Source organism: Streptococcus sp. LYSM12 (genome assembly GCF_004569635.1).
Lineage (GTDB): Bacteria > Bacillota > Bacilli > Lactobacillales > Streptococcaceae > Streptococcus.
Map to the genome: position 1 here is coordinate 115343 of NZ_SPOZ01000001.1, position 57671 is coordinate 173013.

Consider the following 57671-nt stretch of genomic DNA (forward strand, 5'->3'; position numbering starts at 1 on the left):
TACCACGGATACCCTAACTATCCCAGTGAAACAGAAAGATAAAGAAAAATATCAGCCAACCGTTCGTGCGGATAAAGCCTTGATTGATAGTTCAGATGCACCAGAAAGTACATTGAGCGAAGCGGATAAAGAAGCCGTTAAGGACAAGGTGGATACCAGCAACCTACCACAAGGCACGGTGTTGACCCCAGCTGATAAGGTATCAGGTACTTCAGATAATCCAGTTGTTCAAGTAACAGTGACCTATCCAGACGGCACAACGGATACAGTAAATGTGCCAGTAAAACAAAAGGATAATGAAAAATATCAACCAACAGTTCGTGAGGGTAAAGCCTTAATTGATAGTCCGGATGCGCCAGAGAGTACATTGAGTGATGCCGATAAGGATGCTATTAAAGCTAAAGTGGATACAACAGGGTTACCACAAGGCACAGTGTTGACCCCAGCTAATAAGGTATCAGGTACTCCAGATAATCCCGTTGTTCAAGTAACGGTGACCTATCCAGACGGTACCACGGATACCCTAACTATCCCAGTGAAGCAGAAAGATAAAGAAAAATATCAACCAACCGTCCGTTCGGATAAAGCCTTGATTGATAGTCCGGATACGCCAAATAGTCTATTGAGTGATGCCGATAAGGATGCCATTAAAGCTAAAGTGGATACAACAGGGTTACCACAAGGTACAACTTTAGAACCAGCAGGCACAGTCGGTGGTACCGTAGATAATCCCGTTGTCCAAGTAACGGTAACCTATCCAGACGGCACAACGGATACTCTAACTATCCCAGTGAAACAGAAAGATAAAGAAAAATATCAACCAACTGTCCGTGCGGGTAAAGCCTTGATTGATAGTCCGGATACGCCAGAGAGTACATTGAGTGATGCCGATAAGGATACCATTAAAGCTAAAGTGGATACAACAGGTTTACCACAAGGCACAACCTTAGAACCAGCAGGCACAGTCGGTGGCACCGTAGATAATCCAGTTGTTGAAGTAACGGTAACCTATCCAGACGGTACAACGGATACCCTAACTATCCCAGTGAAACAGAAAGACAGTGCCACCAATGCGCCAACGGTGAAACCAGATAAGGACGGCACTCCAGCTGTTGCTGCAGGTAAAGTTTTAATCGATAGTCCAGATGTGCCAGAGAGTACATTGAGTGATGCGGATAAAGAAGCTGTTAAGGACAAAGTGGATACCAGCAATCTACCACAAGGTACAGTATTGACTCCAGCCGATAAGGTATCAGGTACTCCAGATAATCCCGTTGTCGAAGTAACAGTGACCTATCCAGACGGCACAACGGATACTCTAACTATACCAGTGAAGCAGAAAGACAGCGCAACCAATGAGCCACGTATTAAGGCAGATGACCCAAACACTCCAGCTGTTTCTGCAGGTAAAGTCTTAATCGATAGTCCGGATGCACCAGAAAGCACATTGAGCGAAGCGGATAAAGAAGCCGTTAAGGACAAGGTGGATACCAGCAACCTACCACAAGGTACGGTGTTGACCCCAGCCGATAAGGTATCAGGTACTCCAGATAATCCCGTGGTTCAAGTAACAGTAACCTATCCAGACGGTACCACGGATACTCTAACTATCCCAGTGAAACAGAAAGACAGTGCAACCAATGCACCAACGGTGAAACCAGATAAGGACGGCACTCCAGCTGTTTCCGCAGGTAAAGTCTTAATCGATAGTCCAGATGTGCCAGAAAGTACATTGAGCGAAGCGGATAAAGAAGCCGTTAAGGACAAGGTGGATACCAGCAACCTACCACAAGGCACGGTGTTGACTCCAGCTGATAAGGTATCAGGTACTTCAGATAATCCAGTTGTTGAAGTAACAGTGACCTATCCAGACGGCACAACGGATACAGTAAATGTGCCAGTAAAACAAAAGGATAATGAAAAATATCAACCAACAGTTCGTGAGGGTAAAGCCTTAATTGATAGTCCGGATACGCCAAATAGTCTATTGAGTGATGCCGATAAGGATGCCATTAAAGCTAAAGTGGATACAACAGGGTTACCACAAGGTACAACTTTAGAACCAGCAGGCACAGTCGGTGGTACCGTAGATAATCCCGTTGTCCAAGTAACGGTAACCTATCCAGACGGCACAACGGATACTCTAACTATCCCAGTGAAACAGAAAGATAAAGAAAAATATCAACCAACTGTCCGTGCGGGTAAAGCCTTGATTGATAGTCCGGATACGCCAAATAGTCCATTGAGTGATGCCGATAAGGATGCCATTAAAGCTAAAGTGGATACAACAGGTTTACCACAAGGCACAACCTTAGAACCAGCAGGCACAGTCGGTGGCACCGTAGATAATCCAGTTGTTGAAGTAACGGTAACCTATCCAGACGGCACAACGGATACCCTAACTATCCCAGTGAAACAGAAAGACAGCGTAACCAATGCACCAACGCTGAAACCAGATAAGGACGGTACTCCAGCTGTTTCTGCAGGTAAAGTCTTAATTGATAGTCCGGATGCGCCAGAGAGTACATTGAGTGATGCGGATAAAGAAGCCGTTAAGGACAAGGTGGATACCAGCAACCTACCACAAGGTACAGTGTTGACTCCAGCTGATAAGGTATCAGGTACTTCAGATAATCCAGTGGTTCAAGTAACAGTAACCTATCCAGACGGTACAACGGATACCCTAACTATCCCAGTGAAACAGAAAGACAGTGCAACCAATGCGCCAACGGTGAAACCAGATAAGGACGGCACTCCAGCTGTTTCTACAGGTAAAGTCTTAATCGATAGTCCGGATGCACCAGAAAGTACATTGAGCGAAGCGGATAAAGAAGCCGTTAAGGACAAGGTGGATACCAGCAACCTACCACAAGGCACGGTGTTGACCCCAGCTGATAAGGTATCAGGTACCCCAGATAATCCAGTGGTTCAAGTAACAGTGACCTATCCAGATGGCACAACTGATACCCTAACTGTCCCAGTGAAACAGAAAGACAGTGCAAGCAAGGAACCAACGGTGAAACCAGATAAGGACGGCACTCCAGCTGTTGCTGCAGGTAAAGTCTTAATCGATAGTCCAGATGCGCCAGAAAGCACATTGAGCGAAGCAGATAAAGAAGCTGTTAAGGACAAGGTAGATACCAGCAATCTACCACAAGGCACAGTGTTGACCCCAGCTGATAAGGTATCAGGTACCCCAGATAATCCCGTTGTTCAAGTAACGGTGACCTATCCAGACGGTACAACCGATACCCTAACTATCCCAGTGAAACAGAAAGATAAAGAAAAATATCAGCCAACAGTTCGTGCGGATAAAGCCTTGATTGATAGTCCGGATACGCCAAATAGTCTATTGAGTGATGCCGATAAGGATGCCATTAAAGCTAAAGTGGATACAACAGGGTTACCACAAGGTACAACTTTAGAAACAGCAGGCACAGTCGGTGGTACCGTAGATAATCCCGTTGTCGAAGTAACGGTAACCTATCCAGACGGTACAACGGATACCCTAACTATCCCAGTGAAGCAGAAAGACAGCGCAACCAATGAGCCACGTATTAAGGCAGATGATCCAAACACTCCAGCTGCTTCCGCAGGTAAAGTCTTAATCGATAGTTCAGATGCACCAGAAAGCACATTGAGCGAAGCAGATAAAGAAGCTGTTAAGGACAAGGTGGATACCAGCAACCTACCACAAGGCACGGTGTTGACTCCAGCTGATAAGGTATCAGGTACTCCAGAAACCCCTGTTGTCCAAGTAACAGTGACCTATCCAGACGGCACAACGGATACCCTAACTATCCCAGTGAAACAGAAAGATAAAGAAAAATATCAACCAACCGTCCGTGCGGATAAAGCCTTGATTGATAGTCCGGATACGCCAAATAGTCCATTGAGTGATGCCGATAAGGATGCCATTAAAGCTAAAGTGGATCCAACAGGTTTACCACAAGGCACGGTGTTGACCCCAGCTGATAAGGTATCAGGTACTCCAGATAATCCCGTTGTTCAAGTAACGGTGACCTATCCAGACGGTACAACGGATACCCTAACTATTCCAGTGAAACAGAAAGATAAAGAAAAATATCAGCCAACAGTTCGTGCGGATAAAACCTTGATTGATAGTTCGGATGCACCAGAAAGCACATTGAGCGAAGCGGATAAAGAAGCTGTTAAGGACAAGGTGGATACCAGCAATCTGCCACAAGGTACAGTGTTGACTCCAGCTGATAAGGTATCAGGTACTCCAGATAATCCCGTTGTTCAAGTAACGGTGACCTATCCAGACGGCACAACCGATACCCTAACTATTCCAGTGAAACAGAAAGATAAAGAAAAATATCAGCCAACAGTTCGTTCGGATAAAGCCTTGATTGATAGTTCAGATGCGCCAGAAAGCACATTGAGCGAAGCAGATAAAGAAGCTGTTAAGGACAAGGTAGATACCAGTAATCTGCCACAAGGCACGGTGTTGACCCCAGCTGATAAGGTATCAGGTACTCCAGACAACCCTGTTGTCCAAGTAACGGTGACCTATCCAGACGGCACAACGGATACTCTAACTATCCCAGTGAAACAGAAAGATAAAGAAAAATATCAACCAACTGTCCGTGCGGGTAAAGCCTTGATTGATAGTTCAGATGCGCCAGAAAGCACATTGAGCGAAGCGGATAAAGAAGCTGTTAAGGACAAGGTGGATACCAGCAATCTACCACAAGGCACGATGTTGACCCCAGCCGATAAGGTATCAGGTACTCCAGACAACCCCGTTGTTCAAGTAACAGTGACCTATCCAGACGGCACAACGGATACTCTAACTATCCCAGTGAAACAGAAAGACAGTGCAACCAATGCGCCAACGGTGAAACCAGATAAGGACGGCACTCCAGCTGTTGCTGCAGGTAAAGCCTTAATCGATAGTTCGGATGCACCAGAAAGCACATTGAGCGAAGCGGATAAAGAAGCTGTTAAGGACAAGGTGGATACCAGCAACCTACCACAAGGCACAGTGTTGACTCCAGCCGATAAGGTATCAGGTACTCCAGACAACCCCGTTGTTCAAGTAACGGTGACCTATCCAGACGGTACAACCGATACCCTAACTATTCCAGTGAAACAGAAAGACAGTGCAACCAATGCACCAACGGTGAAACCAGATAAGGACGGCACTCCAGCTGTTGCTGCAGGTAAAGTCTTAATTGATAGTCCAGATGCACCAGAAAGCACATTGAGCGAAGCGGATAAAGAAGCTGTTAAGGACAAGGTGGATACCAGCAACCTACCACAAGGCACAGTGTTGACTCCAGCCGATAAGGTATCAGGTACCCCAGATAATCCAGTGGTTCAAGTAACAGTGACCTATCCAGACGGCACAACGGGTACCCTAACTATTCCAGTGAAGCAGAAAGACAGTATGGTCTATAGTCCACAGTTACTTTCCTTGACTGAAGTTGACAATGTGAACCAGATTACAGATGATGAGAAAGTCCGAATTAAAGAAGCCTTTGAGAAAGCAAATCCTCATTTACCTGCTGGTACGAAAATCCTTGTCTTAGATAAGGGCAGTCTAGCAGTACTATTCCCCGATGGTTCTGAATTTGAGATTGACGGTCGTCATATCGTTATAGAAAAGACTACTCCAGCCCCTCTACCAGAAGAGAAAAAGATTGATAAAGAAAGTGGAGTGCAACCAATGACTCTAACAGGGCAAGACCCAATCGCCTCTCGAAGCAGAAAACAAGGCCAACTACCAAACACTGGTGAAAGCAGTGTTGCAAGAGTTCAAGTAGCTGGTCTACTAACTATCTTTGCTACCTCTTTGTTCTGGTTGATGGGTAAGGGTCGGAAAGAAGAAGAATAGGCATGAGGCCAACTTTCAATCTATTGGCTAGAGAATCTTTTCAAACTTTAGAGTAGAGAGGTATTCTAAATGGAAAAACTATCGTGTATTAATTATTATGAGAAGAGAACCTTTAGCTGTAAACAGTGTAACCAAAGAGTCACTACAGTAGCAGGCATGTTAGATAGACGGACCAAGTTTTGTAGCTCCTTGTGTTCGAGGCGCTATTGGCGCCATGCTAATAAGTATCGCCAAACAAAGTAAGGTTTATGCGGATGTAGATGAAAGGAGGTTTTTTAAAAGGAAGCATAAGAGGTTGGGACAAAAGTCCCAGCTTCTTTTTGATCTTTTTCGAGTACAAAAAACTATATGTTGGAAAACTGGAACTAAGCTTTTCCAATCACCCGTGGAAACTATTTTGAATAAGATTGCTTCTAGGCGATTCAGCTGCTGAGTGATTGAGGGCAGGTTCATCTTGTTATAGCCGTTTCGTTTATTTTTAGTACCAGGCAAGGAGTCGCAGGTAGTACTGGAGTACAGCAAGACGAGTGAACGAAGTAATAAAAATATAAACGAAATGACTATATTGGATAGTCCATGATGAGATGCCCATAAGAATCGTGACAGGAAGCCTTGTATTGTTTTGTGTGAAGTTGAAAAATAAAAAATGCCTCAATCAATCAAGGCAATCAAACCTTGACGGAGGCATTTTGTATATTTTACACAAGTTCTTCCAATTTATCTACCAATGATCCGACATAGGCAATCGTGTCTTTCAAGGGTTTATCTGTTGAAACATCAACCCCTGCATGTTTGGCAAGGTCTTGTGCGGACAGGCTCGCTCCTAATGAAAGGGTTTCAAGCCATTTTTCCACGACAGCTTCGGGATTTTCTTCCAACTGTTTGGCCATGGCTGTTCCGATTGTGAGACCAGCAGAGTAGGTGTATGGATATAAGCCAATATAGTAGTGTGGCTGGCGCATCCAAATCAACCCAGCATCATCACCGATTTCAAAATCTTCACCCCAGAATTCCTTAATGATGTCTAGCTTGATTTGGCAAAGAATATCACCGTTGAGGTATTCATCCTTGTCCAAACGAGTATAGACTTCGCGTTGGAAAGCAGCCTCCAATAAGTGAGTGACCATGTTGTGGAAGTAGGTACGGCTAATCAACTCACTGATGAGATAGGCTTGGAAAGCAGGATCTTGGTTTTGTTTCAAGAGGGTGTTACATGTCAAGACTTCATTAGCAGTAGAGGGGGCTTCGATAAAGTAAAGGGATGGGTCATAATTGAGAATACTTTGTTTTTTTGCTAATTGGAAATGACCGGCATGTCCAAGTTCATGTGCGAGAACCAAGACCTCATTCATCAAGCCGGTCCAAGATAAGAGGATGTAAGATGGTCCATCATACAGGGTAGCACAATAACCACCCGTTGCTTTGCCCTCGTTTTGGGCAAAGTCAATCCAGCGCTCATCAAAGGCTTGCTCAATCATCTGAATGTAATCATCTCCCAAAATTCCAAGGCAATCAATCAAAAATTGTTTGGATTCTTCAGGTGTAATGCGTTGATTAAAGTCTGAGGGCAGGCTGATTTTTAAGTCTGCATGGGTAATGCTTTCAAGACCATGTGCTTTTGCGACCAATTTTACGTAGCGGCGCATGTGGGGAGCAAGTTCTTTCATGATCACATCGATTTGACGATCAAACAAATCACGGGACACATTTTGATCAAAGAGGAGGTAGTCAATGGTGGAATCAAACCCACGCAATTTAGCTGAAATTTGCTCGTTCTTTATGTGAGATAAGTAATCTGCAGCCGTGGTATTCTTGTATTTCCGGAGGGTAGAGTAGAAACTAGCTGCAGAATTGCGGCGAATGTCTGTATCGTGACTGATTTCGTAGTCATTTTCAAATAGAACATAGCTATTTCCGTAAGATTGACCATTTGCAGTGAAATGTTCAAAGGTCATATCTTCGAATTTTGTTGTTTCGTAATTGCGGTAAGGCTGTTCAAATGTGGGAGCAAAGTTAGCTAACACTTCTTCTTGCAAAGGATGTAATTGATGTGGTTTTTGGCGAATGATGTCTTTGATATAGCTTGTCCATTGTGGCTCTCTAGCACTGACTTGGTTTAGGGTTGCTTCATCAAGCAGAGCCAGTTGGGTTTGTAAGAAAGCAATTCTTGGATAGCTAGCAGCCATAGTAACTTGATATTCATTGGCAAGAGTTGCAAGTTCTGTATTCATCTTATCTACATCAAGGTTTAGAAAAGCATAATGGCTCAATTTGCTGTTAATGGTACGAATAACCTCGTATTCCTTGAGAGCCTCGATAATTACTTCCGCAGAAGTGAGCTTATCTTTGTAATTATTTTCAAACTGTTCAACCTGTAGTTTGTAGGCAGCAAGACCTTCTTGATAGGCTTGGTGAGAGGGATAAATGAGAGAGGTATCCCAGGTTACATGCACATCAACTTCCTGACGTTTTGGCATAGTATTTGTCATCTGAATTCTCCTTTTTTGTACTGGAAATATTATATCATATTTCAGGAAAAAAACTTGACAAATAGCTAGAATCCTTGGATAATAGTAGTATAGTATTTATCAAAGATATCATCTCATTGCTGTCTTTGTTTACTGGTTTCCCTCGATTAAGTGTCAACTGATGCTACCTCCTAGATAAAAGCGCTTCACTGATAAATGCCATTGTTTTTTAGGTGAGAGAAAGCGCGAATAAAAGGAGCTTAAAACAACTATTTTCCTAGCAAGAGAGCGCTAAGCAATGCCAAAGTCTTTTGGTTTAGAACGGCATTTTTGTGTTGAAAAGACTTGTATGCCTCTATGCTATAGTTAAGAAAATAGTAAACAAAGGGAACTATTGATGTCTATGAAGTATAGGAGAGGGATTAACCGAAAGAAAGGGGCTTTTTATGCAAGTCATTAAACGGAGTGGAGAAGTCGTTGACTTTGATCCAGAAAAAATTTACCAAGCGATTATAAGGGCTGCTCGTACTGTATATGTTATCGATGATACTTGGCGCCAAAATTTAGCTCAAGTCACGAAAAAAGTAGTTCTAGACTTGGAAGAAGCGCATACGGAGCGCCCAACAATTAGCATGGTTCAATCACAAGTAGAGCACCGCCTGATTGATGCAGGTTACATTACCATTGCTGAGCATTATATTTCTTACCGCCTCCAACGTGACCTTGAGCGCAATGGTTACGGAGATCGCATTAATGTTCACCTACGCTTCGAACAAATAAGATAGTCAGATAAAAGCTGTCCTGCGGACGGCTTTTTTTGTTTTTTAAAGAGGAAAGTTTGAAAAGTTCTCGCTGTTGACATGCTGCTTGCTTTACGGTACAGCTCTTTTAGCGATAGAAATAATCTTAACCCAAGCAAAGCGAGGGACATTTGAGTTTCTGCTCAAAAACTAGAAAATGAAGTAGCTAGAGGAATGACGATGCCTATCTACTGATGTATCTTGTGTAATGGAATGCGAGCTGAAAAAGGAGACGAAGTCGTTGCAGAGTGTATTTGCCTACGGATAGAGATTTCTTTTAAAGATAATACCTCGTACTTATAGTTTGAAAAGTCTTCGTCAGATTTCCCATTTTCATCCATTTTCATTCAGTAGACTTGAGCCTCTCATATCTTGTTATTAGACTTGAATACTTTAATTTAAATATTCAGCTTGCAATATTCTCTTTGGTGTCTTGACTTATTTTGTGAACTATATTACAATGTAGTCAAATTTGCTTGATAACGCTATCAAAACAGGGGACGATTGGATAAAAAGAATATAAACGAGGCCACAGCTATTCAGCTTTAGCTGACAAATAGAGCTCCCTTGGGAGGACATAGTAGCGGATACCGTTGAAAGCTGGGGAGCGGGACAAGGTAGTGAGTCATGATTTCACGGAAATCGATTGTATAGTCGTACTCCGCCTTTTAAAACAGAAAGGAGATGACGATGACAGAAGAGCAGTTATTTTCTATTGGGAATGCAGCCAATCTATGCGGTGTTTCATCAAAAGCTTTACGCTATTACGAAAGCTTGGAGTTAATCCAACCTAAACTAGTTTCAAAGGAAAATGGTTATCGTTATTATGATAAAGAAACCTTATTGCTCATTCCGATTATTAAGTATTATCAGCAAGTCGGACTTGACCTAAAGCATGTTAAGAAACTGATTTCCTTAACGGGGTGTAACAATCATTATCATTTTTTAACAGCGAGCCGAGAGGAGATCAAGGCGAAGCGAGATGAGCTATTGATTTCGCTGGCTTCTGTAGACGACTGGCTTCAACTCATCATAGAGGGGGAAATGTGTCTACAGAATCAGAACCAGCTTCAGGCAGGTTTGCCTAGTCAAGTAGTTAGTCTAAAATATTACTGTGAGGAAAAGAGTTATTGTCAACTAGAACAGTTGTATCGATATAATTACAAAGAATCCATCATCAATCTTGAATGGACAAAATACTTAAAAAATAAGCAGCTTGAAGTATCCGGGCCAGTGATTTTGAAGTATGATTCTTATCAAGAAAAAATGACTGGACAAGCCAGAAGCTTAACCATTTTACAGCATTGTTTTCCAGAATCCCCAGAATTTTCTAGCTTCGGAGGCTTTATGGCACTTAGTTGCTATCACATTGGACCATTAGAGAAAATTGAAGAAACTTATCAAAAAATAGTGGATTATGCTGAGCTTTGCCAATATACATTGAAATCAGAATGTTACGAAAGGCATGTAATTGATTACTGGGTGACTAAAAACGATGAAGAATTTGTTACGGAAATCATTATTCCAACGGCTACAGATGATAAGTGAGCCGATAAGTCCATATTATCGTTATTTCGTTTATCTTTTATTACTTCGTTCACTCGCTTTGCCGTACTCCAGTACAGTCTGCAGCTCCTTGCCTAGTACTAAAAATTAAAAGTGAACATCGAAAACAGTCTATGGTCCATAGAAAACTATATGAGGGTGAATGGAGCGATACTATGCTTTTGTTGTTGAGAGTAGTAGGCATCAATCGTCACTTTCCTAACTGCTGATAGATAGGGCAGATCGTTTACATTCTAAAATAAGGTTGGGTACTGTCCCAACCTTATTTTAATAAGAAACTGGCAGAAGAGTAAGACTGAACAACCAAAAGAGCGATATCTAAAATCTTCCTTCAAGGGGAAGGTTTTTTCTAAAAAAGAGCGCTTTTTAGCTAATCTGTTTTTCGAAAATACTCCTTATCTCTCTTTATTAAAAAATTCAGAATCCATTAGAAAAAAAGTGTACTTCATTGATAGATTAATGTTCGTAATAAAAATGACTATATTTTTTCAGCATTTGGAGGGGTAGAACATGAAAACGTTACGAAAAACGATTGACTTTCCCCTTGTGGAAAGGTTTACAATAATCTTAGGTAGCTGATTTGTGTAGATTATAGGCTGATATCCTTATTGGTTAACAAGTGTTATGATGAGCATATACATGATTTAAATCCTAGTACAGATTCATGGGTTCGTCGTCATACTGGTAAAAAATAGATAAAATGGAGGTGTTATCATGAGTTCCGAAGCACTGGGGATGATTGAAACAAAAGGCTTGATTGGATCCATCGAGGCAGCTGATGCGATGGTTAAAGCGGCAAATGTTACTTTAATCGGGAAAGAATATGTAGGAGGCGGTTTAGTTACTGTCTTGGTTCATGGAGATGTAGGGGCGGTAAAAGCTGCTACCGATGCGGGTGCTGCAGCAGCACAAAGGGTTGGCGAACTCATTTCTGTTCATGTTATTCCACGTCCACATAGTGAAGTGGAGATCATTTTATCACACAAAAATGAGTAATCTGCTTTATAGTTATGGATAAGAGGTAATGATTTTATGGAACAACATACCCCAAATATAGGTCGCTTAGATATGCACCAGAAGATACTTGCAACGACAAAGAAATTCCGCACTTCAGGTATAAGGAGCGGAGCAATTTCTGGTTTATTTTATGGATTGTATTCATTTTTAATCATCATTGTTCAAGGATTTGAGCCCTTAGCATCTGCAGTAGGTATTTTAGCAGTACCATTTGTGATGGGAGCAATCAATGATTTTCTTGGTGGTTGTGCCTTGTTGCTCAATCTTATCAGAACAGGTAAGTTTCATGAATTAGCGAGAAGTCTTGCGACAAAACCTGGGAAAATAATGATTTTAGGATATATTTTAGGAGGACCAGTTGCCAATGGATCCTATCTAGTTGGACTTTATCTTGCGGGTGCCTTTGCTATTCCAATTTCAGCTACAACAGCAGCTTTTGGTGCCCTATTTGCAGCTATCTTTTTAAAACAGAAACTGAATGCTCGGGTTGTTGGAGGAATGTTATTCTGCATTATCGGAGCCGTTATCATCAATATGGTGAAGCCAGAGGGAGCGCCCAACTTTACATTGGGGATTATCTTGGCCCTCGTCGCAGCTATTTGTTGGGGCTTAGAGGGCTGTATCTCTAGTTTCGGTGGATCTCTTCTTGATTCAGAAGTTAACGTTACTCTTCGTCAACTCGTTTCAGGTCTTATTCAAATGGTGATGATTGTACCGTTGATTGGTGCTACTGATTTGTTTGTTAATACGCTCAACTCACCGTTGTTAATTGGGCTACTATTGATTTCAGGTACATTGGTGGGAATTTCCTATACCGAATGGTACAAGGCAAATGCAATGGTTGGCACTGCAATTGGAATGTCTCTCAATATTACCTATGCTTTCTGGGGAGTGCTCTTAAGTACATTGTTTTTAAATCAACCCATAACTCCAACAATTGTGATTGGTTCAGTCATGATTATTGTTGGAGCGATTTTAGTAACAACAAATCCAGTAGATTTCTTTAGAAAAGGCGAGGGATAGAAGATGCAGTTATTACCAACGAGAACAGCGGTATTACATTATATGGCTAGTATTAGTGAGGCTGATGTGAAACAAGTCATGTCAGCTTTGAAATCACAATATGGTAGTGAAAAACAATTCAAAGAGGAGCTATTTTTAGAACATCTGATGTCTTTAGAGTGTAATGGCTATCTGGAGCAATCGGGATATCATTTGGATGAAAATGGGGAGTTGAGTATTTACTATAAAATCAGTGAGGACGGAAAAGTAGCAGTTGAAAAATATATAGCCGTTTAGTTTATTTTTAGTACTAGGCAAGGAGTCGCAGGTAGTTGAAATAGTTGATAACTATTTCAAGTGACAGATAAGAAAAGTGTAACTTTTCTCAATGGTACAGCAAGACGAGTGAACGAAGTAATAAAAATAGAAACGAAATGACTATATTGCAAAAGAATTTAGACGATAAAAGGAGTAAGTCATCATGAGATACCGTGGAGGACAAGCCTTGGGACTCGTTGAAACAGTGGGATTGGTTCCAGCATTGGAGGCTTGTGACAAGATGTTAAAGGCAAGTGATGTCAGGCTAGTTTCTTATGAAAATGTGGGTTCAACCTTGGTTACAATTATGGTGACCGGAGATATGGCAGCTGTTGAAGCTGCAGTTGAGGCCGGAGCGAGCGCAGCGGCAAAGATTGGAAAATTGACAGCCCAGAATGTTATGCCAAGACCAATCTCTAGCGTTGGGGACATTGTTTCGGTGCATGATGTTGATGCCCGCTAAAGGAGAAAGTCATGAAAAGGTATCAAGCAATAGGAGCTATTGAAACATTTGGCTTGGTTTTTGCATTAGAAGCAGCAGATGCAATGATAAAAGCCTCGGAAGTTGCTGTCATTGGTTATGAAAATACAGCTTCTGGTTATATCTCTATCATTGTGCAAGGGGAAACAGAAGCATGTAAGACTGCGGTGGTTGCTGGTGTTCATGCAGTTGAAAAAATGGGGGCAGAGGTATACAGCCATGTCGTTATCTCAGGTCCACATGAAGATTTGCGAAAAATCATAGACCGTTACTCTTTATCTATTCTGTTGGCAGAGGAATTGTAAGCATAAGAGAGTGTGTTAGGCATGAGATATAGTGACAAAGATTTGGATTCGATTCAAGAAACAAGAAGTCTGATGCCATAGTATTTGGGTTTGCTTTTAGTACTAGGCAAGGAGCTGCAGGCTGTACTAGAGTACGGCAAAGTGAGTGAACGAATTTAAAATAAAGTAATCATGGATTTTCTAGATTGAGGAAAGAGAGGAAGTATTGAAATGGATATGCAGGAATTTAAAACCAAGTTACAAGAAGCAACAAAACAGCTAAGTGATGCAGAGCGGGCATCGCTTGCTAGTATTTTCCAAAGTGTGTCAGATGATATTACAAAACCAGATGTAGCACCTGCCCTTGCGAGTGAGGGTACAGACATTCCAGACGGCATAACGCAGCGGTTGCAAGCCTTGAAAGATCAGTACTTAAGCGCTCGGCCAACTATTTCTTTGATTCGGGCCATTAACTTGACCCGCGTGGCAAAAGAAAATGAGGGGATGCCCAAAGCCATTCTACGTGCTACAGCCTTTAAAGAATTTTGTAAAATTGCGCCGCTTATCATTCAAGATAATGAATTGTTGGTTGGTGCACCAAACGGTGGACCGCGTTGGGGTGCTTTTTCACCAGATATTTCTTGGCGCTGGCTCCGTGATGAATTGGATACTGTATCTACTCGTCCGCAAGATCCGTATGATTTGTCAGAAGAAGACAAAAAAATATTAGTAGAAGAAATCTTCCCGTACTGGACTGGTAAATCTGTTGATGAAATCTGTGAATCACAATATCGAGAGGCAGGTGCCTGGGAATTATCAGGTGAATCATATGTTTCTGACTGTTCCTATCATGCACAATCCGGTGGTGGTGACTCCAATCCAGGCTATGACGTTGTCGGTATGAGAAAAGGGATGCTAGATATTATTAAAGAAGCAACAGCTCACTTGGAAGAATTGGATTATGGCAATCCCGATGACCTTGAAAAGATTTACTTCTACAAGGGACAAATCTTAACAGCAGAAGGTGTCATTATCTATGCCCAACGGATGTCCAAATATGCGGGACAATTAGCAAGCAAGGAAAAGAACCCGAAACGGAAAGCTGAATTAGAAATGATTTCTCACGTCAATGCTAATGTACCAGCTCATAAACCAGAAACGTTCTGGGAGGCAATGCAGTATCTAGTAACCATTCAACTCTTACTCCTTTGTGAGGAAAATCAGACAGGTCTTTCCATTGGTCGTGTTGACCAATACATGTATCCATTCTATAAGAAAGATATCGAAGAGGGGCGTATGAATGATTTCCAAGCATTTGAAATTGCTGGCTCCATGTTTATCAAGATGTCCGAAATGATGTGGCTAACTTCAGAGGGTTCTTCTAAATTTTTTGCGGGTTACCAACCATTCGTTAACATGTGCGTGGGTGGTGTGACTCGTGAAGGGCGTGATGCAACAAACGATTTGACCTATCTTTTAATGGATGCGATTCGTCATGTGAGGGTTTACCAACCGACATTGGCTGCGCGTATCCATAATAAATCACCTCGTAAATACTTACAAAAAATCGTTGAGGTTATACGTGCGGGTCTAGGTTTCCCAGCTTGTCACTTTGATGATAGTCATATCAAAATGATGTTGGCAAAAGGGGTATCTATGGAAGATGCTCGTGACTACTGCCTCATGGGGTGTGTAGAACCGCAAAAATCTGGACGTCTTTATCAATGGACTTCCACAGCCTACACTCAATGGCCACTTTTGATCGAAACCACCTTGAACCGTGGTGTACCACTTTGGTATGGTAAGCCAGTGACACCAGACATGGGACCCCTTGAGCAATACAAGACCTTTGAGGAATTTGAAGCAGCAGTCAAAGAAACCATCAAGTACGTTACGAAGTGGACTTCTGTTATGACGGTTATTTCACAGCGTGTACACCGTGAACTCGTCCCTGTCCCTTTGATGTCTATGATGTATGAGGGTACAATGGAACATGGTTGTGATGTTAAAGCTGGCGGTGCTACCTATAACTTTGGTCCGGGGGTCGTGTGGTCAGGACTTGCGAACTATGCAGACTCGATGGCAGCGATTAAGAAACTAGTCTTTGAGGATAAAAAATACACTTTAGAAGAATTAAACAAGGCCTTAATAGCAGACTTTGAAGGGTACGACCACATCAGAAAAGACTGTCTTGAAGCTCCAAAATATGGGAACGATAATGACTATGTAGACTACTTTACTTCAGACATTGTCGAATTTACAGAGGAAGAACATCGAAAATATCGTACCCTTTTCTCAGTACTGAGTCACGGAACCTTGTCTATTTCAAACAATACTCCTTTGGGACAAATCACAGGTGCCTCTGCTTCAGGCCGCCGAGCTTGGACACCGCTGTCAGATGGTATATCACCAGATCATGGTATGGATACGAAAGGACCTACTGCCATTATTAAGTCAGTATCTAAAATGGCTAATGAAAATATGAACATCGGCATGGTGCATAACTTTAAGATTATGGCTGGATTGCTTGAAACTCCTCAGGGAGAAGAAAGCTTGATTACTCTCCTACGTACAGCAAGTATTCTCGGAAATGGTGAAATGCAGTTTAACTATCTTGATAATCAGATCCTGCTTGATGCTCAACAACATCCAGAGAAATACCGCGATCTAATTGTTCGTGTTGCGGGATACAGTGCTTTCTTTGTCGAGTTGTGTAAAGACGTACAAGATGAAATCATTTCAAGGACAGTATTGCAGACCATTTAATCAAACGTTTCCTATGCCCTACTGTTACAAGAGTAATCAGAAGTTGTAGTAGTTTTATCTCGCTTAAACGTTACTCAATCCTTAAGAGGAGAAACAAATAGTGGTCGTAACAACAAAAAGACATGAAACTAGAATCAATGTATTTAATATCCAGAAGTACAACCTTTATGACGGCCCTGGAATAAGGACGATCGTTTTCTTTAAAGGTTGTCCCATGCGTTGTAAATGGTGCGCAAATCCGGAGGGGTTGGAATTTGGTTCTGCGATTATGTATAAGGAAACCCTGTGTAAACCCTATAATGCTTGCGCTAGAACGTGTCCTTTAGGGAAAGCTTGCTTTGCTTATAAAAATCAAAAGAATCCTGTTCCGTATGATTATTCAGACGAAAAACATCCTATTGATATCCGCCAATATCAGAAAAGATTTCCGAGCAAATCTGATATTGATGGCTGTCCAGAAGGGGCTATCACTATTGCTGGAGAGTCTAAGACGATTTCTGAACTTATGGAGATTATCCACGAAGATGATATTTTTTATGAGATGTCAGGTGGAGGCGTTACCCTGTCCGGTGGTGAGTGTCTTGCACAGGCTGAAGGTGCCATAGCCTTGTTACAAGCTTGTAAGCAAGACGGATTGAACACTGTTGTAGAAACAGCAGGACATGTGCCTAATAAAGTTGTTATGAGAGTTGCCGAATACACTGATCTGTTTTTATTTGACTTGAAACATATGGATTCAAAGAAACATAATGAATGGACAGGGGTTGGAAATGAACGTATTTTGAAGAATTTGGTATCACTCCTTGAGGTAGGAAGCGATATAAGCATTCGGATGCCAATGCTAAAAGGAATCAATGATAGTGAAGAAGAAATCCAATCCATTGTAGAATTTTTACTACCTTATAAAGAGTATCCTAATTTCAAAGGAATCGACTTATTACCGTATCATAAGCTTGGCGTCAATAAATATTATCAGCTTGGTATGGAATACAAGATAGAGGGTGACCCCTCTTTGAGTCAATCTGATTTAGACAGAATTGAAAGCTATATTTTATCCTACAATTTTCCAGTGACCGTGGTAAAACACTGACTTGTTAAGGAGGGAACATGTTGACAGATAGGATGGAAAAGATAACTCGCATCATTCAAGAATCGGTTCCAGGAAAACAGATTACCTTGGTGCATGTGATTGCGGCTCCGATTCGTGCCGTCTATGACAGCCTTGGGATATCCCACAAGGGAGCGATTGGGATTTTAGCGTTGACCCCTTATGAAACAGCTATCATTGCAACAGATATTGCAGGCAAGGCGGCAGATGTTGAGATTTGCTTTGTTGACCGCTTTACAGGTTCTGTCATCTTCAGCGGAGATCTTCAAAGTGTGGAGACAGCTTTGAAGAGCATTGTAGATTATTTCAAAACCAATTTGGACTTCACGGTCGTTCCTCTAACCCGTTCATGAAAAACGATTATGAATCATTGGTTCAGACCATAATAGCAAGAAAGAACTTACTAAATATGCTGGAAAATCTTCCAGACTTTCAGTTCATTTGTCTATCCTGCTAGCTTATCTTTGTTTTAGAGTCTTATCTGAGAAATCCTAGTTATCATCTTGAACCAGCAAATGCTTACGGAGCGCTGATGCTATTGCATGTTAGCAGGGAGTTAAGGAGGTATTCACCAAATGGTTCAAAGAGTTTTCAAATTCTGGCACTTATCATCATTATTGGGCAATAAGATAGCAAGGAGGGGCTCTTGATTGCCAAAAGGAACTGGGGTTGAATTGGATTTTCAAAGCTCCAGAAAGCCTAGAATAATTGAAAAAATAAAAGAGGGGAATCAATGAATATACAAGAATTTAGTGTAGGACCGAAATTTGTGTTAGGACAGGGATCTATAAAAGAACTTTCAAAGTTGTCTATCGCTAGAGCCTATATTATTTGCGATCCTTTTGTTGAAAAGAGTAATATGATCCATAGGATATTGGATTGCTTAAAAGAAATGAGGGCTCTTAGCAAGGTCTTTTCAAGAATTGTACCTGACCCTACCATTGAGGTTATATCTGAAAGCATTGCTGAAATTAGAGAGTTCAAACCAGATACTGTCCTAGCGGTAGGTGGTGGTTCTGCCATGGATGCAGCCAAAGCTGTTGTCAGAGTATACACGGAGTCAGAAAGGGTAGCAAAGCCGATTCTGGTTGCGATTCCAACAACAAGTGGAAGCGGAAGTGAAAATACGACTTTTGCGGTTATTTCAGATCCGAAAAGGAATGAAAAGTATGCCTTAGTCGATCATTCTCTTGTCCCAGATATTGCTATCCTTGATTCCGTCTTTACAATGAGTGTTCCACCAGCCATTACCGCCGATACCGGAATGGACGTTCTTACCCATTGTTTAGAAGCCTATGTATCAAAACATGCGACCGATTTTTCGGATGCCTGTGCAGAAAAAGCAGCGACCTTAACATTTCGCTATATTGTTGAAGCCTATAAAAAAGGAGATAATCCATTTGCTCGTGAAAAAATGCACAATGCCTCTTCCATTGCAGGAATTGCTTTTAACAATGCAGGTTTAGGGATTTGCCATAGCTTATCCCACGCGATTGGCGCTTTCTTCCATGTACCGCATGGTCGGATAAATGCAGTGTTGTTACCGCATATCATTTCATTCAACGCCTCATTAGAAGCAGAGCGTGAAACAGCAGTTGCCAGACGATATGCACAAATGGCGAATGTCTTGAACATCTATGGTATAACAGCAAAACAATGCGTACGTGCCTTGAATTATGCCATCATAAGCTTGATGCAGCAAATGGAGATGCCAATGACCATTAAGGACTTGGGAATTGACCCTGTCGAGTTTGAAAAGATGATTCCTGAAATGGCAAGGCGTGCCATTATAGATGCTTGTACACCAACAAATCCCCGAGCTGTCACCGTAGCAGAAATCGAGGAAATTTATAGAGGTATAGCAAGAGCCGAGAGCGTTTGACACGAGTCTCACTCGTCTACAAGCTACAAAACTTGTTAACATTCACAGCAAATAAACTATCATTACTTGAAAGCAGTCGAACGTTACATGAAGGAGGGAGTTTATGAAATTTTTAACCGAAAATGATTTGCGTGTTGAGTATCATAATTTTCCTTTCGATACCTTTACAATTCCAAAAAATTCGAGATTAACACCTGGAGCAAGAACATTTCTGATAGACCGTAAGATTAGGATAATCGATGAAGATGAACAGACAGGAAAGAGTAGGGGTATTTCTTTGCAGAAAAAAGAGATTCCAAAAGCAAAAGAAAGGAGCAATTTACTTGCAACGGTTCATCAGACTGAATGGTTTGCCATTCGATGTGAACTGTTAAAAACAGCCTGTGATTTAGCCAGTACAGATACAGCTTTAGCGGAGGAATTAAAGATAATTGAACGCAGTCTGGCATGTGCGGGAATAAATGAAGACCATGGTTTACCACCCATTACAATGGTGAATACAGATACAGTACAGATGGACAAGGAGGCTATTATTGGAAATTTATCAATCGTCGGTATGTTGTTACAGACCAATAAAGGACGCGTACTGACACGGCTCTATCCTCTTTACTTTCGATTGGAGGCATGGGTTGGACAGCTAGAGGGCATCGCACAATCTTATCTGTTAAAAATTATTCATCGCTTAGAACAGCTGATTGCTTATTATCTAAACGAGAGCGGGGAGGTTAAACGAGATGTCTAATCTGTTGCTAAAAATATGTGACCAGTATGTGGCTGATTTTGAAAAGGCAGAGAAAAAAACCATTGTATCTAAAAGTAGTATTTATTTTACAGGTATTGATTTAGGAACGGCTTCCATTGTTTTAGTGGTATTAGACAGTAAGAAAAATATTGTTGCTGGTGCCCACCAACCTGCTAATGTGATTCGTGACGGAATGGTAGTAGACTATATCGGTGCGATTCATATCCTATGTGAATTAAAAGAAAGATTGGAAACACAACTAGATACCCAATTACTCTATGCAGCGGCAGCCATTCCGCCCGGAACAAATAGATTGGACGCTGGAGCGATTAAAAATGTTGTCCAAAGCGCTGGCTTTGAATTGACGGCCTTGGTAGACGAACCCACTGCAGCAAACACAATCATTGGTTTGGAAAATGGCGTAATTGTTGATATTGGCGGTGGTACAACAGGAATCTCTATTTTAAAAGACGGTGAGGTTGTAAAAGTGGCAGATGAAGCAACTGGTGGAACTCACTTCTCGCTAGTCGTTTCAGGTGCCTATCAAATTGATATAGATGAAGCGGATGTCTATAAACGCAATTCAAAAAATCATAAAGCATTACTTCCAATCCTCAAACCTGTTGTCGAAAAAATTGCTAAGATTATAAAGAAGCACATTGACGGTTTTGATGTGGAAGTCATCTGCCTAGTAGGTGGAACAAGTTGTTTGACAGGCATTGAGAGCATCATCGAAAAAGAGATAGGGATAAAAACCATTAAACCCAAAAATCCGATGTTTGTTACACCGATTGGTATTGCAATGAACTGTAGTCAAGAAATTATCTATTGAGGAGGGAGTATGCTAGTTGCAGAATTGATAGATACGATTTGGGCTACGAGAAAGTCCGATACCTTAAGTGGAGTCAAATTCTTACTTGCTGAGGTAAAAGGTGGGAGCAGGGCAGGCGAACTTTTAGTGGTGGTGGATATGATTGGTGCTGGTATTGGTGATCGTGTCATTGTCACTACAGGAACAGCAGCTCGCCGAATGATGGGGAATGATCAAATGCCTGTTGATGCAGCTGTTATCGGTATCATTGATGAAAATTATGGTGAAATAAAAAAGCAAAATGGAAAAAAAGATCATTTTTCCTAACAAAGGAGGCAAAATGGCAAAATTAGTTGTGGTAAAAGATATTTCTGACTGCTATGAAGCTGGTCAAACGACTTGTTATATTGATGCAGATACAATCATCACGCCAGCAGCCCGAGATGAGGCTCAAAAATGTGGTATTTCTTTTGATGTTGGCCAGAAAAGGTGGGAGAAAAAAGCTGCAAAAGGAGAGTATGGTATTTCTGAGGACGAATTGCTCTCTCTTTTAAAGCGGATGCTGGCGACTTGCGATAAGAAAATTGAAAAAGCGAATTTACCCTATCGTAGCGTTGTCCATTCTAACGGTATGAAAGTTATCAAAGGTGGGACTGTCAGAATGGATTCATTTGAAACAGGAAATCCAGAGGCAACTGTTCGTTACCAAGAATTAGTTGGTACAGCTGAAGCCAAAATGAGTGCAGGTTTTCTCGAAATTGACCGCTCAACCTTTGCTTGGAAATTACCATATGAGGAAATTGATTATGTTATTTCTGGTACTGTATGTATTGAAATTGACGGTCAAAAATATGTGGGGCGTGCTGGAGATGTCCTCTTTATCCCTGCAGGTTCTGATGTTATTTGGAGTTCACCTGACAATGCGAAACTGTTCTATACAACCCATCCTTGATGTCGTTTTGGAGGAAATCATATGGAAGCGTTAGGTATGGTTGAAACGTATGGCTTGATTGGAGGAGTTGAAGCTGCCGATGTTATGCTAAAGCTAGCAGCTATTCCCTTGGGAAAGACTGAAAAAGTCCGAGGAGGCTTAGTGAATGTGTCTATCACTGGAGATATTGGTGCAGTTAAGACAGCAGTAGAGGCTGGAGCTAGTACAGTTAAGGGTTTGGGAGATACCTACTGTTATTGCTCGCATGTCATTCCGAGACCCGACAATCAGGTAATCCCCTTATATAAAGAAGATGAAGACATAAAACAAAAAGGAGCAAAAACCACAGCAGAGCTAGAGGAAGTAGTGCAGGAATGTCAACCAGTTTTCCTTGAAACTCCTGTGGAGATTGAACCAGGGGAAATACATCTGACTTCAAATGAGTATCGAAAACGTTTGGAGAAAACAGAAGAGCTAGTCCAAGGAATGGTTAGAAGAAAAATGGTTGCTGTTTTAATGGAAGAATTTGAAAAACGAGGGAAAAATTAAGGAATGACATAGAAAGGATAAATCAAATGAAGACAGTTGACATTGATCTTTGCTCCATTCAAGAAGCAAGAAATCTTGTAAAAGAGGGAAAGTGCGCTTCTGATAAGATAGCAGCCTATTCGGATGAGCAAATTGATGCGATTTTGCGGAATATTGTGGAAACCGTTGAAGCAAATGCGTACTACTTAGCAGACATGGCTGTTGAAGAAACTGGATTTGGTAAACTGGCTGACAAGGCTTATAAGAATTATGCTGCTTCCACACTACTGTATGACGAAATAAAAGACTGCAAGACATCGGGCATCGTTGACTTTGATGAAAGTAAAAAAATATTTCGTGTCGCAGAACCAATGGGGGTGCTACTAGGAATTACTCCCTCGACCAACCCGACTTCTACGATTATCTTCAAAACAATGATTGCGATTAAATCACGCAATGCAATCGTATTTGCACCGCATCCCTCAGCTAAGCGCTGTAGTATTGCCACAGCTGATTTGCTTCGAAAAGCAGCTGTTAAAGCCGGTGCACCCGAACACATTATCGGTTGTGTGACCAATCCAACCCTTCAAGCGACAAATGAATTGATGCATGCCAAAGACATCTCTCTCATCATCGCAACAGGTGGTCCAGGTATGGTTAGGGCTGCCTATAGTAGCGGTAAACCTGCTATCGGAGTTGGCGCTGGAAATTCACCGGCTTATATTGAAAAAACAGCCAATGTGAAAAAAGCAGTTGCTCGTATAGTTGCTTCTAAGACCTTTGATAATGGAACCATCTGTGCATCAGAGCAGGCTATCATTTGTGAAGAGTCAAATAAGGAAGAAGTGCTGCAGGAATTGAAAGTTCAGGGATGCTACCTTATGACTAAGGAAGAAACGGATAAGGTCTGTAGAGTCCTCTTTAGAGGAGACTCAAAAGGTTGTAACCCCTCTATGAATCCAACATTTGTTGGTCAATCGGCTATAGCGATTGCAAACGCTGTTGGCTTATCTGTTCCAGAAAATACAAAGATTTTGATTGGACCGCAGGCCGGTGTTGGTCAAGGTAATCCACTATCATTTGAAAAACTGACAACTGTTTTAGGATTCTATGTAGTAAAGAATTGGGAAGAAGCCTGTACATTGAGTATCCGTTTGTTGCAAAACGGTATTGGTCATACGATGAGTATACACACAGAAGATCCAGAAATCATTTTCCGATTCTCTCGTAAACCAGCTTCACGGATTTTGATTAACACTGGCGGTAGCCAGGGTGGTACTGGCATTTCGACTGGTTTACCTATTGCATTTACATTAGGGTGTGGAACAGACGGAGGTAGTTCGGTTTCAGACAATTTAACTCCTGAACATTTGGTGAATATCAAGACTGTCGCTTATGGGTTGAAAGATGTGACACACATAATAGCCGAGGATGATTATTTTCAATCATTACCGAAAGCAGCGTACTTTCACCCGTTAACCGAGACGGTTAATTGTAGCCTATCGCCAATTATACAGGATAAGGCTGATAAAAGAGCAGGGGAAAAGAAGCTCTTTCTAAAGCAAACACCCCAAGAAATCCAGACAAATTTTGAACAACAGCAAGGGCAACAAACAGCTGTATTGGATGATTCTGTCGCACAGGCTAGCACCCAAACTCAAGCAGATAATGAAGCTATTGTACGTGAGATTCTATCTGCTTTAAGGCATAAATGAGAGGAGGCGATTATGAGCGAAGATTTAGAAAGTCTACTCTATCAAATGGTTCATCACTTGAGTGGTATTGAGATGGGTACTTCTTCAATAGAACCTGTTTCAGAAACTTCATACAAATTGGACGACAATCGTGACTTTGCTATTCCTCTAGGGGTTTCTAATCACCATGTACACTTGTCACAAGCAGATGCAGATATTCTTTTTGGGGCTTGTTATCATTTTAAAAAATTAAAAGATTTATCTCAACCTGGCCAGTATGCCTTGGAAGAATGTGTCATGATTGTAGGCCCTAAAGGAGTGATTGAAAAAGTTCGTATTCTAGGACCCGTCAGAAAGGAGACGCAAGTTGAATTGACTAGGACCGACTGTTTTAAAATAGGGGTGAAAGCTCCCCTACGGCTTTCAGGTGAAATAGACAATACACCAGGTTGTACGATTATAGGTCCGGCAGGATCTGTTCAGTTGGAAAAAGGCTGTATCGTTGCTAAACGGCATATACACATGTCCCCAGCAGATGCCAAACGATTCGGAGTTGAGAATCATCAAAGGGTATCTTTGGAACTACCAGGTGAACGTGGAGGTATTATCCAACATGTTATTATCCGTGTAAAGGATAGCTTTTCTTTAGAGTGTCATTTAGATACAGAAGAGGCAAATGCCCTTGGAGTAACTGGTAAGAGTAAAGTGAGATTGGTAAAATAAAGGAGGTATCAGATGAATTCAGAAGCATTAGGAATGGTTGAAACAAAAGGTTTGGTCGGTTCTATTGAAGCAGCAGATGCGATGGTCAAAGCGGCAAACGTTACCTTGATTGGTAAAGAACACGTTGGAGGTGGGCTCGTAACCGTTATGGTTCGTGGAGATGTAGGAGCAGTCAAGGCAGCTACAGATGCTGGTGCAGCTGCCGCCCAACGTGTAGGCGAGCTGGTATCTGTTCACGTTATCCCGCGTCCACATGTGGAAATTGAATCTGTAGTGCCACATAAGTAGTAAATTTAGTCTTCATAAAAATAGAAAGTAGGTAGCAAATATGCACTCAGAAGCATTAGGAATGGTTGAAACAAAAGGTTTGGTTGGCTCTATTGAAGCAGCAGATGCGATGGTCAAAGCGGCAAACGTCACCTTGATTGGTAAAGAACACGTTGGAGGTGGGCTCGTAACCGTTATGGTTCGTGGAGATGTAGGGGCAGTCAAGGCAGCTACAGATGCTGGTGCAGCTGCCGCCCAACGTGTAGGCGAGTTAGTATCTGTTCACGTCATCCCACGTCCACATGTAGAAGTGGAAACAATCTTACCAAAGAGTAATGAATACTCGTTGAAAGATTGAATAGAATGAATGGGCGCTTACTAAAGGGATTGACATAAGGCAGACAAGCCCCTCCTAACTTTATAGGATGGGCTTTTTATAAAAGGATATAACTAGCCCCGTTTTCGTATAGACTGTGTGTAATCCTTGCAGACTTATACTTGACTAATTTCAAAAATAGCGAATTTTTATACTAATTTTCAAGGGAAAGCGAACGTAGTGAGCTAAAAGGCTACTTCCGCCGTAGTGGTATCCCCGGTAATAAATACCTTGTTGCTGAGGACGGGATTTTCACAACCTTTAGCTCAAAAATTAGGAATGAAACTCCGTATCTGTCCGCACAACTTAAGGAAGTAGTAAGAAATGCTAATTTTGATTTTAAATGAGTATTAGTTTGCTTACAAATTATCCAGTGGAGAGTTTCTTAAGCCCCGTACGTTCTTGTATCTTCATGTAACTGAGTTCGGACTAAAAATGGTCGTCAAAAGAGATACAGATGTTCCAGTTTTAATAGGGTTACAGCTAGCTGTGCTTATCTTTAGGGACACATCTTCCTATTCCTAGCTCCAAAGGTATACGCTACTTTAGGGGCGGGAAATAGACATTTACTGGGCAAAGGCTCCCCAAGCTTCTTTATCCAGAAGCTGTTGCAGGATAAGTCTGCTTACAGATACGGATGCCCTAAATGGGGTAGGCTTTGTGTCTTTCCCTCGTATCATTTGTGACGAACCTAGCTATCCTTTGCCTAGGTCACACGACGAAGCGTTCCGCTTTTGTTCGCTGTATCCGTAAGGATACATTCACTCTTATAGCCTTTTAGTACTAGGCAAGGAGTCACAAGTAGTACTGGAGTACAGCAAGACGAGTGAACGAAGTAATAAAAAATAGAAACGAAATGACTATAAAACGCCCTCGGATCTTGTGGAACTGTAGGAAGGTAGGAATAGTTGCGCATGTCACATCAAGAAATTATGGATGGTAATACAGCTGCGGCATATGTTGCTTATGCTTTTAGTGAAATTGCAAGTATTTATCCCATAACTCCCAGTTCTAGAATGGGAGAGTGTGTCGATTGTTGGCAGGCTGAAAATCGTCAAAATATCTTTGGCACCCCTTTAACGATTGTCGAGATGCAATCCGAAGCAGGGGTAGCCGGTTTTGTCCATGGTTCATTAAAAACAGGTGCTTTAACAACAACCTTTACCTCCTCTCAAGGACTATTGCTGATGTTACCCAACATGTATAAAATTGCTGGTGAGTTGTTACCAACTGTTTTTCATGTCGCTACTCGCTCGGTATCAACCAATGCCTTGAGCATTTTTGGCGATCATAGTGATGTCATGGCTGTTCGTCAGTCTGGTTTTGCTATATTGGTAGAAAGCACCGTTCAAGAAGTGATGGACTTGGCAATAGTAGCACATGTAGCCAGTCTAGAAACAAGTGTGCCATTTATCAGTTGTTTTGATGGTTTTTTGACTAGCCATGAAATGCAAAAAATCCAGGTTGTAGAATATGAAGAGATGAAAGGGCTAATCAACCAAGAGGCTTTAGAGGTATTTCGCTCTCGCGCAATGAATCCCAATCATCCAACAGCATCAGGTACAAACCAAGGTCCAGATCTACATTTTCAACAGCGAGAAGCGGTTAATCGGCATTATGATATTCTTCCATATGTTGTCAAAAAGTATATGAAAGAAATCAATCGACTTCGTGGAACAGACTATGATTTAGTGACATATTATGGTCATGCTGCAGCAACGGAATTAGTTGTTGCAATGGGGTCAGTTGTTTCAACGATTAGGCAAACTGTTGATTATCTCAATCTAAATGGTCGCAAAGTAGGGCTTATCCAGATTCACCTCTATCGCCCGTTCCCAATTGAAAATTTTTTAGAAAAAATTCCGAAAACTGTAGAGGCGATAGCTGTACTGGATCGAACAAAAGAACCTGGAGCAGTTGGGGAACCTTTGTTTATGGATGTACAGTCCGCTTTGTATGAAAGCAAGCACCGCCCCAAGATTATCGGAGGACGTTATGGCATTGGCTCAAAAGACACAAGTCCTGACCAGATTGTGGCGATTTATGATGAATTACAGCAGCCTAGAGCAAAAAAGCATTTTACAGTTGGAATTGATGATGAGGTAACGAACCTCTCCTTACCGACTCTTCCAATTCTTGATTTGACATCAACAGCCACCTTTCAAGCAAAGTTTTGGGGATTGAGTGGTGACGGGTCAATCAGTGTTACTAAATCAATGATTAGTATTATTGGCAATCAGACACCAAAACAGATTCAGGCCTATTTTTACTACGATTCAAGAAAGCAAAACGGTGTTACGGTATCGCATTTGCGGGTCAGTGATGAGCGCATACAGTCTTCTTATTTTGTGCAACATACGGATTTTATTGGAGTAACAAGTCAGATTTATCTAAGGCAAATTGATGTATTAAAAGGATTAAAAAGGGGAGGGATTTTTCTTCTCAATACCACTTGGAGCAAGGAAGAGCTATCGAAACGTTTACCAGCTCACATCAAGAAATTTTTAGCAGATTATGACATTCAGTTCTACATTATCAATGCCTACAAAATCGCTCATGAAGTAGGATTGATTCAGAAATTTAGCATCTGTATGCAAGTTGCCTTTTTCCAACTAACCCATTTCCTCCCTCTAGAGGAAGCTCTCAAATGGATACAGGAAGAAGCTATGAAAACCTGCGCAAAAAAATCAGAAAAAATCCTTGAGCAAAATCTCCGTGCGATTGCCTTATCGATCAGCGCTCTTGAAAGAGTAGAGGTTCCAAAAGAATGGCAGGCTTGTGAAGTTGTAGAAAAGAAAAGATTGATTCCATCATCCAGTTATGCGGGGACTATCCAACGACCTCTTAACAGACTAGAAGGTCAGTCGGTCTCAGTTGGACAGCTTGTCAAGCACGGAATGGTTGCTGGAGATATTCCACTAGGAACTGCTCCACAAGAAAAGCGAAGTCTAGCTTTGGAAGTTCCTCAGTGGGATGCTAGCTACTGCGTGCAATGTAGTCGTTGCTCGTTCGTATGCCCCCACGCAGCGATTCGTCCTTTTTTAGTCGAAGAAGATGAGTTAAATAGGGCACCAGAAGGATACAGAGTCAGGGATTTTAAAGGAAAAGATGGACTCATGTATCGGATTCAAGTTTCTGTTGAAAATTGTACGGGCTGTGAGCTTTGTGTGAATGCCTGTCCAGCAAAGGGGAGGGCTTTAAAAATGATGGCTGCATCAATAGAAAATGAAGAAATCTTGAAACAAGAAGCGATTAACTGGGCTTTTTCAATGACCTTACGGGCAAAAGAAAACCCGGCTAAACCAGGAACGATAGCCTATACCCAATTTGAACAACCTTTGCTAGAATTTTCGGGAGCCTGCTCAGGATGTGGGGAAACCCCGTATGTTAAGCTGTTGACCCAGTTGTTTGGCGATCGAATGATGATTGCAAATGCGACTGGTTGCTCGTCTATTTGGGGAGCTATGGCTCCAACTACGCCCTATAGTACGAACAAATGTGGTCAAGGACCAGCTTGGAGCAATTCCTTACTAGAAGATAATGCGGAATTTGGTTACGGTATGATGGTTGCTAGTATGTTGCGAAGAAAATTCTTGATTCCTCTAGCACAAGAAGCAATGTCCGTCGCCAGCCCAGAACTCTCTGCCCTACTTCAAGACTGGATTGTTCATATTAACGAAGGACGGGGAACGAGAGCTCGTAGCGCCAAGCTTATCAACCTCTTGGAAGTGGAATTGTCGGATAAAAATCCGCTGCTGCAAGCACTCTATGAACAAAAAGATCTATTTGTCAAGCCCTCTCAATGGATAGTGGGAGGTGACGGCTGGGCATATGATATTGGTTATGGAGGTTTGGATCATATTCTGGCAAGTGGAGCAGATGTGAACATCCTTGTCTTAGATAATGAGATATACTCTAACACAGGCGGGCATGTCTCAAAAGCTACTCCGACATCCGCTATTGCCCGATTTTCATCTTCTGGTAACCGTAGTACTAAAAAAGATTTGGGTAGAATGGCTATGACCTACGGTAATGTCTATGTAGCACAAGTGGCAAGTGGAGCCAATCCAATTCAAGTCATCAAGGCTTTTGAAGAGGCAGAAAATTATCCCGGTCCCTCCCTCGTTATTGCCTATGTTCCTTGTATCGCCCATGGTCTAGAATATGGCATGAAAAGAACATTAGAGGAAGCAAAAGAAGCGGTTGAATCAGGTTATTGGTCTCTCTATCGTTACAATCCTCAACTGGAAAAACAGGGGAAAAATCCAATGGTGCTTGATTTTAAACGTCCAAAATTTGATCAGATGCTGGATTTTATGCTCAAACAAGAACGGTTTTCTTCCTTAATATATGTCAATCCACTTGAGGCTGATAAACTCTTTCAGCAAACAATTCGTCATGCTAGACACCGCTTTAAAAACTATGCAATTCTATCTGAAGACTATGAAAATTTTCTCAAAAATGAACAGAAAATACGAGACGAACAAAGGATTTCTTCCAGAGATTCTCGTTTAGATTCTCTTCATCACATTCTTGAAACCTTGAATTTTTAAGAAGATACGGTGGATATACTCAGCTACTGTTTTTCGACAATCCCTCAGATACCTTACGCCTAGTCTTTCAGTTTTTGGGCAACAGGAAGATTGTAATGATAGTAGAATTATTCACACAATATATATGTTGTAGAAAAAAGCCACGTTTTACTCTGTGTAGAAAGGGAGGGCTACTGATGTGATTGCCGGGTCGGACTATCCATTCATCATCGTACTATCCCTACTTCCTTGATAAAGATTATAATACCATAGTAAGGAGAGTAAGCTTACTATGGTATTTTTTTAGCTTATAGGGTAGAATAGAAGTACCATAAATACTAGAAAAATAATACTTCAATCTCTTTCAAAATGTTAAAAAGTTGAATGACAACTGATAAGGTCAGCTATTCGACAAAGCCTAATAGCTGACCTTATCAGTTACAAAATCTAGTATGATTTGTGTTTTTATTATCAGCCACCTCAGTGACAACTGTGGCACTTTGAACTTCCAAATACCCTAAATTGAGGCATCTATTTGGATTTTATAGTCATTCGTTTATCTTTTATTACTTCGTTCACTCGCTTTGCCGTACTCTAGTACAGCCTGCAGCTCCTTGACTAGTACTAAAAGTAGACTAAAAGACTATATACGAAAGAAAAAGCAGGTTTGTATAACTACAAACCACAGCATGAAAGGATGTATTCACCATGGCTACTATTCAATGGTTCCCAGGGCACATGTCAAAAGCAAGACGGCAGGTGCAGGAAAATCTGAAATTTGTTGATTTTGTGACGATCTTGGTTGACGCACGCTTGCCCTTATCCAGTCAAAACCCTATGCTCACAAAGATTGTGGGCGATAAACCCAAATTACTCATTCTAAATAAGGCTGATTTAGCGGATCCTGTAGCGACTAAGAATTGGCGGACTTATTTTGAAGCCCAGGGCATTTTGACTTTGATAGTTAATTCAAAGGAACAAGCCACTGTCAAAAAAGTAACAGAAGCAGCTAAAAAACTGATGCAGGAGAAAATGGATCGTCAGAAAGAACGAGGCATTCAGATTGAAACCTTGCGTACCATGATTATTGGGATTCCTAATGCTGGAAAATCAACCCTAATGAATCGCTTGGCGGGTAAGAAAATTGCAGTCGTTGGAAATAGACCGGGTGTTACCAAAGGGCAACAATGGCTCAAATCTAACAAAGACTTAGAAATTCTTGATACACCAGGAATTTTATGGCCTAAATTTGAAGATGAAGAAGTGGGACTCAAGCTGGCTCTAACAGGTGCAATCAAGGATAATCTCCTACCTATGGATGAGGTGACGATTTTCGGCTTGAACTATTTTAAAACTCATTACCCAGAAGCCTTAAAAGAGCGTTTTAAGCAGATGAATCTGGAAGATGAAGCACCTGAAATCATTATGGATATGACTAAAAAACTTGGTTTTCGTGAGGATTATGACCGTTTCTATACCCTATTTGTCAAAGAAGTGCGGGACGGCAAGCTAGGTCTTTATACCTTGGATACAGTTGAGGACTCAAATGGCAACAATTAGAGCAATCAAGGAGCTGCTAACGACTATTACAGATAGGACGGACCCTCGTTTAGAGGAGTTGGCTGGGGATAGACGAGTAGGAGTACACACATTAGTCCAGAAAAAAATCAAAGATTTGCAAGCCGAAGAAGCAGAAGACACACGGCTAGAGCAAATGCTGGTCTATGAAAGAGCTTTGTATACAGAAAGAATTGAGTTGATTGCAGGAATTGATGAAGTTGGACGCGGTCCCTTGGCAGGACCAGTGGTGGCAGCTGCGGTCATTTTGCCAAAAGGTTGTAAAATCCGCTATTTGAATGATTCCAAGAAAATTCCAAAGTCCAAACATCAAGCTATTTATCAAGAAATCAAGGAGCGAGCAATTACTGTAGGAATCGGCATCAAGGATAGCCAGGTGATTGACGAAGTCAATATCTATGAGGCGACCAAACTTGCTATGCTAGAAGCCTTGGCTCACCTATCAAAAACGCCGCAACATTTGCTGGTTGATGCTATGACCCTAGATACACCTATTGCCCAGACCTCTATTATTAAAGGCGATGCCACCAGTCTTTCTATTGCTGCTGCAAGCATTGTAGCAAAGGTCACTCGGGATCAAATGATGACAGACTTTGATAAGCTTTATCCTGGCTATGATTTTGCTCAGAATGCAGGCTATGGGACAGCTAAGCACTTGGAGGGCTTACAGAAAAAGGGAATCACACCGATTCATAGAAAGACCTTTGAGCCAATCAAGTCAATGTTGTTGGAAAGGAATTAAAAAGAATGACCGAACGCGAAAAAATGTTGGCAGGCGACTTCTACGATGCTAGCGACCCAGAATTAATGCAATTACGCAAGCTAGCTCGTCAATACCGCATGGAGTTCAATCAAGAATTAGATAGAGCAAAACGCACTCAACTGCTCAAATCATGGTTCGGTAGCACGGGTGAATGGATTCATATAGAGCCAAATTTTGCCTGTGACTATGGCTGCAATATCCATGTGGGTGAAAATTTCTATGCCAATTTTAATTGTACCTTTTTAGATGTATGCCCGATTACAATCGGTGACAATGCGATGTTAGGCCCTAATGTGCAGCTGCTAACCCCACTTCACCCTCTTGAAGCGAGCCAACGAGTGGCAGGACTGGAATATGGTAAGCCAATCACGATTGGACATCATTTCTGGGCTGGTGGAGGAGTAACCATTCTTCCCGGAGTTTCCTTAGGAGATAATGTGGTCGTTGGAGCTGGGTCTGTCGTGACGAAGTCATTCGGTGACAATGTCCTTTTGGCAGGAAATCCTGCACGAGTTATCAAAAAAATATAAAACAAGGAAAAACGAAAAGAAGAAATGAAGAATGCTACATACTATCTGGCGCTTGATATTGGAGGGACCTTTATCAAATACAGTCTTATGTCAGAAGATTTTCATCTATTGGAACAGGACAAGACACCTACTCCCGCTACAATGGAGGAATTTTTAGCTTGCTTGGAAAATCTTGTAGAAACCTATCACGATCAGATTGTAGGTATAGCTATTTCTTGTCCAGGCACCATCAACCGCAAGACTGGCTTTGTTTACAAAGGAGGTTTGATTCCATACTTGATATCTTTTCCGCTTGCCCAATATCTTGAAAATCGCTTCACCTTGCCTGTCAGTGTGTTAAATGATGCCGATGCAGCAGCACTGGCAGAGGCTAGGTTAGGAAATTTAACAAATGTCCAATGCGGTGCTACTTTAGTACTAGGGACTGGTGTCGGTTTAGCTCTTGTACGTAATGGAAATTTAGCTACTTTTACAGATTTAAGAGCGAGCAATCTCCTCTTAAATCCAATCGGACAGTCTTTATTCGATAAAGGTACCAACAGTTTACAGGAAGTGGGAGCCATTCTTGACCTTCATTTACGAGGGATAAAGAGCCTTGTTGCCAACACAGGATCGGCTGTTCAGTTTGTCGAGCAAGCTAGTCAGCAGCTGCAGTTACCAGAAGCAGACGGAGTGATTGTTTTTAAGAACTTGCAAGAGGAAAACAATCCAGATTTATCAGACTTATTTGACGACTATTGCCAGGAAATTGCCTACTTAATGGTAAACATGACGAGTTTCGTCAAATTAGACAAGATTGTCATTGGCGGTGGTATTAGCCAGCAAGACTTGTTGATCGACCGCATTCGAAACAGTTATCAAGAGATCCTAACAACAGAAAGAATTGCAAATCATTTACCAGCACCAGTAGAGATTCAGGCCTGTCACTTCCACAATCAAGCTAATCTAATTGGTGCTCTATGCTTTTACATTGAGAAATACAAAACCTCTTGACCTGCTACCTGCACTGTTCCCAATCGTTAGCGTTTGTGTCTAACTTCTGGGCAGTACAGATAGTAGGATTTTTAAAATCAGATGGATACCTCAGTAGATATAGTCATTTAGTTTCTATTTTTTACTACTTCGTTAACTCGTCTTGCTGTACTCCAGTACTACCTGCGACTCGTTGCCTAGTAAGTACTAAAAATAAACAAAACGGCTATAATACAGCAAAAGACTTGGTATGGCTTGCTGTGAAATCAAGGTTCTTCGAAATGAACTAGTATAACAGATAGTATCATAGAACTATTTTCTAGTAAAAATTAGTTTTTTTTACGAATAGATTCAGTAGAGGTAAAAAAATGAATAACTTTGCACTGTTTAAATTAAAAAAAGCTGGTTTAACCAATCGTCAAATCTATAAAGTATTGCTCCATGAAGAAAAAGTGGGGAAGTCCCTATCCATTAAAGCCATCGCCCTAGTGTCTAACTGCTCCAATCCCACCTTATTCATCGAACACTATCAGCAGCTGGATAACAGGGCTTGTCGAAAGGAGTTTAATTGCTATTCTTCTTTTTCAATCTTGGACGCATGCTATCCTATTGAACTGAAGCAAATATATAATCCTCCTGTCTTGCTTTTTTATCAAGGAAATCTTGAATTGTTAAACAAGCCTAAGCTTGGCTTTGTGGGAGCGAGATCTGCTAGTACATCAGGTACTCGTTCTGTCCAAAAAATCATCAAAGAGCTTCAAAATCGTTTTGTGATTGTCAGCGGCTTAGCAAGAGGAATTGACACAGCAGCTCATATAGCCATCTTGAAAAATGGTGGTAAAACGATTGCCGTTACTGGAAGTGGACTGGATACAGCCTATCCCAAAGAAAATAGGAAATTACAAGCGTATATTGCCAAACATCATTTACTCTTATCAGAATATGGACCAAAAGAAAAGCCCCTCAAGTACCATTTTCCTGAGCGGAACCGAATTATAGCCGGTTTAGCGCAAGGGATTATCGTAGCAGAAGCTAAAATGCGTTCAGGTAGCTTGATTACCTGTGAATATGCCTTGAACGAGGGGCGTGATATTTTTGCTATTCCAGGGAGTATTACAGATGGAAAATCTGCAGGCTGTCATTTTTTAATTCAAGAGGGTGCAAAGTGTATCACGTCAGGTCTAGATGTCCTTTTAGAATATCAATTATAAAACATGTATTCCTGTAGGAAAATAAGTGAAGAAAAATCTTGACACTTACCTAAAAATAGTATATTCTTTTTGAAGCTATACTAGTTTAAAATATTGTAAAGGTAAGAATATGGGAACAACAAAGAAAAGAGTAACTCCCCCCAAAAATTTAGTCATCGTAGAGTCGCCAGCAAAAGCCAAAACGATTGAAAAATATTTAGGACGCAATTACAAGGTTGTTGCCTCAGTAGGACATATCCGTGATTTGAAAAAATCAAGCATGTCTATTGATTTTGACAATAATTATGAGCCTGAATATATCAATATCCGTGGAAAAGGTCCGCTCATCAATGACTTGAAAAAAGAAGCCAAAAAAGCTAAACAAGTTTTTCTCGCAAGTGACCCGGATCGCGAAGGAGAAGCAATTTCCTGGCATTTAGCTCATATTTTAGGTTTGGACGAAAAGGATAAAAACCGTGTTGTCTTTAATGAGATTACAAAGGAAGCGGTAAAAAATGCCTTTAAAGAACCACGAACCATTGACCATGATTTAGTAGATGCTCAACAAGCTCGCCGTGTTTTAGACCGTATTGTAGGATATTCAATTTCTCCTATCTTATGGAAAAAAATCAAAAAAGGCTTGTCTGCTGGTCGTGTACAATCTGTAGCCCTCAAATTGATCATTGACCGTGAAAATGACATTAACAAGTTCAAACCAGAAGAATATTGGACCATTGACGCTACCTTTAAAAAAGGCACTAAGAAATTCCAAGCAAGTTTCTACGGTTTAGATGAAAAGAAATTAAAGCTTGAAAACAACGAGCAGGTCAAAGAAGTCTTAGCCCGAATTAAGAGTGATGAATTCTTGGTTGATAAGGTAGAACGCAAAGAACGAAAGCGCAATGCCCCATTGCCATACACCACCTCAACCTTGCAGATGGATGCGGCTAACAAAATTAATTTTCGAACCCGTAAGACCATGATGATTGCTCAGCAATTATACGAGGGAGTGAGCCGTGGAACAGGCGGTACACAGGGCTTGATTACCTATATGCGTACCGATTCGACTCGGATTAGTCCAGTAGCTCAAGCACAGGCTGCAGACTTTATTACTGAACGTTTCGGAGCCAACTATTCAAAGCACGGCAGTAAAATCAAAAATGCGTCTGGAGCACAAGATGCCCATGAGGCCATTCGTCCCTCTAATGTTCAATTAACTCCCGAGTCTATTGCGAAATATCTAGACAAGGATCAGTTACGACTTTATACGTTGATTTGGAATCGCTTTGTAGCCAGCCAGATGACAGCAGCGATTTTTGACACAATGAGTGTACGTTTAGCACAAAATGGTGTGCTGTTTACAGCCAATGGTAGCCAGATAAAATTTGACGGTTATATGGCTGTCTATAATGATGCAGATAAAAGCAAGATGTTGCCAGATATGGAAGTCGGAGATAAGGTACAACGTATCTTGACGAAGCCCGAACAACATTTCACTCAACCTCCTGCTCGTTATTCAGAAGCGACCTTGATTAAGACCTTGGAAGAAAACGGCGTTGGTCGTCCGTCAACCTATGCTCCGACTATTGAAACCATTCAAAAGCGCTACTATGTGAAATTGGTTGCCAAACGCTTTGAGCCAACAGAACTAGGTGAAATTGTCAATAAATTGATAGTTGACTTCTTCCCAGATATTGTCAATGTGACCTTTACAGCTGAAATGGAGCAAAAATTGGATGATGTCGAGGTTGGAAAGGCTCAGTGGCAGAAGATTATTGATAGTTTCTATCAGCCGTTTAAGGTGGAATTAGCTAAAGCTGAAACTGAAATTGAAAAAATTCAAATCAAAGATGAACCGGCTGGATTTGATTGCGATGTCTGTGGCCATGAAATGGTGATTAAGTTAGGGCGTTTCGGTAAATTTTATGCTTGTAGTAATTTCCCTGATTGTCGCAACACCAAACAGATTACAAAAGAAATTGGGGTCACTTGTCCAAAATGTCATAAAGGACAGGTCATTGAACGCAAGAGCAAGCGCAATCGTATATTTTATGGTTGTGATCGCTATCCAGAGTGTGAGTTCACCTCTTGGGACAAACCGATTGGTCGTGACTGTCCAAAATGTCAGCACTATCTAGTTGAAAAAAAAGTGCGGGGCGGAGGCAAGCAAGTCGTCTGTCCAAACGGTGATTATGAAGAAGAAAAGATTAAATAGGGAAAATCACTAGACAATATCTCGTTCCCAGTGTCTAAGATTGGTTTTATAGTCTTTTCGTTTGCTTTTCGTACTAGGCAAGGAGCTGCAGGCTGTACTGGTAGAGTACGGCAAAGCGAGTGAGTGCAGTAATAGAAGATAAATGAAATGGCTATATCACTAGCTAGAGTCTATCTTCACAGCCTTGGACTTTCATCTTATTGAAAATTAAACACTGTAGTCCCAGATCGAAACCGATCACTTGTGACTACAGTGTTTTAATATCTTCTGAGTCCATAGAGTACAGGCTCTCTATCAACCTCATATAGCTTAACTCGCAAGCACTCAAGTAAATCTTCAAACTACTCTTGCACCTTACAAATAAAAAACACTGCATCCCCCTCATCAGGATAATAGTATTTCCGTTATAATAGACCTTTAAAGAAAAGTCTTCTATAACGGACTTTTTTGATGCTTTCCCTTATAACAGACTTTTTTTGTTTCATCTGTTATAATAGGCTTATGAGAGGTAGGCTATGAATTATTTTGCTTTAATTGGAGATATTATTGATTCCAAAAAAATCAATAATCGCTATCAAGTTCAAAAAACATTAGAATCCTGTTTAAAACAATTAAATGCTAACTATAGCAGTGTCGTTGTTTCCAAAATGTCCATCACACTAGGGGACGAATTTCAAGGATTGCTGAGCTTAGATGCCCCTTTATTTCAAATCATTGATTGTATCAATGTGGCTATGCAGCCATATCAAATACGTTTTGGTCTTGGTTTAGGCACTATTCTGACAGATATCAATCCAGAACAAAGCATCGGTGCTGATGGACCAGCATATTGGTATGCCCGAAAAGCACTTCAGTATATTCACCAAAAGAATGATTATGGTACTACACAAATTGCGGTTCATTTTGAAGGTGGTCACAATGTAGAGGTCATCAACACCTTAATTGCGAGTGGCGAAGCTATTAAAGCTAGCTGGCGCGCCAGTCAAGAAATTATTTTACAGAAACTGTTAGAAAACGATATTTATCATGAAGCTTTTGACCAACAAGCATTGGCAAAAGAATTAGATTTAACGACAAGCAGTGCCTTGTCTAAACGCTTGAAATCTAGCAATATCAAGGTTTATCTGCGAACTCGAAACTGCGCATTAAAGTTGCTTAAGTATGCAGGAGAGGAGTAAACATGTCTAGTATTGGTCTTTCACAATATCTATTACATCAACCTATTTTAACGCTGTTGCTAATCTGTCATTTTTTATCAGATTTTCATCTGCAAAGTCAAAAAATTGCAGATAGAAAAGACAGGGATTGGAGATGTCTAGGTATTCATCTAATTGGAGTAGCGCTCCCACTTATTTTCGTGACTGTCTTTATTCCGAGTATATAGAGAGTAGCCTTGCTACTGTTGTTCAGCCATGCTATTATTGATATCGGAAAGCCTTATGTTGCGAAATGGTTCAAGCAAAGTAGCCTAATCATCTTTCTTATAGATCAAGCGTTGCATCTATCCGTCATTCTCTTACTAGCGCCATTAACAAGGGAGATGATGTTACCAGATATGCTTGTAGGAGAAGTGCTAACTATTATTCTATTTATCTTGCTGATTACCAAACCGACAAATGTTGCATTTAAACTTTTATTTCAAAAGTATCAACCCAAAGTCAGTCAAAAAATGGATACGATTTCGGGTGCAGGAGCCATGATTGGTCTTCTAGAGCGTGTCGTAATGGGGATCTGTATCCTCTTCTATCAGTTTGCATCAATCGGTCTTGTCTTTACTGCAAAATCTATCGCTCGCTACAATAAAATATCGGAAAATCCAGCTTTTGCAGAATATTATCTCATCGGCTCACTCTTTAGTATTCTAAGTGTTTTAATTGCTGCTTGGATCTGCTTGCTGTAATAAACCATGAGCAGATAAATGTATCGGCTCCATTAGTACCACATTCCATCTCCCAAGCAAATCGTTTATATAGTCTTTTCCTTTACTTTTAGTACTAGGCAAGGAGCTGCAGGCCGTACTGGAGTACGGCAAAGCGAGGTAACGAAGTAATAAAAGATAAACAAAAGACTATAATCCTTTCTAAAACTTAACACCTGACTAACTTTCAAATTGAGAATGATGATACAATGAGTGATACTCGTGTCAAATACTCTCGTAACTTGTACAGGGTGAGCAAATGACACAAAGAAATGGAAGATTGGTGAATATAAGCGGCACTTCTGTAGACAAACAACATACAATATTCTTGCTTTTTTAGAAAATAAGAAATCTTGAAATTTGACAAATGCACGTTCCACTTTCGTGCATTTGTAGGAGAGGCAGGGGATTTATTGCAGTTGGAATGCCCTGTTTCTTGGAGTATCATGGCGAGGTTGAGGATGTTTCTGATATGTCTATCATAAAAAATGAAAACTCATCCTCAAATACCTTAATGATATAGCTTGCTTTAGAAACATTTTGAGGAGATACTTTCCTCAAAATATGATATACTAACTGTTCAATAGAATATTATAGAAAGATTTGTGGGAGGTTTGCTCCCAAAGAGGTATTAGTGAATTGTCTCAATCTTATATTAACGTGATTGGAGCTGGTTTGGCCGGTTCTGAAGCTGCCTACCAGATTGCCAAACGAGGTATTCCTGTCAAATTGTATGAAATGCGTGGTGTGAAAGCAACACCGCAACATAAGACAGACCATTTTGCAGAATTGGTCTGCTCGAATTCTCTTAGAGGGGATAGTTTGACCAATGCGGTGGGACTCCTCAAGGAGGAGATGCGCCGTTTGGACTCTGTTATCATGAAAGCAGCAGAGAGTACGCGTGTACCTGCTGGAGGCGCTCTGGCTGTCGACCGTGAAGGTTTTTCAAAAATGGTAACAGAAGAACTGTATCATCATCCTTTGATTGAGGTCATTCGCAAGGAGATAACCGAGTTCCCAACAAAGGGGATTACCGTCATTGCGACAGGTCCTCTGACGAGCGATGCTCTTGCAGAAAAAATCCATGCTCTTAACGGTGGAGCTGGCTTTTATTTCTATGATGCAGCAGCACCGATTGTCGATGTCACTACCATTGATATGAGTAAGGTCTACCTAAAATCCCGTTATGATAAGGGGGAAGCGGCCTATCTCAATGCACCAATGACTAAAGAACAATTTCTGACCTTTCATGATGCCTTGGTTAATGCCGAAGAAGCACCTCTTAATTCCTTTGAAAAAGAAAAATATTTTGAAGGTTGTATGCCCATTGAGGTTATGGCAAAACGCGGTGTAAAGACGATGCTTTATGGTCCAATGAAACCAGTTGGTCTGGAATATCCAGAAGAGTATACAGGGCCTCGTGACGGAAATTATAAGACACCTTATGCAGTTGTCCAGTTGCGCAAGGACAATGCAGCAGGGAGCCTCTACAATATTGTGGGCTTCCAAACCCACCTCAAATGGGGAGAGCAAAAACGTGTCTTTCAAATGATTCCAGGACTTGAAAATGCTGAATTTGTTCGCTACGGAGTTATGCACCGTAATTCCTACATTGATTCGCCAAATCTGTTAACCCAAACTTTCCGTTCTAAGAAAAATCCGCAGCTCTTTTTTACTGGTCAGATGACAGGGGTCGAGGGCTACGTCGAATCTGCGGCCTCTGGTCTTGTAGCAGGTATCAACGCTGCTCGTTTGTTTAAGGGAGAAGAAGAAATCGTCTTCCCTGAGACAACAGCAATCGGAAGTTTACCCTACTATATCACGCATGCTGATAGCAAACATTTCCAACCAATGAATGTCAACTTCGGTATTATCAAAGAGCTGGACGGTCCACGCATCCGTGATAAAAAAGAACGCTATGAGAAAATAGCCCAGCGTGCACTGACAGATTTGAGTCAGTGTATGGAAGAATTAGATTAAAAGGTAGGTTTATCCTATCTTTTTTGAAATATTTCCGTAATTAAATGTTCGATATATAAAGATGGGTAGCTTCGTGGTATGTTATAGTCATTTAGTTTATATTTTTATTACTTCGTTAACTCGTCTTGCTGTACCATTGAGAAAAGTTACACTTTTCTTATCTGTCACTTGAAATAGTTATCAACTATTTCAACTACCTGCGACTCCTTGCCTAGTACTAAAAATAAACTAAACGGCTATATAGTAAAAAAAAGGAATTACGAGCGGCCTAAAGCTTAGTGAACAAGGACTTTAGGTGAATTACAGGTGAGTAGTGAAGAGTTTCTAAAATACTAGAAGACTTTGTGCGATACACACGTCGAGTTTTTTCCGTCCTCATATCTTCTATTTACCAACGGAATGAAAATTTTTCTTGACAAAGTCTTGGCTTTAGTATACACTTTAAAAGTAGCTACAATGTTATTACACATGTAAGCATGATGTAGTTCAATCTTATAATATTATAAAATGGATGTTATCGCGTTATTGCGAGCAGGAACCTATTTATACGATGCTTTTTTGGCATACGCATAAATTAGGTTCCTTTTTTCTAGGGAAAATAATATATGATCATAAAACGAATTTTAAACCATAATGCAGTCATTGCAACAAACAAAAAAGAAGTTGATATCTTATTGTTCGGTAAAGGAATTGCTTTTGCAAAGAAGATTGGCGATGAAGTTCCTGCCAAGGCTATTGAAAAAAGTTTTTTGTTAAAAAACAGAGATAATATGACGCGCTTTACAGAGTTGTTTATCAATGTCCCCTTGGAGCTAGTCTATATTTGCGAAAAGATTATTAACCTTGGCAAGATAACACTAGGGAATCATTTTGATGAAATTATTTACATCAATCTAACAGACCATATTCAATCCACCATTGAACGACATAAAGAGGGGATCGTGATTACTAATCCTCTTAGATGGGAAATTGAGAAATACTATCCTGAGGAGTATAAGATTGGAAAGCAGGCCTTGGATATTATTAAGAAAGCTACCAAGATTGTGCTGGAAGAAGATGAAGCAGCCTTTATTGCCTTACATTTTGTCAATGCTAATCTCGAAAATAATTTTCAAGAGTCTTATAAGATAACAGAAATCATCATAGCTATTGAACAAATCGTCAAAAATTTTTATGTGACAGAATTTAATCAAGAATCAGTTGAGTATTACCGTTTTATCACCCATATCAAGCTCTTTGCTCACCGTTTGCTAGCACATGACTATTATCAGGAAGATGACGATGATGATTTGTTGGCTTTGATGAGTAAAAAATACCCCAAAGAATACGAATGTGGGGAGCAGGTTGCCCTCTATATTCAGGAGAAGTATAGCTATCAGCTAAGTTCAAGCGAATTGCTGTATTTAACAGCTCACATCCGGCGATTAACAAAAAAATTATACTAATTAAGGAGAAAAGATGAAGTACAAGGAAACTGCCCAAGCGCTCTTAAAAGCGCTTGGAGGAAACGCAAATATTGTCAGTATTACTCACTGTGTAACCAGATTACGTTTAGTTTTAAAAGATGAACAAGTAGTATCAGATAATCTTGTAAAGAACATCCCCAATGTTATGGGAGTCATGCGAAGGAACGATCAATATCAGGTGATTTTAGGAAACGATGTTGGACGTTACTATCAAGCCTTTATAGAACTTGGACACTTTGGAGGAGACGAGCAGGTTTCAATAGAGAAAAAAAGAACTATTTTCGCCACTATTATTGACTACATTGCAGGGTCTATGACGCCTTTGATACCAGCCATGTTGGGTGGAGGAATGCTCAAGGTTCTTGTCATTATTCTGCCAATATTGGGGGTATTGCCTGCTGATTCGCAAACCATTGCATTTTTAAGCATCTTCGGGGATGCTCCTTATTATTTCATGCCAATCTTTCTTGGTTTTTCAGCTGCTAAAAAGCTAAATGTAACACCGATCCTGGCCATGTCTGTAGCTGGTATTTTACTTCATCCCAATTTTACCCAAATGGTAAGCGGAGGAGATGCTATGGCCCTCTTTGGAGCACCTGTTACACCAGCTAACTACGGTTCTTCTGTTATTCCAATCCTTATCATGGTTTGGTTGATAAGATATATTGAAAGAATAGTTAATAAGCTAGTTCCAGCGATGACAAAAAGTTTCTTGCAACCAACCATTGTCTTGCTTCTTTCAGGCTTCATTGCCTTAGTCTTTATCGGTCCTTTGGGGGTAATCGTCGGAGAAGGCTTATCTAGTCTTGTTCAGCAAATGTATGAAACAGCAGGTTGGTTAACCTTGGCAATTTTAGGAGCCACCATGCCATTTATTGTTATGACAGGTATGCATTGGGCCTTTGCTCCTATTTTTCTAGTAGCTTCTGTCACAACACCTGATTTTTTAATTCTACCAGCGATGCTCGGTGCTAACCTAGCCCAGGGGGGAGCCGCTATAGCAGTAGCGCTAAAAAGTAAGAACCAAAATATCAAACAAATTGCATTTGCAGCAGGCTTTTCAGCTCTCTTAGCCGGAATTACTGAGCCAGCCCTTTATGGAGTTACCTTAAAATACAAAAAACCACTCTATGCGGCCATGGTCGGTGGAGGTGTTGCAGGATTATTTGCGGGGATTGTAGGCCTACGTGCTTACCTCTTCGCGGTACCGTCTTTGATTGGCTTGCCTCAATTTATCCATGCGGATCAACCAGCTAATTTTACTCATGCCTTAATTGCAGTAGGTATCAGTATTTTCATTAGTTTCTTTCTTGCCTATATTTTAGGAATTGATGAAGAAACTCAAGTGACGGATTTACAAAATATCCCAACGGGTGCTTCAACAACTAAAAAAATTGTTTCTCCTTTAAAGGGGCAGATTCTTCCACTTGAACACGTAAACGATGAAACCTTTGCAGGAAAAATGCTCGGTGAGGGCATTGCCATTATCCCCTCAAACGGAAAAGTTCTATCTCCGGTTAGCGGGAGGGTATCATCCGTATTTCCAACCAAACATGCCATTGGTCTTATCAGTCAAGAAGGAGTAGAAGTGTTGATTCATTTTGGGCTAGAGACCGTGACTCTAAAAAGTGACGGCTTTACTAGCTTTGTCAAAGAAAATGACCTTGTTCAAGAAGGTGATCTACTTCTTGAAGTCGATTTAGAAGCGCTTCTTGAACAAGGGTATGATATCACAACACCGATTATTATAACCAATACGCAGAACTTTTTAGATGTCTTGCCGATGACGGATCAGGTAGCAGTGGATCCGGGTGATGAGATAGTAGCTATTTTATAAGGAGGATGAAATGGGAGTATTTCCAAAAGATTTTTTATGGGGCGGGGCATTAGCTGCCAATCAGATTGAGGGAGCCTATAATGTGGACGGGAAAGGCTTGTCTGTCCAAGACGTGTTGCCAAACGGTAGTCTAGGAGCATGGACGGAGGTTCCCACATCGGATAATTTAAAATTAGAAGGAATTGATTTCTATCATCGCTACAAGGAAGATATTGCTTTACTTGCAGAAATGGGTTTCAAGGTCTTTCGAACTTCTATTGCCTGGAGTCGCATTTTTCCAAATGGAGATGAGGAAGTACCAAATGAAGCCGGTCTACAATTTTACGATGACTTGTTTGATGAACTGCACAAACATGGGATTGAGCCTCTTGTTACCCTCTCTCATTATGAAACCCCTCTTTATTTAGCAAAAAATTACAATGGCTGGATCAACAGAAAAATGATTGCATTTTTTGAAAAATATGCTCGCACTGTCTTTGAGCGTTATAAGGATAAGGTTCGCTACTGGCTTACTTTCAACGAAGTAAATTCTGTCTTGGAACTTCCATTTACTAGTGGTGGGATTACTATTTCAAAAAGAAAATTGACAAAACAGGATCTATATCAGGCGATTCATCATGAATTGGTTGCCTCAAGTTTGGTGACTAAAATCGCCCATGAAATCAATCCAGACTTCAAAGTTGGCTGCATGGTTCTAGCCATGCCTACTTATCCTATGACACCTGATCCAAAAGATGTTCTCGCTGCGCACCAATTTGAAAATTTGAACTACCTCTTTTCAGATATCCATGTCCGCGGGGAGTATCCACAGTATGCCAAGCGATTCTTTAAAAAGCATGGAATTGAGATTCAGTTTGCTAAAGGCGATGCGGAACTCTTGAAAGCCTATCCTGTTGATTTCTTGTCCTTTAGCTACTACATGAGCATTACAGAAGCCTTTGATAAGAGCAAATATACTTCAGGAAGAGGAAATATCTTAGGTGGTCTTAGCAATCCATTTTTGGAATCCTCTGATTGGGGCTGGCAGATTGATCCGATTGGTTTGCGCTTGGTTCTCAACCGTTATTATGACCGCTACCAGATTCCTTTATTCATTGTAGAAAACGGCCTTGGTGCAAAAGATGACCTGGTCATAGGACCAGATAAGACCTTGACCGTTCTTGATGATTATCGCATTGATTATATGCAACAACATCTAGAGCAGGTCAAAGAAGCCCTTTTAGACGGGGTAGAGATTATGGGCTACACATCTTGGGGTTGTATCGATTGTGTATCGATGTCTACGGCAGAAATGTCCAAACGTTATGGCTTCATTTATGTCAATCGACACAATGATGGAAGCGGTGATTTCAAACGTTATCGTAAAAAATCATTCTTCTGGTATCGAGATGTCATTGCAAGTAATGGAGAATGTCTTTAATATTTCCTTAACATTTCTGAAAGAAGCTGAGCCTATACTCGGCTTTTATCCTTTTACAAGGATAATCTATCTTGTTATAGTCATTTCGTTTATCTTGTATTATTTCGTTCACTTGCTTTGGGAATGGGAAAGAATTCGCTAGGTCAAAAAAAGAGTTGGGTTTTCCTTATTAGCTTCGGGCTGAAACGGTCTATTCCCAGACCGTTTCACTCCCAACCTGCACAGCTCCAACAGTCACTACTCTGACTGTTGGAGGTTGGAAATGAAGTGAATTCGTTCGCATCAGTCGTAGAGGTCAGATTTAGAGTGGGAAACACGAACAAATACGAGTAAAAAGCTTCGGTAGAACTTTTTAGCCTAATCCCTGAAAAAGAGCAGCATTTTTCAACGGCATGATAGCCATTGAAGCAATCCGCCACACACACTGTGTCAACGTCATTCGGTTCATAAAGTTTTTACCCAGCCTCCCTCAGATTGTTAGACTATACACAAATACAGCCTGTAACCAGTTTCCTTTTTACTATTTATTGGATATAGAACCATTTTATTAGGAGAAATATCTAGGGAAGTAGACGCTACGAGTTTCGTTCGTTTTTTCCGAATTTTTTTCAAAAAACAACTAAATTTTATGGGTATTTCCTATTACATTATGATATACTAATCCTAATTAAAATTGAAATGAGAATGCGATGAATAAGTCTTACTTTTATCTGGATATGAGAACCCATGAATTGGAAGTGCCCTATACCAAGAACAAACGACGAGTGCGGGTTTTGCTACCTAAAAATTATGAAACAGACCTCAACCAAGCCTACCCTGTTGTCTATTTTCATGACGGACAAAATGTTCTCTATAGCAAGGAATCCTTTAGCGGTCACTCTTGGAAAATGATTCCAGCTATCAAACGCAACCCTGATATTGCTAAGATGATTGTTGTCGCTATTGACAATGATGGCTTCCAACGAATGAACGAATATTCTGCTTGGAAATACAAGGAAATCAATATCCCAGGTGTCCAATTCGGTGGCAAGGGGACAGAATATGCTGAATTTGTCATGGAAGTAGTCAAACCCTTTATTGACAGTGAGTACCGTACCAAGTCTGATAAGGCTCATACCGCTATGATTGGTTCTTCCTTGGGTGGTAATATCACCCAATTTATGGGCTTGGCTTATCAGGATCAAATTGGCTGTTTAGGTGTCTTTTCCTCTGCTAATTGGCTACATCAACAAGCCTTTGACCGTTATATTGAGCGTCAGGAACTGGATAAAGATCAACGGGTTTACATCTACGTGGGGACAGAAGAAGCAGATGAAACAGATAAGACTTTAATGGCAGGAAATGTCAAGCAAGCCTATATTCATTCTTCGATTTCTTATTATCGTCAGTTGATTGCTGGGGGAGTAGAGTTGGACAATTTGGTGTTGGAAATTATTTCAGGGGCCATTCATAATGAAGAAGCTTGGGCAAAATATCTGCCAGATTGTCTACGTTTTTTAAGTGAAAAATGGTAAATAAGGAGCTAGTTAGAATATGCACGTAGAATTCTTAAGTCATTGGTCAGGAAATCTAGGCCGCGAAATGCAGCTTAATCGCTATGGTCATGCCGGTATCCCAATAGTGGTCTTTGCTTCATCAGGTGGCTCCTACACTGAATATGCTGATTTTGGTATGATTGAAGCTTGTAGGGGATCCATTGAAGCTGGAAATGTCCAATTTTTTACTCTTACTAGTATCGATAAGGAAAGCTGGTTGGCAGATTGGAAATCTATACACGACCGTGCTGAGGCACATCGGGCTTACGAACGCTATGTGATTGAAGAAGCTATTCCTTTTATCAAGCATAAAACAGACTGGTTTGAACCGATGATGACAACAGGTTGCTCCATGGGGGCCTACCATGCGCTAAATTTCTTCCTCCAACATCCAGATGTCTTTAACAAGGTAATCGCTCTTTCTGGTATTTATGATGCTCGCTTCTTTAACGGTAATCAAGATTACGGTCATGATGATACGGTTTATCAAAACTCTCCTACAGATTACATTTGGAACCAACATGACGGTTGGTTTATCGACCGTTACCGTCAGGCAGACATCATTGTCTGCTCAGGTCTTGGAGCCTGGGAACAGGATGGCTTGCCAAGCTTTTATAATCTAAAAGCTGCTTTTGCTGAGAAAGGCATCCCTGCCTGGTTTGATGAATGGGGAAATGATGTGGCTCATGACTGGGTATGGTGGAGAAAGCAAATGCCGTATTTCTTACGGACTCTTGATTTATAGAAAGGTGATACATATGAATTTCATTGTTATTTCGCCCTATTATCCCAAAAACTTTCAACCATTTACTATTGAGTTGGCCAAGAAAGGTATCACTGTTCTAGGAATTGGGCAAGAACCTTATGAACAGCTAGGACCAGACTTACAGGGGGCTTTGACAGAATACTTCCGCGTTGAAAATCTGGAAGATATTGACGAAGTCAAGCGTGCAGTAGCTTTTCTATTCTATAAGCATGGTCCAATCGATCGCATTGAATCTCATAATGAATATTGGCTAGAAAATGATGCTGTCCTCCGTGAACAGTTCCATGTTTTTGGCACCAAACCAAAGCATCTGCGCAAGACAAAGTTCAAATCGAAAATGAAGAAATACTTTGTAGCAGCAGGGGTACCAGTCGTACCAGGTCAAGTCATAAAGAACGAAAAAGATATTGCCCGAGCGGTGAAAAAAATTGGTCTGCCAATGATTGCCAAGCCCGATAATGGAGTGGGGGCTGCTGCAACCTACAAACTGACCTGCCAAGCAGATCTTGATCACTTTACGGTGCAGTGGGACCATGAGACCGTTTACTTCTTTGAAAAGTTTGTCCACTCTAGCGAGATTTGTACCTACGATGGCTTGATTGATACAGCAGGCAATATTGTCTTTGAGACAAGTCTTAATTACCACTATACACCACTTGAGCTTTTAGAAAATCAAAAAGATAATGCCTACTACATCTTAAAAACGATTGATCCAAAACTTCAAGCTTATGGCCAAGCTATTATCAAGGCATTTGGAATGAAAGAGCGATTCTTTCATATTGAATTTTTCCGTGAGGGAGATGACTATATCGCTATTGAATACAACAATCGTCCTGCAGGTGGCTTTACGGTAGATGCCTATAACTTTGCCCATTCGATTGATTTGTATCGTGATTATGCCAGTATCGTTGCAGGAGAAGCAGTAGCAGAACGCATCTTTAAACCACAGTATTGTCTTGCAATCACGCGCAGGGATACAACCCAATATGCTCATAGTGAAGAGGAAGTACGCAATCAATATGCCAGTCAACTGAAAATGGAAAAACGTATGCCACGTGCCTTTGCAGCGCTACAAGGTGATAATATCTACATTCTCACAACAGACAGCCGTAAAGAGCTAACTGATATGATAACCTATATCAGTCAACCCAGACAATAATAAAAACTCCGTCTCGCTCTCAGCAGGCGAGTTTTTTGTAGTAAATTACCCATTCTAACTCCAAAAATAGTTTACAGGATGTTAATAAATACTATGTTGACGCTTTCATTTTATTGTGATAATCTATTATACAATAAGACAAGAAAAGGATTGTGTGAAAAATACTGCTATCATTGTAAACTGTAATTGTGGAGAAAATTAAGTAGGTAGAAGTAGCATTTATGACAGAGATTGCATGCCAAGGTAACCGGACGGTGAAAGTAATGTCATTATTTTTACTTGTGGAGGGGAGCATTGTTCTGCATCCTGGAGAGGACCAGCTTGGTCTTCTCTTTTTTATGTTTAAGCGACTGTATCAATGTTTTTAAAACTTCTGCAAGGCACTTCTTAATGACAGTGATAAGCTTGGTGCTTGCTCTCAGAAGTTTGAAAAGGGAGGGCTAGGCTGGCTGCCTAATAAAGCACGTTGTTACAACCTTACAATCTTGTAAGCTAGAATGACAAGGTTGTAAGGTTGCTGATTTCTGTATTAGGGTATAATAATACTATAAATCATACGAAACGAGGACAACCCCATGTGGAACAAAGTATTTAGACAAAAGATAAAACAACAAGAAGCAGAAAAAGACACAGCGGTTTTGCTGGAAAAAGCCCAGTATTTCGCAGCCCTCTATCAAGATACAGCCAACACCTACCAATTCCTACGTGGCTAACAATCTCTAGGATAAGAAAAAACAGATAAAAGGAGTCTTCTATGTTTTTAGAAATCAATCATTTAGAAAAAGTATACCGTACCCGCTTTTCAAAAGAAGAAACCCGCGCCTTACAAGATGTGGATTTCAAAGTTGAAAAGGGAGAATTTATCGCTATTATGGGGGAAAGTGGTTCAGGAAAGACAACCCTCCTCAACATCTTAGCAACCCTAGACAAGCCGAGTAACGGAAATGTCATTCTCAATCATCATGATATTACCACGATCAAAGAGAGCCAGCTAGCTGATTTCCGCTTGCGCAATCTGGGTTTCGTTTTCCAAGACTTTAACTTACTGGATAGCCTATCTATCCGCGATAATATTTTTCTGCCGCTGGTTTTAGCACGCCGGCCTTACAGCGAAATGGAAGAACGTTTGATGCAACTCGCTCCTCAGTTGCGAATTACTGAATTGCTCAACAAACGTCCATTTGAACTTTCTGGCGGACAGAAGCAGCGGGTAGCTATTGCGCGTAGTCTAATCGCCCAGCCTCAATTAATTCTGGCAGATGAGCCCACAGCAGCCCTTGATTATCGTAATTCTGAAGATTTATTGAATCTCTTTGAGGACATCAATGCAGACGGTCAAACCATTCTCATGGTGACCCACTCAGCCAATGCTGCAAGCCATGCTAGTCGAGTTCTTTTTATCAAGGATGGCCGCATTTTCCACCAACTCTATAAGGCTAACAAGCCCAGCGCTGAGTTTGCTAAAGAAATTTCACTCAGCATGTCTGCGCTCCTAGGAGGTGAATAACTCATGTTCTATCTCAAATTAGCCTACGGAAATATCCGAAAATCTCCCCAAACCTTTGCCCCTTTTATCCTAGCCAGTTTGGTGCTTTTTGTCCTAAACTGCTCAACCTTACTACTTATTTTCAGTCCCGTAACTCAAAGCATGAAAACAGGAGCCTTGGCACTTGGTTTAGGAACTGTGGTGCTGACGATTTTCTCAGTCATCATGGAAATCTACAGCTTCAATTTCTTGATGAAGCAACGTGCTAGAGAATTTGGTCTCTACAACATGCTGGGGATGAACAAGAAACAACTGGCCTTTGTTGCAACACTGGAATTAGTGATGGTATTTGGCCTGGTCGTGCTCCTAGGTAGTATCTTGAGTGCTAGTTTTTCAAATGTTCTCTATTTAATTTTTGTCAATCTAGTACAGGGAACGGATCTACATTTTGAGATTTCATTTGTAGCCTTTATCTCCAATATCGTGATTTTTGCAGGGATCTTCTTCCTTTTGGAATTACTGGCCATTCATAAGGTTGGATTTTCCTCTCCACTCATTTTATTTAGAAGTAAGGAAGAAGGAGAAAGGGAACCAAAAGGTAACATCGTTCTCGCCATATCAGGTCTTATCTGTCTTAGTATCGGATATTATTTATCTATTTCATCGAGTCAAATAAGTGCCGTTGTCGTTCTCTATCGTTTCTTCATTGCCGTTTTATTCGTCATTATAGGAACCTATCTCTTTTACATTAGTTTCATGGCTTGGTACTTGAAATTTCGGCGCAAGCAGAAGAAGTATTTCTATACACCTGAGCATTTTATTTCAACATCGCAAATGATTTTTCGAATGAAGCAGCATGCAACAGGACTTGCCAATATTACTCTTCTTGCGGTTATGACCTTTGTCACCATTGCAACGACTACATCACTCTATTCTAATACCATAAATGTATTAGATAAATTGTATCCTAAACAGAGTTCTATTGAACTTTTTGTAGACAATCGAGCGGAAGGAGATACTTACTTACAAGACAAGATATTAGATCAGTATCCTAGTCAGAAAGGGAAGCAATTAACGTATTTCACATTAACAAATACCATTGAATATGATAACAGCGAAACGCTTCATATCTCAAAAGAAAGTATTCAACATCCGCGAGTTGAGCTGTTTTACTCCGCCTATTTCATCACACAAGATGATTTTAGACATTTAGGCAATACCTTGCCAGAATTAAAAGAGAACCAGATTGCTTTCTTTAGCCCAAATAGCCATTCAGATTTAAAACAGTTGATTTTAGAAGATAGAATCTTTGAAAATGTTTCAGAGATTAAAAATGCACATTTTCCTGATATACTCAATACCTATAATCCTATTTTGATTGTTGTTAACAATGAGAGCGTGCTGCAAGAATTTAAAAATGTATTCGCACGCTATTCAACGAATGGTAGCGAGAACTTTTTCAGATATCGTGCTTTTCTTGATTTAACGGATGCAGAAGCAAAGAGCCTTGGTCAAGAGGCAGGAGATGTCATCGAATTAGCTCATCAAAATGGAGAAGCAGTGGGGACGATTCTGCAAAAATCGACCTTTAGCAATCTAATGTTAGGCTTCGTTAGTGGTTTTCTCTTTACAGGCTTCCTACTTGGCATTAGCTTCTTGCTGGGAGCTGCCTTAATTATTTACTACAAGCAGTATTCAGAAGGACACGAGGATAAGAAATCCTATAAAATTCTCCAAGAAGTGGGAATGAGCCAAGATGCTGTCAAAAAAACGATCAATTCTCAGATTTTACTTGTCTTCTTTATGCCACTGGCTATGGCTATTCTCCACTTTATAGTATCCCTTGTTATGCTCAAACAAATGCTCAGCATGTTTGGAGTAACATCACACGCCATCATTTATACCGTAAGTGGTATTACTATTGCGATTATCTGTATCATTTATTTCAGTATTTACAAATGGACAAGCAGGACTTACTATCGAATTATCGAAAGATAATACTCGTCAAAAATCAGCTTATCCCGTTGTTGTTTCACCTTGCACCAAGATACAGAACGCAAAGTGAGCAAGGTGAAATGGGTGACCGACGAGCTAGCTAGGTTCGTCACAAATGAGATACCGAAAAGAACCAGCTAGCTATCAGCTGGCAATCGAAACGATTGACTTGTAACCAATGGAGATTAGTATCTAAAGCTAGAACATCTGCAGTCCCCTAAAGGGCACGAATCCGCAAACAAACGTTGCAACGGCTTCGGATATTTTTACACAGCTTTTAGTTCAAGTTCAGCTATAACAAGATATAAGAGCGTATAAAAACCTGTATGAAAATAGAAATCTTGACACGGTGCCAGGATACTAGAAAAGATTTTCTTTTTCACTAAGATGTTAGCTCGAGTTCAATTACACAAGATACAAAGTCTGTAAAAAAGAGGCTGGGACATAAGTCCCAGCTTTCTAACTTTGTTAGCCGAATGACGTTGACGCAGTGGTGGTGGATTGCTTCAATGGCTATCATGCCGTTGGAGCTAGGAAGTGGGAGTGAAACGGTCTGGGAATACCATTTCAGCCCTAAGCTAGAATGTAGGAAATAAGGTAAAAACCCAACTCTTTCTTAGGTGTTTTGAGTTCTTTCCCACTCCCGATGTAGAGGAAACTGGCTTCGTGCTCCTTATTCTCAACCTTTTACAATTCTCCCTTATGAAAGGCTAGTCGGATACTGATTTTTAGAGGGGTTCAGCTTAAAAGTGGCTTCGTAAGCCACTTTTTTGATACAATAAGAGTATGAAAAAAGAAAAAATTTATATCGTAGAAGATGATGAAACGATTGTCCAGCTATTGAGAAGCCATCTGAGCCAGCAATACCAGGTCAGAAGTATCAGCAATTTTCGGGCGGTTAGCCAAGAAATAGCAGAGTGGCAACCAGATGTAGTGCTCATGGATATTAGTCTACCGTATTTTAATGGTTTTTATTGGACAACCGAGATTCGCAAAAGCATGACCATGCCGATTATCTTTATTTCTAGTAGCGACGATGAGATGGACGCTGTTATGGCGATGAACATGGGCGGGGATGACTTTATTTCAAAACCCTTTTCTTTAGCTCTTTTAGATGCTAAAATTGCAGCTTTCTTGCGCCGTATCCAACAATTTACCCAGGTCCCGCAACTGACCCTCGATGACTATCATCTATCTGTAGACGGGCGCTTTAGCTGTGGTACTCATTCCATTCAACTATCCCCTACAGAAACCAAGATTTTAATCACCCTGATGCAGAACCAAGGACAGGTCGTAACCAAGGAAAAATTGTTAGAACAGCTCTGGGAAAATGAAGAATTTATTGACCAAAATACCTTGAATGTTAATATGACTCGCTTGCGCAAAAAGGTCCATGAGTTAGGTTTTGAGCGCATTCATACTATTCGAGGAGTGGGGTATATCGTCCAATGATTTTAATGTTTTTCAAAGAATACCGTGGCTGGTATCTGCTTTATCTCCTTATCGGGATTGGCCTATTGGGCATGTTTGCCCTCTATCGGTTGCCATTTGATTTTATCCTCCAAAGTCTCTTTTTTACCAGTAGTCTGTTAGCCATTTGGAGTGTTGTTTTTTTTATCAGCTTCCAACGCAAGCAACGCATACTAGAAACAAATCATTATGAGGAAAATTTGCCCGCCTTGCATCTCCCGTCTGATCTAGCTTATCTGAAGTTAATAGCACAAGAAAAAGCAGTAGCGAAGAAAAAAATTCTTGCCTATAAATCTCGAGAAAATGAGATGGAATCACTAGTGAAAATCTGGTCTCACCAGATGAAAGTGCCCTTGGCAGCCCTATCTCTCATGAGCCAGACCAATCAACTCAATCAGACCGAGGTCAATCATCACTTACTCCGCCTTGATAATTATATGGCCAATCTTTTAAATTATATGAAGTTATCCAATCAAGTGAGTGATTTTCGTTTTGAAATGCTTGAGGTTAAGGAGCTAGTCATCGCATTGGTTAAAAAATACCGCAGCCAATTTCTCCAAAAAGAAATGACTGTAGAAGTAGTAGGAAGTTGGCAGATTAGAAGCGACCGCAAATGGTTGACATTTGCATTGTCACAAGTAATAGATAACGCTGTAAAATACAGCCCAAGTGGCTCTACCGTGGCCATTCATCTGGAAAACGGAATCACTATTTCTGATCAAGGAATTGGAATTTTACCAGAAGATATTCCACGGTTATTTGAAGAAGGTTTCACAGGTTACAATGGTCGTGAGCATCAGAAAGCTAGTGGTTTTGGCCTCTACTTAACCAAACGTGTCTTGACACAATTAGAATTGACGATTCAGGTGACAAGCCAAATCGATCATGGAACGCAGGTACGCATCTGGCAAGAAAAAAATAAGAAATGAAAAGAATGTACCCTAACATCATGAAAACCTCAAAGGTAGATGAGTTAGTTTACATAATGATAATTATGTAAACTAACATATAACTGACTATTGATTTTTTCAAAACCTAAACTTAATTGCAAAGAAACTCTGAGGGAAACATCCTCATTCACTTCACTAGATTCCCTACCTAAAAACGACCAAAAAGAGAAACTATTTGGTATAAACTTGAAAACGGTTTAAAAGATGTTATACTAGAAGTAATAAAGGAGGAAATTATGTCACATCATGTTTTGCAAAATGGTTCGGATATTCGTGGGATTGCGATTGCGACGGATGAATTAGCAGTTAATTTGACGCCAGAAGCTATCACTAAAATCGTACGTGGCTTGGTTTACTGGCTCTGTCAAGATGATCGCCTAAAAGAGATTTATCAGGCAGGTAAACTTACCATCGGAATCGGTCGAGATAGTCGTCTCAGCGGTCCTAGTCTGGTGGGGGCCTTTACAGCAGAAGCCGTCCGACTAGGGGTACAGGTAATTGATTTTGGGCTAGCAACGACCCCAGCCCTCTTTATGAGTACCCAATATGAGAAATTTGCCTGTCATGCTGGTGTTATGGTGACGGCTAGCCACCTTCCTTATTACTTCAATGGGATTAAAATTTTCAGCCAAAAAGGAGGGGCAGAACAGGAAGATATTGCTTTCATTCTGAAAAATGATCAAGATTTGGCAGAACAGCCTGGTGGAACCGTTCAAACAGCGGATTTGTTGACACCTTATGCTGCAGATTTGGTTGGAAAAATTCGTCAAGCAAACCAAGGTAAAAAACAGCCACTTAAGGGCTTACATATCATTGTCGATGCAGGAAATGGGGCAGGAGGGTTCTTTGCCGAGAAGGTCCTACAAGCCTTAGGGGCTAATACAATGGGATCACAATTTTTGGATCCAGATGGTACTTTTCCAAATCATATTCCAAACCCTGACAATAAAGAGGCCATGGCGAGCATCCAAGCTGCAGTCTTAGAGCATAGGGCAGATTTAGGGATTATCTTTGATACCGATGTCGACCGTGCTGCCTTGGTTACCAAGTCAGGTGAGATGTTAAACCGCAACAACTTGATTGCTGTCCTAAGTCAGATCATTTTGCAGGAACACCCTGGAACTAGCATTGTGACCAATTCACCAACTTCTGAGCATTTGAAACGGTTTATTGAAGCACTAGGTGGCAAGCAAATTCGCTATATCTCAGGCTATCGCAATGTGATTAACAAGGCGATTGCTACCAATAAAGCAGGTATTGATTGCCAGCTAGCTATTGAAACTTCAGGGCATGCTGCTTTTAAGGAGAATTACTTCCTTGATGACGGAACCTACGTCGCAGCAAAAGTTCTCATGCTCTTGCCCCGGCTCCAAGCTGAAGGAACTAGCTTGGAAGATTTAATTTCTCAGTTGAAACAACCTATAGAAACACAGGAAGTACGCTTCAAACTAGAAACCAAAGATTATCGAGCACTTGGTGAGCAAGTCATTGCAGATTTGCGGACTCAATCGATCCAAGGCTTCCAGATGAATCCTGAAAATGAAGAAGGAGTACGCTTTGATGTGACTGCTCCTTACGGAGAAGGCTGGTTCTTATTGAGAATGAGCCTCCATGAACCTCTCCTAGTCCTTCAAGTGGAAAATGATCAACCAGGCTACATCCTGCCAATCCTCAAACGTCTATCTGAATACTTATCCGCCTATCCTCAAGTCAATCAAGAGGGGATGAAAGTGATTATTGGAAAATAATCTCTACTCTGCCAATCCAACCTTTGATGTGCTTTCAAAATTAAAGTTTGGAAAGCTCTAGCTAGAACGATAAGAGAATGAAAGAGCGAACAAGAGGAGTAGTGAGTATAAGCAAACTCTCTCATAGCTATAGTCATTTCGTCTATCTTTTATTACTTCGTTAACTCGCTTTGCCGTACTCCAGTACAGCCTGCAGCTCGTTGCCTAGTACTAAAAGTAAACGAAAAGACTATAGCTGGGTGTGCTACACTATCATGAAAAATAAAATCACTCAAAAAGAAGCTGAGACTTTTATCTCAGCTTCTTTTTGAGAAAGTTGTTTGACACTAATAGTAGCATTTTCATACATTTTAAGCAATTTGTTCAGAATAAAACAATTTATACGAAGTGCTTCTAGTTTTCTAGTTCTAAATACAGCATAATGGAATTAGTAATATAGTCATTCGTTTATCTTTTATTACTTCGTTAACTCGCTTTGCAGTACTCTAGTACAGCCTGCAACTCGTTGTCTAGTACTAAAAGCAAACGAAAAGACTA

At 40.8% G+C, this 57671-nt stretch carries 43 protein-coding genes and 1 pseudogene (1 of these 44 cut by a window edge); 43 read left to right on the plus strand and 1 reads right to left on the minus strand.

Annotated elements, in window-relative coordinates; translation table 11 throughout:
• Positions 1–5860: the 3' portion of a Rib/alpha-like domain-containing protein gene (locus tag E4T79_RS00455; RefSeq protein ID WP_167752585.1), read on the plus strand. 2447 nt of this gene lie to the left of the window's left edge; the window shows 5860 of its 8307 coding nt (coding positions 2448–8307); the start codon falls outside the window, past its left edge; its stop codon occupies positions 5858–5860.
• Between the two features lie 698 nt (positions 5861–6558).
• Here the strand turns inward: E4T79_RS00455 and pepF are convergent.
• Positions 6559–8349 carry an oligoendopeptidase F gene (gene pepF, locus E4T79_RS00460; protein ID WP_135026775.1) on the minus strand — a complete coding sequence of 597 codons (1791 nt, stop codon included), beginning with the start codon at positions 8347–8349 and terminating at the stop codon, positions 6559–6561.
• Between the two features lie 425 nt (positions 8350–8774).
• Between pepF and E4T79_RS00465 the strand changes: the two genes are divergently transcribed.
• The 42 genes and pseudogenes from E4T79_RS00465 to E4T79_RS00665 all read left to right on the plus strand — a co-directional run bounded on the left by E4T79_RS00465 (position 8775) and on the right by E4T79_RS00665 (position 57134).
• Positions 8775–9113 carry an ATP cone domain-containing protein gene (locus E4T79_RS00465; RefSeq protein ID WP_135026776.1) on the plus strand — a complete coding sequence of 113 codons (339 nt, stop codon included), beginning with the start codon at positions 8775–8777 and terminating at the stop codon, positions 9111–9113.
• A 705-nt stretch (positions 9114–9818) separates the two neighbouring features.
• Positions 9819–10676 carry a MerR family transcriptional regulator gene (locus tag E4T79_RS00470; protein WP_135026777.1) on the plus strand — a complete coding sequence of 286 codons (858 nt, stop codon included), beginning with the start codon at positions 9819–9821 and terminating at the stop codon, positions 10674–10676.
• 732 nt (positions 10677–11408) lie between these two features.
• Complete coding sequence (locus E4T79_RS00475; protein WP_135026778.1) at positions 11409–11690, plus strand: BMC domain-containing protein; 282 nt, start codon at positions 11409–11411, stop codon at positions 11688–11690.
• Positions 11691–11726: 36 nt separating this feature from the next.
• Positions 11727–12734, plus strand: coding sequence for a DMT family transporter (locus E4T79_RS00480; RefSeq protein ID WP_135026779.1), 1008 nt, complete (start codon positions 11727–11729; stop codon positions 12732–12734).
• A 3-nt stretch (positions 12735–12737) separates the two neighbouring features.
• The gene (locus tag E4T79_RS00485) at positions 12738–13010 is read left to right on the plus strand and encodes a hypothetical protein (protein ID WP_135026780.1); all 273 of its coding nucleotides are present in this window, start codon (positions 12738–12740) and stop codon (positions 13008–13010) included.
• A gap of 184 nt (positions 13011–13194) precedes the next feature.
• A complete protein-coding gene (locus E4T79_RS00490; RefSeq protein WP_135026781.1) occupies positions 13195–13494 on the plus strand; it encodes a BMC domain-containing protein in 300 nt (99 codons plus the stop codon).
• Positions 13495–13505: 11 nt separating this feature from the next.
• Positions 13506–13817, plus strand: a complete 312-nt coding sequence (locus E4T79_RS00495; RefSeq protein ID WP_135026782.1) for a BMC domain-containing protein — start codon at positions 13506–13508, stop codon at positions 13815–13817.
• A 210-nt stretch (positions 13818–14027) separates the two neighbouring features.
• Positions 14028–16562, plus strand: coding sequence for a choline trimethylamine-lyase (gene cutC / locus E4T79_RS00500; RefSeq protein WP_135026783.1), 2535 nt, complete (start codon positions 14028–14030; stop codon positions 16560–16562).
• Between the two features lie 100 nt (positions 16563–16662).
• Positions 16663–17652, plus strand: a complete 990-nt coding sequence (gene cutD, locus E4T79_RS00505) for a choline TMA-lyase-activating enzyme (protein ID WP_135026784.1) — start codon at positions 16663–16665, stop codon at positions 17650–17652.
• A 17-nt stretch (positions 17653–17669) separates the two neighbouring features.
• Positions 17670–18023: a BMC domain-containing protein gene (locus tag E4T79_RS00510; RefSeq protein WP_135026785.1), complete on the plus strand. Its 354-nt coding sequence runs from the start codon at positions 17670–17672 to the stop codon at positions 18021–18023.
• Between the two features lie 380 nt (positions 18024–18403).
• The gene (locus tag E4T79_RS00515; RefSeq protein WP_135026786.1) at positions 18404–19552 is read left to right on the plus strand and encodes a 1-propanol dehydrogenase PduQ; all 1149 of its coding nucleotides are present in this window, start codon (positions 18404–18406) and stop codon (positions 19550–19552) included.
• A gap of 103 nt (positions 19553–19655) precedes the next feature.
• Complete coding sequence (locus E4T79_RS00520) at positions 19656–20294, plus strand: hypothetical protein (protein WP_135026787.1); 639 nt, start codon at positions 19656–19658, stop codon at positions 20292–20294.
• Entirely contained in the window at positions 20287–21126 is an 840-nt protein-coding gene (gene eutJ, locus E4T79_RS00525) for an ethanolamine utilization protein EutJ (protein WP_135026788.1), read from the plus strand. Before E4T79_RS00520 ends, eutJ begins: the two co-directional genes overlap by 8 nt.
• Positions 21127–21135: 9 nt before the next feature.
• A complete protein-coding gene (locus E4T79_RS00530; RefSeq protein ID WP_135026789.1) occupies positions 21136–21432 on the plus strand; it encodes a EutN/CcmL family microcompartment protein in 297 nt (98 codons plus the stop codon).
• 13 nt (positions 21433–21445) lie between these two features.
• A complete protein-coding gene (locus E4T79_RS00535; protein ID WP_135026790.1) occupies positions 21446–22057 on the plus strand; it encodes a cupin domain-containing protein in 612 nt (203 codons plus the stop codon).
• Between the two features lie 21 nt (positions 22058–22078).
• On the plus strand, positions 22079–22585 hold the full coding sequence (locus E4T79_RS00540) for a BMC domain-containing protein (protein ID WP_135026791.1): 507 nt from the start codon (positions 22079–22081) through the stop codon (positions 22583–22585).
• 8 nt (positions 22586–22593) lie between these two features.
• Positions 22594–24279 carry an acetaldehyde dehydrogenase (acetylating) gene (locus E4T79_RS00545; protein ID WP_256958195.1) on the plus strand — a complete coding sequence of 562 codons (1686 nt, stop codon included), beginning with the start codon at positions 22594–22596 and terminating at the stop codon, positions 24277–24279.
• Positions 24280–24291: 12 nt separating this feature from the next.
• Complete coding sequence (locus tag E4T79_RS00550; RefSeq protein ID WP_135026793.1) at positions 24292–24981, plus strand: phosphate propanoyltransferase; 690 nt, start codon at positions 24292–24294, stop codon at positions 24979–24981.
• A 12-nt stretch (positions 24982–24993) separates the two neighbouring features.
• Positions 24994–25269 (plus strand): ethanolamine utilization microcompartment protein EutM, encoded by a 276-nt coding sequence (eutM, locus tag E4T79_RS00555; protein ID WP_135026794.1) that lies wholly within the window; start codon positions 24994–24996, stop codon positions 25267–25269.
• 40 nt (positions 25270–25309) lie between these two features.
• Positions 25310–25606 carry an ethanolamine utilization microcompartment protein EutM gene (gene eutM, locus E4T79_RS00560; RefSeq protein WP_135026795.1) on the plus strand — a complete coding sequence of 99 codons (297 nt, stop codon included), beginning with the start codon at positions 25310–25312 and terminating at the stop codon, positions 25604–25606.
• Positions 25607–26538: 932 nt separating this feature from the next.
• Entirely contained in the window at positions 26539–30177 is a 3639-nt protein-coding gene (gene nifJ / locus E4T79_RS00565) for a pyruvate:ferredoxin (flavodoxin) oxidoreductase (RefSeq protein ID WP_135026796.1), read from the plus strand.
• 687 nt (positions 30178–30864) lie between these two features.
• Entirely contained in the window at positions 30865–31716 is an 852-nt protein-coding gene (gene ylqF / locus E4T79_RS00570) for a ribosome biogenesis GTPase YlqF (RefSeq protein WP_135026797.1), read from the plus strand.
• Positions 31703–32476, plus strand: a complete 774-nt coding sequence (locus tag E4T79_RS00575) for a ribonuclease HII (protein WP_135026798.1) — start codon at positions 31703–31705, stop codon at positions 32474–32476. The genes ylqF and E4T79_RS00575 overlap by 14 nt, the downstream gene beginning before the upstream one ends.
• A 5-nt stretch (positions 32477–32481) precedes the next feature.
• On the plus strand, positions 32482–33027 hold the full coding sequence (locus E4T79_RS00580) for a sugar O-acetyltransferase (protein ID WP_135026799.1): 546 nt from the start codon (positions 32482–32484) through the stop codon (positions 33025–33027).
• A 24-nt stretch (positions 33028–33051) separates the two neighbouring features.
• Positions 33052–34020, plus strand: coding sequence for an ROK family protein (locus E4T79_RS00585; protein WP_135026800.1), 969 nt, complete (start codon positions 33052–33054; stop codon positions 34018–34020).
• Between the two features lie 347 nt (positions 34021–34367).
• Positions 34368–35210, plus strand: coding sequence for a DNA-processing protein DprA (gene dprA, locus E4T79_RS00590; RefSeq protein WP_135026801.1), 843 nt, complete (start codon positions 34368–34370; stop codon positions 35208–35210).
• Positions 35211–35319: 109 nt separating this feature from the next.
• A complete protein-coding gene (gene topA / locus E4T79_RS00595; RefSeq protein ID WP_135026802.1) occupies positions 35320–37404 on the plus strand; it encodes a type I DNA topoisomerase in 2085 nt (694 codons plus the stop codon).
• Between the two features lie 515 nt (positions 37405–37919).
• Positions 37920–38582 carry a SatD family protein gene (locus E4T79_RS00600; RefSeq protein ID WP_135026803.1) on the plus strand — a complete coding sequence of 221 codons (663 nt, stop codon included), beginning with the start codon at positions 37920–37922 and terminating at the stop codon, positions 38580–38582.
• Positions 38583–38584: 2 nt separating this feature from the next.
• A pseudogene (locus E4T79_RS00605) lies at positions 38585–39304 on the plus strand (DUF3307 domain-containing protein).
• A 657-nt stretch (positions 39305–39961) separates the two neighbouring features.
• Positions 39962–41302, plus strand: coding sequence for a methylenetetrahydrofolate--tRNA-(uracil(54)-C(5))-methyltransferase (FADH(2)-oxidizing) TrmFO (gene trmFO, locus E4T79_RS00610; RefSeq protein ID WP_135026804.1), 1341 nt, complete (start codon positions 39962–39964; stop codon positions 41300–41302).
• A 605-nt stretch (positions 41303–41907) separates the two neighbouring features.
• Positions 41908–42747, plus strand: coding sequence for a PRD domain-containing protein (locus E4T79_RS00615; protein WP_135026805.1), 840 nt, complete (start codon positions 41908–41910; stop codon positions 42745–42747).
• A 13-nt stretch (positions 42748–42760) separates the two neighbouring features.
• Positions 42761–44605, plus strand: coding sequence for a beta-glucoside-specific PTS transporter subunit IIABC (locus E4T79_RS00620; protein ID WP_135026806.1), 1845 nt, complete (start codon positions 42761–42763; stop codon positions 44603–44605).
• Positions 44606–44615: 10 nt separating this feature from the next.
• Positions 44616–46025, plus strand: a complete 1410-nt coding sequence (locus E4T79_RS00625) for a glycoside hydrolase family 1 protein (protein ID WP_135026807.1) — start codon at positions 44616–44618, stop codon at positions 46023–46025.
• Between the two features lie 689 nt (positions 46026–46714).
• Complete coding sequence (locus tag E4T79_RS00630; RefSeq protein ID WP_135026808.1) at positions 46715–47539, plus strand: alpha/beta hydrolase; 825 nt, start codon at positions 46715–46717, stop codon at positions 47537–47539.
• 19 nt (positions 47540–47558) lie between these two features.
• Positions 47559–48305, plus strand: a complete 747-nt coding sequence (locus E4T79_RS00635) for an alpha/beta hydrolase-fold protein (protein ID WP_135026809.1) — start codon at positions 47559–47561, stop codon at positions 48303–48305.
• A gap of 13 nt (positions 48306–48318) precedes the next feature.
• Positions 48319–49485, plus strand: a complete 1167-nt coding sequence (locus E4T79_RS00640) for a carbamoyl phosphate synthase large subunit (RefSeq protein WP_135026810.1) — start codon at positions 48319–48321, stop codon at positions 49483–49485.
• Between the two features lie 575 nt (positions 49486–50060).
• Positions 50061–50198 carry a hypothetical protein gene (locus E4T79_RS10880; RefSeq protein WP_167752586.1) on the plus strand — a complete coding sequence of 46 codons (138 nt, stop codon included), beginning with the start codon at positions 50061–50063 and terminating at the stop codon, positions 50196–50198.
• Between the two features lie 41 nt (positions 50199–50239).
• Positions 50240–50992: an ABC transporter ATP-binding protein gene (locus E4T79_RS00645; RefSeq protein WP_135026811.1), complete on the plus strand. Its 753-nt coding sequence runs from the start codon at positions 50240–50242 to the stop codon at positions 50990–50992.
• Between the two features lie 3 nt (positions 50993–50995).
• Positions 50996–52969, plus strand: coding sequence for an ABC transporter permease (locus tag E4T79_RS00650; RefSeq protein ID WP_135026812.1), 1974 nt, complete (start codon positions 50996–50998; stop codon positions 52967–52969).
• A 783-nt stretch (positions 52970–53752) separates the two neighbouring features.
• Positions 53753–54418 carry a response regulator transcription factor gene (locus E4T79_RS00655; RefSeq protein WP_135026813.1) on the plus strand — a complete coding sequence of 222 codons (666 nt, stop codon included), beginning with the start codon at positions 53753–53755 and terminating at the stop codon, positions 54416–54418.
• Positions 54415–55365: a sensor histidine kinase gene (locus E4T79_RS00660; protein WP_135026814.1), complete on the plus strand. Its 951-nt coding sequence runs from the start codon at positions 54415–54417 to the stop codon at positions 55363–55365. Before E4T79_RS00655 ends, E4T79_RS00660 begins: the two co-directional genes overlap by 4 nt.
• 254 nt (positions 55366–55619) lie before the next feature.
• Positions 55620–57134, plus strand: coding sequence for a phosphomannomutase/phosphoglucomutase (locus tag E4T79_RS00665; RefSeq protein WP_135026815.1), 1515 nt, complete (start codon positions 55620–55622; stop codon positions 57132–57134).
• The last annotated feature ends 537 nt before the right edge of the window (positions 57135–57671 follow it).

Bases quoted from the DNA above. Each gene is read 5' to 3' on its own strand.
- eutM (WP_135026795.1), top strand. From the start codon at position 25,310: ATGCACTCAGAAGCATTAGGAATGGTTGAAACAAAAGGTTTGGTTGGC.
- E4T79_RS10880 (WP_167752586.1), top strand. From the start codon at position 50,061: ATGTGGAACAAAGTATTTAGACAAAAGATAAAACAACAAGAAGCAGAA.
- cutC (WP_135026783.1), top strand. From the start codon at position 14,028: ATGGATATGCAGGAATTTAAAACCAAGTTACAAGAAGCAACAAAACAG.
- E4T79_RS00585 (WP_135026800.1), top strand. From the start codon at position 33,052: ATGAAGAATGCTACATACTATCTGGCGCTTGATATTGGAGGGACCTTT.
- E4T79_RS00615 (WP_135026805.1), top strand. From the start codon at position 41,908: ATGATCATAAAACGAATTTTAAACCATAATGCAGTCATTGCAACAAAC.
- ylqF (WP_135026797.1), top strand. From the start codon at position 30,865: ATGGCTACTATTCAATGGTTCCCAGGGCACATGTCAAAAGCAAGACGG.
- E4T79_RS00630 (WP_135026808.1), top strand. From the start codon at position 46,715: ATGAATAAGTCTTACTTTTATCTGGATATGAGAACCCATGAATTGGAA.
- E4T79_RS00650 (WP_135026812.1), top strand. From the start codon at position 50,996: ATGTTCTATCTCAAATTAGCCTACGGAAATATCCGAAAATCTCCCCAA.
- E4T79_RS00490 (WP_135026781.1), top strand. From the start codon at position 13,195: ATGAGATACCGTGGAGGACAAGCCTTGGGACTCGTTGAAACAGTGGGA.
- nifJ (WP_135026796.1), top strand. From the start codon at position 26,539: ATGTCACATCAAGAAATTATGGATGGTAATACAGCTGCGGCATATGTT.
- E4T79_RS00620 (WP_135026806.1), top strand. From the start codon at position 42,761: ATGAAGTACAAGGAAACTGCCCAAGCGCTCTTAAAAGCGCTTGGAGGA.
- E4T79_RS00625 (WP_135026807.1), top strand. From the start codon at position 44,616: ATGGGAGTATTTCCAAAAGATTTTTTATGGGGCGGGGCATTAGCTGCC.
- E4T79_RS00535 (WP_135026790.1), top strand. From the start codon at position 21,446: ATGGCAAAATTAGTTGTGGTAAAAGATATTTCTGACTGCTATGAAGCT.
- E4T79_RS00660 (WP_135026814.1), top strand. From the start codon at position 54,415: ATGATTTTAATGTTTTTCAAAGAATACCGTGGCTGGTATCTGCTTTAT.
- E4T79_RS00580 (WP_135026799.1), top strand. From the start codon at position 32,482: ATGACCGAACGCGAAAAAATGTTGGCAGGCGACTTCTACGATGCTAGC.
- E4T79_RS00550 (WP_135026793.1), top strand. From the start codon at position 24,292: ATGAGCGAAGATTTAGAAAGTCTACTCTATCAAATGGTTCATCACTTG.
- eutJ (WP_135026788.1), top strand. From the start codon at position 20,287: ATGTCTAATCTGTTGCTAAAAATATGTGACCAGTATGTGGCTGATTTT.
- E4T79_RS00480 (WP_135026779.1), top strand. From the start codon at position 11,727: ATGGAACAACATACCCCAAATATAGGTCGCTTAGATATGCACCAGAAG.
- E4T79_RS00640 (WP_135026810.1), top strand. From the start codon at position 48,319: ATGAATTTCATTGTTATTTCGCCCTATTATCCCAAAAACTTTCAACCA.
- E4T79_RS00485 (WP_135026780.1), top strand. From the start codon at position 12,738: ATGCAGTTATTACCAACGAGAACAGCGGTATTACATTATATGGCTAGT.
- E4T79_RS00655 (WP_135026813.1), top strand. From the start codon at position 53,753: ATGAAAAAAGAAAAAATTTATATCGTAGAAGATGATGAAACGATTGTC.
- E4T79_RS00515 (WP_135026786.1), top strand. From the start codon at position 18,404: ATGAATATACAAGAATTTAGTGTAGGACCGAAATTTGTGTTAGGACAG.
- eutM (WP_135026794.1), top strand. From the start codon at position 24,994: ATGAATTCAGAAGCATTAGGAATGGTTGAAACAAAAGGTTTGGTCGGT.
- E4T79_RS00520 (WP_135026787.1), top strand. From the start codon at position 19,656: ATGAAATTTTTAACCGAAAATGATTTGCGTGTTGAGTATCATAATTTT.
- dprA (WP_135026801.1), top strand. From the start codon at position 34,368: ATGAATAACTTTGCACTGTTTAAATTAAAAAAAGCTGGTTTAACCAAT.
- E4T79_RS00635 (WP_135026809.1), top strand. From the start codon at position 47,559: ATGCACGTAGAATTCTTAAGTCATTGGTCAGGAAATCTAGGCCGCGAA.
- topA (WP_135026802.1), top strand. From the start codon at position 35,320: ATGGGAACAACAAAGAAAAGAGTAACTCCCCCCAAAAATTTAGTCATC.
- E4T79_RS00530 (WP_135026789.1), top strand. From the start codon at position 21,136: ATGCTAGTTGCAGAATTGATAGATACGATTTGGGCTACGAGAAAGTCC.
- E4T79_RS00475 (WP_135026778.1), top strand. From the start codon at position 11,409: ATGAGTTCCGAAGCACTGGGGATGATTGAAACAAAAGGCTTGATTGGA.
- E4T79_RS00495 (WP_135026782.1), top strand. From the start codon at position 13,506: ATGAAAAGGTATCAAGCAATAGGAGCTATTGAAACATTTGGCTTGGTT.
- E4T79_RS00575 (WP_135026798.1), top strand. From the start codon at position 31,703: ATGGCAACAATTAGAGCAATCAAGGAGCTGCTAACGACTATTACAGAT.
- E4T79_RS00600 (WP_135026803.1), top strand. From the start codon at position 37,920: ATGAATTATTTTGCTTTAATTGGAGATATTATTGATTCCAAAAAAATC.
- E4T79_RS00510 (WP_135026785.1), top strand. From the start codon at position 17,670: ATGTTGACAGATAGGATGGAAAAGATAACTCGCATCATTCAAGAATCG.
- E4T79_RS00465 (WP_135026776.1), top strand. From the start codon at position 8,775: ATGCAAGTCATTAAACGGAGTGGAGAAGTCGTTGACTTTGATCCAGAA.
- E4T79_RS00470 (WP_135026777.1), top strand. From the start codon at position 9,819: ATGACAGAAGAGCAGTTATTTTCTATTGGGAATGCAGCCAATCTATGC.
- E4T79_RS00540 (WP_135026791.1), top strand. From the start codon at position 22,079: ATGGAAGCGTTAGGTATGGTTGAAACGTATGGCTTGATTGGAGGAGTT.
- pepF (WP_135026775.1), bottom strand. From the start codon at position 8,349: ATGACAAATACTATGCCAAAACGTCAGGAAGTTGATGTGCATGTAACC.
- E4T79_RS00645 (WP_135026811.1), top strand. From the start codon at position 50,240: ATGTTTTTAGAAATCAATCATTTAGAAAAAGTATACCGTACCCGCTTT.